This is a genomic window from Micromonospora sp. DSM 45708 (assembly GCF_039566955.1).
Lineage (GTDB): Bacteria > Actinomycetota > Actinomycetes > Mycobacteriales > Micromonosporaceae > Micromonospora.
In genome coordinates this window covers 5,135,111-5,191,737 of the sequence record NZ_CP154796.1, presented here as the reverse complement: position 1 = coordinate 5,191,737, position 56,627 = coordinate 5,135,111, and the positions used below count along the sequence as shown (strand labels likewise).

The 56,627-nt window shown below is 72.7% G+C and carries 51 protein-coding genes and 1 pseudogene (2 of these 52 running past the window's edge); 34 read left to right on the top strand and 18 right to left on the bottom strand.

What is annotated here, in order from left to right; translation table 11 throughout:
• Nucleotides 1-569: the 3' portion of an ABC transporter ATP-binding protein gene (locus VKK44_RS22135; protein ID WP_343443142.1), read on the top strand. 328 nt of this gene lie to the left of the window's left edge; only the last 569 of its 897 coding nucleotides appear in the window; its start codon lies beyond the left edge, outside the window; it ends in the stop codon at nt 567-569.
• A 16-nt stretch (nt 570-585) separates the two neighbouring features.
• Nucleotides 586-1,500 (top strand): ribokinase, encoded by a 915-nt coding sequence (locus VKK44_RS22130; protein WP_343443141.1) that lies wholly within the window; start codon nt 586-588, stop codon nt 1,498-1,500.
• 28 nt (nt 1,501-1,528) lie between these two features.
• Here VKK44_RS22130 and VKK44_RS22125 read toward each other — a convergent pair whose 3' ends face one another.
• From VKK44_RS22125 to VKK44_RS22110, 4 genes are all read right to left on the bottom strand, one after another.
• A complete protein-coding gene (locus VKK44_RS22125) occupies nt 1,529-2,287 on the bottom strand; it encodes a hypothetical protein (RefSeq protein ID WP_343443140.1) in 759 nt (252 codons plus the stop codon).
• Between the two features lie 201 nt (nt 2,288-2,488).
• Nucleotides 2,489-2,860 (bottom strand): DoxX family protein, encoded by a 372-nt coding sequence (locus tag VKK44_RS22120; protein ID WP_343443139.1) that lies wholly within the window; start codon nt 2,858-2,860, stop codon nt 2,489-2,491.
• Complete coding sequence (locus tag VKK44_RS22115; protein ID WP_343443138.1) at nt 2,857-3,339, bottom strand: DUF6232 family protein; 483 nt, start codon at nt 3,337-3,339, stop codon at nt 2,857-2,859. Before VKK44_RS22115 ends, VKK44_RS22120 begins: the two co-directional genes overlap by 4 nt.
• A 147-nt stretch (nt 3,340-3,486) precedes the next feature.
• Nucleotides 3,487-4,017: a DUF6232 family protein gene (locus VKK44_RS22110; protein ID WP_343443137.1), complete on the bottom strand. Its 531-nt coding sequence runs from the start codon at nt 4,015-4,017 to the stop codon at nt 3,487-3,489.
• Between the two features lie 97 nt (nt 4,018-4,114).
• Here VKK44_RS22110 and VKK44_RS22105 point away from each other — a divergent pair, with 97 nt between their 5' ends.
• Both VKK44_RS22105 and VKK44_RS22100 read left to right on the top strand, forming a co-directional pair.
• Complete coding sequence (locus VKK44_RS22105) at nt 4,115-4,888, top strand: enoyl-CoA hydratase/isomerase family protein (RefSeq protein ID WP_343443136.1); 774 nt, start codon at nt 4,115-4,117, stop codon at nt 4,886-4,888.
• Between the two features lie 72 nt (nt 4,889-4,960).
• Nucleotides 4,961-6,583, top strand: a complete 1,623-nt coding sequence (locus VKK44_RS22100; RefSeq protein ID WP_343443135.1) for an acetolactate synthase — start codon at nt 4,961-4,963, stop codon at nt 6,581-6,583.
• Nucleotides 6,584-6,639: 56 nt separating this feature from the next.
• On the opposite strand, the gene VKK44_RS22095 is transcribed toward VKK44_RS22100, so the two are convergent.
• From VKK44_RS22095 to VKK44_RS22085, 3 genes are read right to left on the bottom strand one after another with little or no spacing between them, the layout of a single operon-like run.
• The gene (locus VKK44_RS22095; RefSeq protein ID WP_343443134.1) at nt 6,640-7,038 is read right to left on the bottom strand and encodes a PLD nuclease N-terminal domain-containing protein; all 399 of its coding nucleotides are present in this window, start codon (nt 7,036-7,038) and stop codon (nt 6,640-6,642) included.
• Between the two features lie 26 nt (nt 7,039-7,064).
• Nucleotides 7,065-7,361: a DUF202 domain-containing protein gene (locus tag VKK44_RS22090; protein WP_343443133.1), complete on the bottom strand. Its 297-nt coding sequence runs from the start codon at nt 7,359-7,361 to the stop codon at nt 7,065-7,067.
• Complete coding sequence (locus VKK44_RS22085; protein ID WP_343447853.1) at nt 7,358-7,747, bottom strand: YidH family protein; 390 nt, start codon at nt 7,745-7,747, stop codon at nt 7,358-7,360. The genes VKK44_RS22090 and VKK44_RS22085 overlap by 4 nt, the downstream gene beginning before the upstream one ends.
• Nucleotides 7,748-7,788: 41 nt before the next feature.
• On the opposite strand from VKK44_RS22085, the gene VKK44_RS22080 reads away from it, so the two are divergent.
• The 4 genes from VKK44_RS22080 to VKK44_RS22065 all read left to right on the top strand — a co-directional run bounded on the left by VKK44_RS22080 (nt 7,789) and on the right by VKK44_RS22065 (nt 10,931).
• Entirely contained in the window at nt 7,789-8,586 is a 798-nt protein-coding gene (locus tag VKK44_RS22080) for a GNAT family N-acetyltransferase (RefSeq protein ID WP_343443132.1), read from the top strand.
• A 2-nt stretch (nt 8,587-8,588) separates the two neighbouring features.
• A complete protein-coding gene (locus tag VKK44_RS22075) occupies nt 8,589-8,993 on the top strand; it encodes a hypothetical protein (RefSeq protein ID WP_343443131.1) in 405 nt (134 codons plus the stop codon).
• Between the two features lie 187 nt (nt 8,994-9,180).
• A complete protein-coding gene (locus tag VKK44_RS22070) occupies nt 9,181-9,960 on the top strand; it encodes an electron transfer flavoprotein subunit beta/FixA family protein (protein ID WP_343443130.1) in 780 nt (259 codons plus the stop codon).
• Nucleotides 9,961-9,971: 11 nt separating this feature from the next.
• Nucleotides 9,972-10,931: an electron transfer flavoprotein subunit alpha/FixB family protein gene (locus tag VKK44_RS22065; RefSeq protein ID WP_343443129.1), complete on the top strand. Its 960-nt coding sequence runs from the start codon at nt 9,972-9,974 to the stop codon at nt 10,929-10,931.
• Between the two features lie 101 nt (nt 10,932-11,032).
• On the opposite strand, the gene VKK44_RS22060 is transcribed toward VKK44_RS22065, so the two are convergent.
• Nucleotides 11,033-11,803: an anti-sigma factor gene (locus tag VKK44_RS22060; RefSeq protein ID WP_343443128.1), complete on the bottom strand. Its 771-nt coding sequence runs from the start codon at nt 11,801-11,803 to the stop codon at nt 11,033-11,035.
• On the bottom strand, nt 11,757-12,377 hold the full coding sequence (locus VKK44_RS22055) for an RNA polymerase sigma factor (RefSeq protein WP_343443127.1): 621 nt from the start codon (nt 12,375-12,377) through the stop codon (nt 11,757-11,759). The genes VKK44_RS22060 and VKK44_RS22055 overlap by 47 nt, the downstream gene beginning before the upstream one ends.
• 227 nt (nt 12,378-12,604) lie before the next feature.
• On the opposite strand from VKK44_RS22055, the gene VKK44_RS22050 reads away from it, so the two are divergent.
• The 7 genes from VKK44_RS22050 (at nt 12,605) to VKK44_RS22020 (ending at nt 19,163) form a co-directional block, all read left to right on the top strand.
• Nucleotides 12,605-13,435: a DUF4397 domain-containing protein gene (locus tag VKK44_RS22050; protein ID WP_343443126.1), complete on the top strand. Its 831-nt coding sequence runs from the start codon at nt 12,605-12,607 to the stop codon at nt 13,433-13,435.
• Nucleotides 13,432-14,097, top strand: coding sequence for a class F sortase (locus tag VKK44_RS22045; RefSeq protein ID WP_343443125.1), 666 nt, complete (start codon nt 13,432-13,434; stop codon nt 14,095-14,097). Before VKK44_RS22050 ends, VKK44_RS22045 begins: the two co-directional genes overlap by 4 nt.
• An 86-nt stretch (nt 14,098-14,183) precedes the next feature.
• Nucleotides 14,184-15,359, top strand: a complete 1,176-nt coding sequence (locus tag VKK44_RS22040) for a cysteine desulfurase family protein (RefSeq protein WP_343443124.1) — start codon at nt 14,184-14,186, stop codon at nt 15,357-15,359.
• Between the two features lie 37 nt (nt 15,360-15,396).
• The gene (gene mnmA / locus VKK44_RS22035; protein ID WP_343443123.1) at nt 15,397-16,470 is read left to right on the top strand and encodes a tRNA 2-thiouridine(34) synthase MnmA; all 1,074 of its coding nucleotides are present in this window, start codon (nt 15,397-15,399) and stop codon (nt 16,468-16,470) included.
• Nucleotides 16,471-16,711: 241 nt separating this feature from the next.
• A complete protein-coding gene (locus VKK44_RS22030; protein WP_343443122.1) occupies nt 16,712-17,716 on the top strand; it encodes a methionine synthase in 1,005 nt (334 codons plus the stop codon).
• Nucleotides 17,717-17,753: 37 nt separating this feature from the next.
• Complete coding sequence (locus VKK44_RS22025) at nt 17,754-18,122, top strand: VOC family protein (protein ID WP_343443121.1); 369 nt, start codon at nt 17,754-17,756, stop codon at nt 18,120-18,122.
• 27 nt (nt 18,123-18,149) lie between these two features.
• Nucleotides 18,150-19,163: an ADP-ribosylglycohydrolase family protein gene (locus tag VKK44_RS22020; protein WP_343443120.1), complete on the top strand. Its 1,014-nt coding sequence runs from the start codon at nt 18,150-18,152 to the stop codon at nt 19,161-19,163.
• 6 nt (nt 19,164-19,169) lie between these two features.
• Here VKK44_RS22020 and VKK44_RS22015 read toward each other — a convergent pair whose 3' ends face one another.
• Complete coding sequence (locus VKK44_RS22015; RefSeq protein ID WP_343443119.1) at nt 19,170-19,703, bottom strand: type II toxin-antitoxin system PemK/MazF family toxin; 534 nt, start codon at nt 19,701-19,703, stop codon at nt 19,170-19,172.
• A 181-nt stretch (nt 19,704-19,884) separates the two neighbouring features.
• Here VKK44_RS22015 and ligA point away from each other — a divergent pair, with 181 nt between their 5' ends.
• The 6 genes from ligA to VKK44_RS21985 all read left to right on the top strand — a co-directional run bounded on the left by ligA (nt 19,885) and on the right by VKK44_RS21985 (nt 30,628).
• Nucleotides 19,885-22,038 (top strand): NAD-dependent DNA ligase LigA, encoded by a 2,154-nt coding sequence (ligA, locus tag VKK44_RS22010; protein ID WP_458351552.1) that lies wholly within the window; start codon nt 19,885-19,887, stop codon nt 22,036-22,038.
• 152 nt (nt 22,039-22,190) lie between these two features.
• Nucleotides 22,191-24,779: a putative bifunctional diguanylate cyclase/phosphodiesterase gene (locus tag VKK44_RS22005; RefSeq protein WP_343443117.1), complete on the top strand. Its 2,589-nt coding sequence runs from the start codon at nt 22,191-22,193 to the stop codon at nt 24,777-24,779.
• A gap of 107 nt (nt 24,780-24,886) precedes the next feature.
• The gene (gatC, locus tag VKK44_RS22000; protein ID WP_091580658.1) at nt 24,887-25,192 is read left to right on the top strand and encodes an Asp-tRNA(Asn)/Glu-tRNA(Gln) amidotransferase subunit GatC; all 306 of its coding nucleotides are present in this window, start codon (nt 24,887-24,889) and stop codon (nt 25,190-25,192) included.
• Nucleotides 25,189-26,664, top strand: coding sequence for an Asp-tRNA(Asn)/Glu-tRNA(Gln) amidotransferase subunit GatA (gatA, locus tag VKK44_RS21995; RefSeq protein ID WP_343443116.1), 1,476 nt, complete (start codon nt 25,189-25,191; stop codon nt 26,662-26,664). Before gatC ends, gatA begins: the two co-directional genes overlap by 4 nt.
• Before the next feature lie 11 nt (nt 26,665-26,675).
• Nucleotides 26,676-28,172, top strand: a complete 1,497-nt coding sequence (gatB, locus tag VKK44_RS21990; RefSeq protein WP_343443115.1) for an Asp-tRNA(Asn)/Glu-tRNA(Gln) amidotransferase subunit GatB — start codon at nt 26,676-26,678, stop codon at nt 28,170-28,172.
• 107 nt (nt 28,173-28,279) lie between these two features.
• Nucleotides 28,280-30,628: a transketolase-like TK C-terminal-containing protein gene (locus VKK44_RS21985; RefSeq protein WP_343443114.1), complete on the top strand. Its 2,349-nt coding sequence runs from the start codon at nt 28,280-28,282 to the stop codon at nt 30,626-30,628.
• A 372-nt stretch (nt 30,629-31,000) separates the two neighbouring features.
• Here the strand turns inward: VKK44_RS21985 and VKK44_RS21980 are convergent, their stop codons facing one another.
• The 3 genes from VKK44_RS21980 to VKK44_RS21970 all read right to left on the bottom strand — a co-directional run bounded on the left by VKK44_RS21980 (nt 31,001) and on the right by VKK44_RS21970 (nt 35,737).
• On the bottom strand, nt 31,001-32,608 hold the full coding sequence (locus VKK44_RS21980) for a metallophosphoesterase family protein (RefSeq protein ID WP_343443113.1): 1,608 nt from the start codon (nt 32,606-32,608) through the stop codon (nt 31,001-31,003).
• A gap of 54 nt (nt 32,609-32,662) precedes the next feature.
• A complete protein-coding gene (locus VKK44_RS21975; RefSeq protein ID WP_343443112.1) occupies nt 32,663-33,838 on the bottom strand; it encodes a PQQ-dependent sugar dehydrogenase in 1,176 nt (391 codons plus the stop codon).
• Nucleotides 33,839-33,931: 93 nt separating this feature from the next.
• Entirely contained in the window at nt 33,932-35,737 is a 1,806-nt protein-coding gene (locus tag VKK44_RS21970) for a SpoIIE family protein phosphatase (protein WP_343443111.1), read from the bottom strand.
• A gap of 142 nt (nt 35,738-35,879) precedes the next feature.
• Between VKK44_RS21970 and VKK44_RS21965 the strand changes: the two genes are divergently transcribed.
• Complete coding sequence (locus tag VKK44_RS21965; RefSeq protein WP_343443110.1) at nt 35,880-36,806, top strand: 2-hydroxyacid dehydrogenase; 927 nt, start codon at nt 35,880-35,882, stop codon at nt 36,804-36,806.
• Here the strand turns inward: VKK44_RS21965 and VKK44_RS21960 are convergent.
• Complete coding sequence (locus VKK44_RS21960; protein WP_343443109.1) at nt 36,800-37,210, bottom strand: PH domain-containing protein; 411 nt, start codon at nt 37,208-37,210, stop codon at nt 36,800-36,802. The genes VKK44_RS21965 and VKK44_RS21960 overlap by 7 nt on opposite strands.
• Before the next feature lie 317 nt (nt 37,211-37,527).
• Here VKK44_RS21960 and VKK44_RS21955 point away from each other — a divergent pair, with 317 nt between their 5' ends.
• On the top strand, nt 37,528-40,221 hold the full coding sequence (locus tag VKK44_RS21955) for a putative bifunctional diguanylate cyclase/phosphodiesterase (protein WP_343443108.1): 2,694 nt from the start codon (nt 37,528-37,530) through the stop codon (nt 40,219-40,221).
• 18 nt (nt 40,222-40,239) lie between these two features.
• Here VKK44_RS21955 and VKK44_RS21950 read toward each other — a convergent pair whose 3' ends face one another.
• Nucleotides 40,240-41,259, bottom strand: coding sequence for a LacI family DNA-binding transcriptional regulator (locus VKK44_RS21950; protein WP_343443107.1), 1,020 nt, complete (start codon nt 41,257-41,259; stop codon nt 40,240-40,242).
• A gap of 382 nt (nt 41,260-41,641) precedes the next feature.
• Between VKK44_RS21950 and VKK44_RS21945 the strand changes: the two genes are divergently transcribed.
• From VKK44_RS21945 to VKK44_RS21930, 4 genes are all read left to right on the top strand, one after another.
• Nucleotides 41,642-42,925: an ABC transporter substrate-binding protein gene (locus VKK44_RS21945; RefSeq protein ID WP_343443106.1), complete on the top strand. Its 1,284-nt coding sequence runs from the start codon at nt 41,642-41,644 to the stop codon at nt 42,923-42,925.
• Between the two features lie 82 nt (nt 42,926-43,007).
• Nucleotides 43,008-44,021 (top strand): carbohydrate ABC transporter permease, encoded by a 1,014-nt coding sequence (locus VKK44_RS21940; RefSeq protein WP_343443105.1) that lies wholly within the window; start codon nt 43,008-43,010, stop codon nt 44,019-44,021.
• A 41-nt stretch (nt 44,022-44,062) separates the two neighbouring features.
• On the top strand, nt 44,063-44,905 hold the full coding sequence (locus VKK44_RS21935) for a carbohydrate ABC transporter permease (RefSeq protein ID WP_343447852.1): 843 nt from the start codon (nt 44,063-44,065) through the stop codon (nt 44,903-44,905).
• Complete coding sequence (locus VKK44_RS21930; RefSeq protein ID WP_343443104.1) at nt 44,902-47,343, top strand: glycoside hydrolase family 2 protein; 2,442 nt, start codon at nt 44,902-44,904, stop codon at nt 47,341-47,343. The genes VKK44_RS21935 and VKK44_RS21930 overlap by 4 nt, the downstream gene beginning before the upstream one ends.
• A gap of 46 nt (nt 47,344-47,389) precedes the next feature.
• On the opposite strand, the gene VKK44_RS21925 is transcribed toward VKK44_RS21930, so the two are convergent.
• Nucleotides 47,390-47,698, bottom strand: a complete 309-nt coding sequence (locus tag VKK44_RS21925) for a DUF4386 domain-containing protein (protein WP_343443103.1) — start codon at nt 47,696-47,698, stop codon at nt 47,390-47,392.
• 79 nt (nt 47,699-47,777) lie between these two features.
• Nucleotides 47,778-48,068: pseudogene (locus VKK44_RS21920) on the bottom strand (DUF4386 domain-containing protein); the annotation flags it as partial.
• A 75-nt stretch (nt 48,069-48,143) separates the two neighbouring features.
• Between VKK44_RS21920 and VKK44_RS21915 the strand changes: the two are divergent.
• From VKK44_RS21915 to VKK44_RS21905, 3 genes are all read left to right on the top strand, one after another.
• On the top strand, nt 48,144-48,869 hold the full coding sequence (locus tag VKK44_RS21915; RefSeq protein WP_343443102.1) for a TetR/AcrR family transcriptional regulator C-terminal domain-containing protein: 726 nt from the start codon (nt 48,144-48,146) through the stop codon (nt 48,867-48,869).
• A 128-nt stretch (nt 48,870-48,997) separates the two neighbouring features.
• The gene (locus VKK44_RS21910) at nt 48,998-49,522 is read left to right on the top strand and encodes a trypsin-like serine protease (protein ID WP_343443101.1); all 525 of its coding nucleotides are present in this window, start codon (nt 48,998-49,000) and stop codon (nt 49,520-49,522) included.
• Nucleotides 49,513-49,698: a hypothetical protein gene (locus VKK44_RS21905; RefSeq protein WP_343443100.1), complete on the top strand. Its 186-nt coding sequence runs from the start codon at nt 49,513-49,515 to the stop codon at nt 49,696-49,698. The genes VKK44_RS21910 and VKK44_RS21905 overlap by 10 nt, the downstream gene beginning before the upstream one ends.
• Before the next feature lie 63 nt (nt 49,699-49,761).
• Here VKK44_RS21905 and VKK44_RS21900 read toward each other — a convergent pair whose 3' ends face one another.
• Nucleotides 49,762-51,144, bottom strand: a complete 1,383-nt coding sequence (locus VKK44_RS21900; protein WP_343443099.1) for a stress response protein — start codon at nt 51,142-51,144, stop codon at nt 49,762-49,764.
• Nucleotides 51,145-51,527: 383 nt separating this feature from the next.
• Between VKK44_RS21900 and VKK44_RS21895 the strand changes: the two genes are divergently transcribed.
• The 4 genes in view from VKK44_RS21895 to VKK44_RS21880 are tightly spaced (each overlapping or abutting the next) and all read left to right on the top strand, a layout consistent with a single transcriptional unit that may run on beyond the window.
• Nucleotides 51,528-53,087: a type I restriction-modification system subunit M gene (locus VKK44_RS21895; protein ID WP_343443098.1), complete on the top strand. Its 1,560-nt coding sequence runs from the start codon at nt 51,528-51,530 to the stop codon at nt 53,085-53,087.
• Entirely contained in the window at nt 53,084-54,574 is a 1,491-nt protein-coding gene (locus tag VKK44_RS21890) for a type I restriction-modification system subunit M (protein WP_343443097.1), read from the top strand. Before VKK44_RS21895 ends, VKK44_RS21890 begins: the two co-directional genes overlap by 4 nt.
• A complete protein-coding gene (locus VKK44_RS21885) occupies nt 54,571-55,749 on the top strand; it encodes a restriction endonuclease subunit S (protein ID WP_343443096.1) in 1,179 nt (392 codons plus the stop codon). Before VKK44_RS21890 ends, VKK44_RS21885 begins: the two co-directional genes overlap by 4 nt.
• Nucleotides 55,740-56,627 carry the 5' end (the start) of a type I restriction endonuclease subunit R gene (locus VKK44_RS21880; protein WP_343443095.1) on the top strand. Its footprint extends 2,049 nt past the window's final position, so the window shows 888 of its 2,937 coding nt (coding positions 1-888); the start codon lies at nt 55,740-55,742; its stop codon lies off the right edge, out of view. The genes VKK44_RS21885 and VKK44_RS21880 overlap by 10 nt, the downstream gene beginning before the upstream one ends.

Here is a 56,627-nt window from a genome sequence, read left to right as displayed (position 1 = left end):
ACGTCAACGAGCTGCGTACCCGGATCGGTCTCTCCACCGCCACCCTCGCCGAGCGGATCCCCGCCGACGAGCGGGTCGTCGACGTGGTGGTGACCGCCGCCTGGTCCGTGGTGGGCCGCTGGCGGGAGAGCTACGACCGCACCGACGAGGCGCGCGCCGCCGCGTTGCTGAGCCAGCTCGGCGTCGGCCACCTCGCCGAACGCGGCTACGGCACGCTCTCCGAGGGCGAGCGCAAGCGGGTGCAGATCGCCCGCGCCCTGATGACCGACCCGGAACTGCTGCTGCTCGACGAGCCCGCCGCCGGGCTCGACCTGGGCGGTCGGGAGGACCTGGTGGCCCGGCTCGCCGAGCTGGCGTACGACCCGGACGCGCCGGCCATGGTGCTGGTCACCCACCACGTCGAGGAGATCCCGCCCGGCTTCACCCACGCGCTGCTGCTGCGCGAGGGCGGCGTGGTGGCGCAGGGCCTGCTCGCCGACGTGCTCACCGCCGACAACCTGTCCAAGACCTTCGGCCTGCCGCTGGTCGTCGCGCGCACCGGCGACCGCTGGACGGCCCGCGCCGCCTGACCGACGGGAACCCACCGTGCCGCAGACCCGCATCGCCGTCGTCGGCAGCGCCAACATGGACCTGGTCGGCATGGCCGCCGCGCTGCCCCGACCGGGGGAGACGGTGCTCGGCAGCGACTTCGTCATGCTGCCCGGCGGCAAGGGTGCCAACCAGGCGGTCGCCGCGGTCCGTGCCGGCGCGTCCTGCGTCTTCCTCGGCGCGATCGGCTCGGACTCGTTCGGCGTCACCCTCCGGGCCCGGATCACCGCGGCCGGCGTCGACACCGGCCACCTCCGGGTGACGTACGGCCCGTCCGGTGTCGCCCTGGTCATGGTCGGCGGCGCGGGCGAGAACGCGATCCTGGTCACCCCCGGCGCGAACGACGCGTTCACCGAACCGACCGAGGACGAGCTGGCCGCCGTACGCGAGGCGGACGTGCTGGTCGCGCAGCTCGAGGTGCCGGTCGAGACGGTGACCCGGGCGGCGCTGGCGGCCCGGTCCGCCGGCACCCGGGTGGTGCTCAACGCGGCGCCGGCCCGACCGCTGCCGGCCGAGTTGCTGGCCGCGACCGACCTGCTGGTGGTCAACGAGCCCGAGGCGCAGGCGTTGACCGGTCGGGGCCGGGACGAGCCGGCGGCGCTGCTCGACCTGGTGCCCCGCGCGGTGCTCACGCTCGGCGGCGACGGCGCCTGGTACGTCGACCGGGACCGCCCGCCGATGCACGTGCCGGCCGTGCCGGTGGACGTGGTCGACTCCACCGCGGCCGGCGACGCCTTCACCGCCGCGCTGGCGGTGGCCTGGGGCGAGGGGCGCGACCTGGCCGAGGCGGTGCGCTGGGCGGCGGCGGCCGGGGCGGCCTGCGTCCGCAAGCTCGGCGCCTCGGTGGCGCTGCCGCACCGGTCGGAGATCGACGCGCTGTTCGGCGGGCGTCAAGAAGGGGCCCCCGCTTAACGCCTCCGGTGTAGGCGGGGCCCCTTTCTCAACCCTCGGCGCGCTCGCCGCGGCGGCGGAGCATGCCGAGGCCGGGGATGCCGGCCACCGCGAGCTTCAGGTCCCGGGTGACGTCCAGCAGGTCGTGCAGGTCCGGACCGACCCGGTCGAGCGTGGCCAGGATCGGCAGCACGTCCGAGGTCAGGTGCTCCTTCAGCTTCGGCAGCTCGTCGACGAGCCGGATCGCGGCGGTCACCTCCTCCGGGCTGAGCTGCTCGACGAAACGGGCCGCCATCGGCGCGGCCCGGCGCAGCGTCGCCTCGTACGCGGCCAGCAGTTCGGTCGCGGTGCCGGCCGCCTGCTCGGCGGTGGCCACCGTGCCGGCGGCCCGGCCCGCCACCGTGTCCGCCTCGGCCACCACGCCGGCCGCCGCCCGCGCCACCCGGTCCGCCTCGCCGACCACCGTGGCGGCGGCGGCGGAGACCCGCTCGGCCTCGCCGACCACCACCGCCGCCGCAGCGGCCACCTCGGTCGCGGTGTCGATCGCGGTGGTGGCGGCGGCGCTGATCACGGCCACCTCACGCACCGCTCCCTCGGCGTCGGTGAGCACCCGGTCGGTGCGGTCGAGCGTGCCCTCGATCCGGTCGACCACCCCGTTGATCCGTCGCACCAGCGCCTCCACCTCGTCGAGCACGGCGAACGCGCGGGCGGGCACGCCGGCGAACGCGGCGGCCGAACCGAGCGCCTGGTCCAGGGCGGAGCGGGTGAGGCCGACGACGGCGCCGGGCCGGGGAAGTGGGATCGCCATGCCGACAAGTGTGCGTCGCGCCCGCCAGCGACGCTCGGCGGCGTACGTGTCACCCGACACGAAAGCAATGAAGCATCCCGGGTGCGGAAACCTCCGCACCGAGGATGCTCTGCGTTCTGACGCCTGTGACGTCAGTCCTCGGCCGTTGGGCTCGGCCGGTGCCCGGCTATCCACTCTCGGACGGCTCTGCCGTCCCAGACGTCAGTGCGTGGGCCGGGCCACCCGCAGCGCCCACCAGATCAGCGGCGCCTGCATCGGCACCCGGCCGTAGGCGATGGCCCGCTTCACCGGCCGACGTCGTCGCCAGTCCCAGGCCATCTGCGCGTTGGCGGGCAGCACCGCGACGAACAACGCCGCCGCGGCCAGCCCACCACGTCGCCGGGTCGTCGGATGCGCCACCGCCGCCGCCACGGCCAGCTCCGCGACCCCCGAGGCGTACGTCCAGAAGCGGGCCGGCCCGGGCAGGACGCGCGGCACGATCGGGTCGTAGAAACCGGGGCGGGCGAAGTGGGTGACGCCCGCGGCGGCGAGCAGCCCGGCGAGCGCGACGGCCTCGCCGCGACGGTGGGTCATCGTCGGTCTCCCTGCTGTTCCACGGCGCGTTGCACGGCCCGGTAGATCTGCCCGAACCGTAGCGCGTCGGGCGTGCGGACCAGCATCGTCTCCCGCCCGTGGACCTGCACCCACAGCTCGTGCACCCGGTTGCCCCGCTCGTAGGAGCGGTCCAGCCAGCCCAGCGGCACCTCCAGGAACGGGGTGAGCACGAGCCCCATCACCACGAACGCGGCCAGGATGATCAGGGCGAGCTTCCAGTCGCCCCGGTCCTGCGCGGCCCAGGCCAGCGACAGCACGCAGACCAGCGCCACCAGCGGTGGCAACGACAGCAGCAGGACCAGCACGCCCCGACCCAGCACCCGACCCCGGACCGCCATCGTGGTCGTGCCCCGGGCGTGCCAGACGTAGGTGACGTCGGCGAGCGGGACGACCTGCCCGCCGGCGTGGATGGCCTGCGAGGTGACCTGTACCGCGTCGTCCCGGTAATAGAGGGTCATAAATCAGCCTAACCAACCGTGCACCACCCGTGCCGCTGCGTGTTCCGCTAGATCGACTCCATCTCGGCGAAGTGGCGGTATCGGAGCGGGTCCGTTCACGCCACCTCGGCGAAGTGGAGTGGATCAGAGGGAGGGCGAGCCGGACACCTACGGCCTGCTGCGCGGGCTGGGCCTGTTGCCGGACGACCCGATCACGTGCTGACCGGCGCCGGCACCGGGACCCGAGGGCACGCGCTCCATGGCCCGCTGCACCGCCCGGTAGATCTGGCCGAAGCGCAACGCGTCGCCGGTGTGCAGCAGCCGCACCGGGCGGCCCTGCCAGGTGGCCCACATCTCCAGCTCGCGGCTGCCCCGCACGTACGAGCGGTCCAGGTGTTCGAAGAGCACGTCGGCGAGCGGCCCGACCGCGAGGCCGACCAGCACGGAGGCCCCGACGATGGCGATGGTGACGGTGAGCGAGCGGTGCAGCCAGACCGCCAGCGCGATGCCCAGCAGCGCGGCCACCAGCGGCCCGGCGAGTGCCGCGCCGATCGCGCCGCGCCCGGCCAGCACCCGCCAGGAGCGGCTGCCCCGGCGGTGCCACACCATGGTCAGCTCGGCCAGCGGGTAGCTGTGGTCGTCCACCCGCAGCGCGGTGGACGTGACCCGGACCGACCGGTCGTCGTAGTAGGTGGTCATGACGTCACTCCCGGTGTCCGGCGGCTACCGCACTGTCTACCCCAACGACGTGGGTCGTAAGGTTGGCACGCTACTTCGACGAGGAAGTGAGGGCGGCGTGGGCGAGTTCGTCAGGCTGGAAGTGAAGGACGGCATCGGGACCATCCGGCTGGAGCGGCCACCGATGAACGCGCTCAACACGCAGGTGCAGGAGGAGTTGCGCGCCGCCGCCACGGCGGCCACCGCCGCCGCCGAGGTCCGCGCCGTCATCGTGTACGGCGGGGAGAAGGTCTTCGCGGCCGGCGCGGACATCAAGGAGATGGCCGACATGTCCTACGTGGACATGGCGGAGCGGGCGGCCGACCTGTCCAGCGCGCTGGGCGCGATCGCCCGCATCCCCAAGCCGGTGGTCGCCGCGATCACCGGGTACGCACTCGGCGGCGGCTGCGAGCTGGCGCTGGCCTGCGACTGGCGGATCGTGGCCTCCGACGCCAAGCTCGGCCAGCCGGAGATCAAGCTCGGCATCATCCCGGGCGCCGGTGGCACCCAGCGGCTGGCCCGGTTGGTCGGCCCGGCCCGCGCCAAGGATCTGATCATGACGGGCCGGATGGTCGACGCCGACGAGGCGCTGCGCATCGGCCTGGCCGACCGGGTGGTGCCGGCCGCCGAGGTGTACGACGCCGCGGTGGCGTACGTGAAGCCGTTCCTGACCGGGCCGGTGCAGGCGCTGCGGGCGGCGAAGGCGGCGGTCGACGGCGGTCTGGACATGGACCTCACCTCCGGTCTGGCCTGGGAGAGCCAGCTCTTCGCGGCGCTGTTCGCCACCGACGACCGGCGTGAGGGCATGGCCGCGTTCGTGGAGAAGCGCAAGCCGGGCTTCACCGGCCGCTGACGCGAGGGTTGTTCACATCCGGTCTACCGGCCAGTAGCGTGTGACTCCGGTCGCGCGACGAAGGGGAGTGGCATGACGGAACGCCTCGAGGGGCACGGCGGCGAGCTGGCGCTGGCGGCGCTGCGGGCGCACGGCGTACGGGAGATGTTCACGCTTTCTGGCGGGCACGTCTTCCCGCTCTACGACGCCGCGCACAAGTCCGGCTTCCCGCTCTACGACGTGCGGCACGAGCAGTCCGCGGTCTTCGCCGCCGAGGCGGTGGCCAAGCTCCAGCGCCGCCCCGGCCTGGCCGTGCTCACCGCCGGCCCCGGCGTCACCAACGGCGTCTCCGGCCTCACCAGCGCGTTCTTCAACGCCTCGCCGGTGCTGGTGATGGGCGGGCGCGCGCCGCAGTTCCGCTGGGGCTCCGGCAGCCTCCAGGAGATGGACCACCTCCCGCTGGTCGCGCCGGTGACCAAGCACGCCGAGACGGTGTTCAGCGCCGACGACATCCCGCGCGCGGTGTCCGCGGCGCTGACCACCGCGCTCACCCCGCACCGGGGCCCGGTCTTCCTGGACTTCCCGCTGGAGGCGGTCTTCTCGGTCGGGGACGCCGACCTGCCGGCGGTCACCCCGCCCGCACCGATCGAGCCCGACCCGGACGAGGTGGCCAAGGCCGCCGGCCTGATCGCCGGCGCGTCCCGGCCGGTGATCATCGCCGGCTCCGACGTGTACGCCGGGGACGCGGTCGACGCGCTGCGCGCCGCCGCCGAGGCGTTGCAGGTGCCGGTGTTCACCAACGGCATGGGCCGGGGCGCGCTGCCGCCGACCCACCCGCTGGCCTTCGCCAAGGCCCGCCGGGTCGCGCTGAAGGGCGCCGACGTGGTCGTGGTGGTCGGCACGCCACTGGACTTCCGGCTCTCCTTCGGCGACTTCGGCGACGCCAAGGTGGTGCACGTGGTGGACGCGCCCAGCCAGCGCGCCGGGCACGTGCAGCCGGCCGCCGCGCCCGCCGGTGACCTCCGACTGATCCTCGGCGGGTTCGCCGAGCACGCCGGCGACCGGGCCGACCACGCCGGCTGGATCGCCGAGCTGCGCACCGCCGAGGACGCGGCGAAGGCACGCGACGCCGAGGAGATGGGTGCCGAGACCGACCCGATCCGGCCGGCCCGGGTCTACGGCGAACTGCGCAAGGTGCTCGCCCCGGACGCCATCACCATCGGTGACGGCGGCGACTTCGTCTCGTACGCCGGCAAGTACCTGGAGCCCGCCCAGCCCGGCACCTGGCTCGACCCCGGCCCGTACGGCTGCCTCGGCACCGGCCTGGGTTACGCGATGGGCGCCCGGGTCAGCCACCCGGACCGGCAGATCTGCGTGCTGATGGGCGACGGCGCGGCCGGCTTCTCGCTGATGGACGTGGAGTCGCTGGCCCGGCAGAAGCTGCCGGTGGTGATCGTGGTCGGCAACAACGGCATCTGGGGGCTGGAGAAGCACCCGATGCGCGCCATGTACGGCTACGACGTCGCCGCCGACCTCCAGCCCGGCCTGCGCTACGACAAGGTGGTCGAGGCGCTCGGCGGCGCGGGCGAGACGGTGGAGAAGGCCGCCGACCTCGGCCCGGCGCTGGGCCGCGCGTTCGACGCGGGCGTGCCGTACCTGGTCAACGTGCTGACCGACCCGGCGGACGCGTACCCCCGCTCGTCGAACCTGGCCTGACCACGACCACGACCACGACCGCCGCCGCCGGGTGACCGGCGGCGGCGTGTGGGCGCTCAGACCTCGGGGCGGTCCCGGTCGTCGGGGCGGTCGCGCAGCTCCGCCTCGCGACGGCGCAGGTCCTCCTCCCAGCGGCGGAGGCGTTCCTGGTCCTCATCGCGGGAGCGCTTGTCGAGCGAGGCGAGGAATTCGGGGTCGTCGTCCGGGGCGAGCGGCCCGCGGGCCGGCGCGGCGGGTCCCGCCGACCCGGTGACGCCGGCCGGGCCCGTCGGGCGCTCGCGGCCGGCCACGAACCAGGCGATCGAGCCGACCACCGGGAAGAACAGGATGATCAGCACCCAGATCATCCGGGGCAGCGCCTTGACCTGGCCGTCCTCGGCGGAGAGGCAGCTGATCAGCGCGCAGGCGGCGAGCACGACCTGGGCCAGGAAGAGCAGTACGTAGAGGCGGGCCATGCCCCATGATGGCGCACCCGGCGGGGTCAGTGCACCCGGCCCAGCACGTGCGCCACGCCGAGCAGCGCCAGCGTGGCCGCGCCGAGCGCGGTCAGCGGCATCGACAGGCGGCCGAGCCGGCGTGGACCGGTGCCGGTGGCGCGCCGCCAGTCGGCCGCCAGCACGGCCAGCCAGACCACGACCGCCGCGCCGGCCGGCACCACGTCCCGGACGCGGCCGGTGAACGCCGGCCGGAGTTGGAGCAACAGCACGACGGTCAGCGTGAGCAGCGTCCGCCGCCAGGCCAGCCGGGTGCGTTCGACCGGGAGACCGGCGTCGGTCATCGGGCACCGCCCCGGAGCAGCACGGCGGCCACCAGCAGCAGCGCGCCGACCGCGACGATCAGCGCCAGCACGGCGGGGAAGCGGGACGCCGGCAGCTCCTCGCCCAGCCGGATGGCGCGTTCGGTGCGGGCCCAGTGGTCCACCGCCCGGATCGACACGGTGGCGCCGAGCAGCAGCAGCCCGACGGCGAGCGCCTCGCGCAGGTGCGCCAGCGGGAGCGGCGGGAGGAACTGGGCGGCGGCCAGCCCGCCCGCGACCAGCGCCAACCCGGTCCGCAGCCAGGCCAGGAACGTCCGTTCGTTGGCCAGCGAGAAGCGGTAGTCCGGCGTGCTGCCGACCGAACGCAGCTCCCGCGGGTCGAACCAGCGCTTGATCGACTCCCACACGGCACCGATTATCCGCTTTGCCACCGGCCTAGCCTGAGGGGATGACCGATCTTGACGCGCGCGCCCTGCGCGACGCCTACGACACGCAGGTCCGTCCGGAGCTGCCGGACCCGGTGCCCGCCGGAGTGACCATCGAGCGGGACGGTCCGCTGTTCCGGGTCCTCGGCCTGGACCAGCGCGGCTTTCTCACCTACCGGACGCTGGACGGCCTGGCCGGCGTCGAGCTGGACGCGCTGATCGCCCGGCAGGTCGAGTTCTTCCGGGCCCGCGGCGAGGCGGTCGAGTGGAAGCTCACCGGCCACGACGAGCCGGCCGACCTGGGCGACCGGCTGCGCGCCGCCGGCTTCGTGCCGGAGGACGAGGAGACCGTCGTGGTCGGCCCGGTGGCGCCGCTGGCCGCCGCCGTCCCGGTGCTCCCCGAGGGGGTACGCCTGCGCGAGGTCACCGGCCGCGCCGACCTGGAGCGGATCGCCGCCATGGAGGAGGAGGTCTGGCACGACGACCGCGGTCACCTGGTGCACGGGTTGGCCCGGGAGATCGAGGCGGACCCGCAGTCGATCACGATCGTGGTGGCGGAGGCGGGGGAGACGGTGATCAGCGCCGGCTGGATCCGCTACCAGCGGGGCACCGGGTTCGCCAGTCTCTGGGGCGGCTCGACGCTGCCGCGGTGGCGTCGGAAGGGCGTCTACCGGGCGCTGGTGGCGTACCGGGCGCGGTTGGCGCAGCAGCGCGGCAGGACGCTGGTGCAGGTGGACTGCTCGCCGGACAGCCGGCCCATCCTGGAGCGGCTCGGGCTCGTTGCGGTCACCACCACCACGCCGTACGTCTACACTCCGTGATCATGGACCGGTTGACGGAGGACGAGCAGCTCACCCTGAAGACCGGCGCGTTCGGGGCGGTGTTCCTGGTCTCCAACGCGGTGCCCGGGGTGCTGTCCATGGTGCGGGAGAGCATCGCCGCCTCCGGCGCGCTGGCCGACGCCGGGGGCGTGGTCAAGGAGGCGCTCACCACCGGTCCGCTGCCGCAGTTGCCCCGCGACTCCGCGCTGGAGATCGAGTCGGTGGTGCTGCCCGCGCTGGGCCGGTCGGTGGAGATCCTGCGGGCCAAGTCGCCGGGGGACGTCGAGGCGTACCGGTCGGTGGTGCTGGCGGCGGCGGACCGAGTGGCGGCGGCGCACCGGGGCGTGGCGCCGGCCGAGGCGGCGGCCATCGACAAGATCCGGGCGGCGCTGACCGAGGCGGCATGACGGCCACCGACTACGGTGAGTTGCGTCACTCCGGGCGTCCGGAGCCTCGATGCTACTTGCGGGTAACATTGCCCCGTGGGCAAGTGCACAGCAGCCTGTGGTTGACCGAGCGTTAAGTCACGCGGCAGGCTGCGCCCGTGACCGGGCGAGTGATCGCTACACCAAACAGGAGGGTCGTCGAAGCGCGATGAACATCGTCGTACTCGTCAAGCAGGTGCCCGATTCGGGCGCGGACCGCAACCTGCGTCCTGACGACAACACCGTCGACCGCGGCTCGGCGAACAACGTCATCAACGAGATGGACGAGTACGCCATCGAAGAGGCGTTGAAGATCAAGGAAGCGCACGGCGGTGAGGTCACCATCCTGACCATGGGTCCGGACCGGGCGACCGAGTCGATCCGCAAGGCGCTCTCCATGGGGCCGGACAAGGCCGTCCACGTCGTCGACGACGCGCTGCACGGCTCCTGCGCCGTGGCCACCTCGAAGGTGCTCGCCGCCGCCCTCGGGCAGCTCAACGCCGACCTGGTCATCTGCGGCGCCGAGTCCACCGACGGTCGGGTGCAGGTCATGCCGCACATGATCGCCGAGCGGCTGGGTGTGGCCGCCCTGACCGGCGCGCGCAAGCTCACCGTCGACGGCTCGACGCTGACCGCCGAGCGGCAGACCGAGGAGGGCTACGAGGTGGTCACCGCCTCGACGCCGGCCGTGGTCTCCGTCTGGGACACCATCAACGAGCCGCGCTACCCGTCCTTCAAGGGCATCATGGCCGCGAAGAAGAAGCCGGTGCAGACGCTCTCCCTGGGCGACCTGGGTGTGGCCCCGGCCGAGGTGGGCTTCGACGGCGCCACCAGCGCGGTGGTGGAGCACACCAAGCGCCCGCCGCGCTCCGGCGGCGAGAAGATCACCGACGAGGGCGAGGGCGGCGTCAAGCTGGTCGAGTTCCTCGCCACCGAGAAGTTCGTGTGAGAGGTCTGGACATGTCTGAGGTTCTCGTCGTCGTCGAAGCCACCAAGGAATTCGGCGTCAAGAAGGTCACCCTGGAGATGCTCACCCTCGCCCGCGAGCTGGGCACCCCGAGCGCGGTCGTGCTCGGCGGCGCCGGCGCCGCCGAGGCGCTGAGCGCCAAGCTGGGCGAGTACGGCGCGGAGAAGATCTACGCCGCCGAGGGCGAGGAGATCGACGGCTACCTGGTGGCGCCGAAGGCCACCGTGGTCGCCGAGCTGGTCAAGCGGGTGCAGCCGGCCGCCGTGCTGCTCGCCTCGTCGCAGGAGGGCAAGGAGATCGCCGCCCGCCTGGCGGTCAAGCTGGACAACGGCATCCTGACCGACGTGGTCGCCCTGGCCGCCGACGGCACCGCCACCCAGGTCGCGTTCGCCGGCTCCACCATCGTCAAGTCCAAGGTCACCAAGGGCCTGCCGCTGGTCACCGTCCGGCCGAACTCGCTCAACCCGACCCCGGCCGCGGCCACCCCGGCCGTCGAGCAGCTCACCGTGTCGGTCACCGACGCGGACAAGCTCGCCAAGGTCGTCGAGCGGGTCGCCGAGCAGAAGGGCTCCCGCCCCGAGCTGACCGAGGCGTCGATCGTCGTCTCCGGCGGTCGCGGCGTCGGCAACGCCGACAACTTCAAGCTGGTGGAGGAGCTGGCCGACCTGCTCGGCGGCGCGGTCGGCGCGTCCCGCGCGGCGGTCGACTCCGGGTTCTACCCGCACCAGTTCCAGGTCGGCCAGACCGGCAAGACGGTCTCCCCGCAGCTCTACGTCGCGCTGGGCATCTCCGGCGCGATCCAGCACCGGGCCGGCATGCAGACGTCGAAGACCATCGTCGCGGTGAACAAGGACGGTGAGGCGCCGATCTTCGAGCTGGCCGACTACGGCGTGGTCGGCGACCTGTTCAAGATCGTCCCGCAGGCCGCCGAGGAGATCCGCAAGCGCAAGTGACCCCACGGTCGTGAACGAAGGCCGCCGCCCGGATCACCGGGCGGCGGCCTTTTCTCGCAGGGAGCTGATCGGCGGGCCGGGGAGCTGAGCCGGCCCGCCGATCAGCCCGTCAGGGTGCCCCTCAACAGGCTGTCGCCGGAGTGGCGGGTGTTGTTGTCGTACTGCTCGGCGCTGATGTCGACGACGGTGAAGGTGCTCAGGTCGACGTTGCGGGGAATCGGCAGCAACGCGTCCCCCGATCCGTTGCTCAACGTGCCCACCGAGAACATCTCCATCGTCTTCGGATCGATTAGCCAGACCTCGTAGTACCCCGGAACGTTCGGGAGATTCGCCACGTGCAGATGCAATTGGTTGTCCCCGAGCACCCGGGCGTCGCCCGAGGCGTCCTTCGGCGTCGAGCCGAACGCGGCCAGTGGCGCGCTGGCCAGCACCGTCGGCTGCGCCGCCGGTTCGTCGCCGCCGGTCCCGAGCACCGCGACGGTGCCCGCCACACCGATCACCGCGGCGGCGGTGGCGGCGACCGCGGTGCTCGCCCACCCCGGCCAGCGGCGGCCACGGCGCGAGCGCGCGACGGTCGCCGGGCGGTCGCCGGCGTCGGTCGGATCGCCGGTACGCGCCGGCCGGCGGCCGTTCAACGCGGGCAGCTCCTCGGCGGCCCGGATCTCGGCGACGATGCCCTGCCAGACGTGCTCCGGCGGGTCGGGCAGGTCGGCCAGGCCCTGCGTGCCGGCACCGAGCCCGGCGACGTGCCGGAGCGACTCCAGCTCGCCCCGGCAGTGACCGCAGGAGGCGAGGTGGGTGGATTCCGCGTCGGCCGCCTCGCTCTCACCGAGCGCCAGAAAGACCAGCCGGTCGTGTTCCAGGTGCTGCACCGTCCACCTCCCATCTGCGTTTCAGGCTCTGCATGCCGCGCCGGATGTGGCTCTTGACCGTGCCGAGCGGCACGCCCGTCACGGCCGAGATCTGCTGGTGTGTCAGGTCGTCGTAGAACGCCAGCTCCAGCATCCGCCGCTGCTCGTCGGGGAGCCGCGCCAGCTCGTCGGCGACCACCAGCCGGTCGACCACCGTGTCCGGGTCGGGGCCGGTGTCCACCGGCTCGGGCAGTTGCTTGACGGTCTCGACCACCCGGGTCTCCCGGGCCGCGGCCCGGATCCGGTCGACCACCTTGCGTCGCCCGATGCCGAGCAGCCAGCCGATCAGCGATCCCTTCGCCGGGTCGAACGTCTCCCGGCCGAGCCAGGCGGCGACGAATGTCGCCTGGGTCACGTCCTCGGCGTCGCTCCGGTTGGCCAGCGTCGTGGTGGCCAGGTGCAGCACCGCTCGGCCGTACCTGTCGTACGCCTCGCGCAGGGCAGCCTCGTCGCCGTCGCGGAACCGTGTCGCGAGATCGTCCTCGCCCGGCGGCTCAGGGCCCTGCCTCGCCGCCGTCACCGGGCGGCTCGCCATCCGTGGGGCATGCCGAACTGTAACTCCCACCGCCCCCGCCCCACTCTCCCGGTGCGTCCGGCACGACGCTCGTCACCTCTTCCTTCGTCGCCGGGCACCCCGGCGGATGCGTCCGCGGCGGGAAAAAGAAAACGGATCCGGAGCGCATCCGGGGGCGGCGGGGTCGGCGTAACCCGTTCTGCAAGCCAGGCCTGACGAATCAGCATCAACCAGCAGGAGGCACACAAATGCAGCACGCCATGTTCCGTCGGGTCGCCGCGGGCGGCGCGGTGGCCGCCCTCACCTTCGCCGGCGTCGGCGCCGCCACCATGAGCCCGGCCTACGCCGCCTCGTCGAAGGTCTCCGTGGTGCACGGCATCCCGGACACCCCGGTCGACGTCTACGTCAACGGCAAGAAGACGCTCGACAACTTCAAGCCGGGCGACGTGGCCGGCCCGCTCACCCTGCCCGAGGGCGAGTACGACATCGCCCTGACCAAGCCCGGTGAGGCGGTCGACAAGGCGATCCTGAAGGTCGACGACGCCGAGGTGCCGGGCGGGGCGAACATCAGCCTCGCCGCCCACCTCAGCGCCGACGGCAAGCCGCAGATCACGCCGTTCGTCAACGACGTGTCCAAGGTGGGCGCCGGCAAGGCCCGGCTGATCGTCCGGCACACCGCCGCCGCGCCGGCCGTGGACGTGCGGGCCGGCGGCAAGCCGGTCTTCGAGGGGCTGACCAACCCCAAGGAGGCCAAGGCCGACGTGGCCGCCGGCACCGTGAAGGCGGACGTCGTGCTCGCCGGCACCGACACCGTCGCCATCGGCCCGGCCGACCTGAACCTCAAGGAGGGCACCGCCACCATCGTCTACGCGATCGGCTCCGCCGAGGCCAAGAACCTCGACCTGGTGGCGCAGACCATCAGCGGCCTGCACTCCGCTCCGGGCGGCGTGCCCAGCGGCACCGGCGGTCAGGCCGGCACCGGCGTGGACACCTGGTGGTACGTGCTGGCCGGCGCCGGCGTGCTGCTCCTGGTCGGCGGCGGCGCGCGGGTGGCCACCACCCGGACCGGCCGCCGGTGACGGTGCGTAACCGCGGGGCGCTGGCGGCGATGGCCGCCGGCGCCGCCGCGCTCACCGTCTCGGCCCTGGTGGCCTGCGGTTCGCAGCCCGCCGAGGACGTCGGTGCCGACGAGTCGGCGGCGCTGGCCAGTACCACCCCCGCCGCGACACCGACAGCGAGCGGGGAGGCGTCGGTGCCGGTGAACGCCGGCACCCTGCCGGCGGACGGCGCGACCGTGCCACCGGTACGGCTGCGCATCCCGCCGATCAAGGTCACCGCCTCGGTCGACCCGGTCGGCATCAACCAGCGCACCAACGAGTTCGAGGTGCCGCCCAGCGTGGACCAGGTCGGCTGGTACCGCTACGGCCCGGGCCTGGAGGCCGCCGCCGGCTCGGTGGTCATCGCCGGGCATGTGGACAGCGCCGACCAGGGCAAGGGCGCGTTCTTCCGGCTCCGTGAGCTGGACCGGGGGGACACCCTCACCGCCACCGGCGCGGACGGCAAGGACCGCCGCTACCGGGTGGTGGCCCGGGAGGAGTACACGAAGACGAAGATCCCGCTGGACCGGTACTTCGCCCGGGACGGCAGCCCGCGACTCACGCTGATCACCTGCGGCGGCCCGTTCGACCCGAAGACCCGGCACTACCGCGACAACATCGTCGTCACCGCGGTTCCCGCGTGAGATCCCGGTCCGCCCGTCCCGCCCCCGCACGGGACGGGCGGTCCGGCCAGCGGTGGCCCGCCGGCCGGCCGTTAGGCTGAACGGTGATGGCATACCTGGATCACGCGGCGACGACCCCGATGCTCGACGAGGCACTCGAGGCGTACGTCGCCACCGCCCGCGAGGTGGGCAACGCGTCGTCGCTGCACGCGGCCGGCCGCCGTGCCCGGCGGCGGGTGGAGGAGTCCCGCGAGCGGGTGGCCGCCGCGCTCGGCGCCCGCCCCTCCGAGGTGATCTTCACCGGCGGAGGCACGGAGAGCGACAACCTCGCCGTGAAGGGCATCTTCTGGGCCCGCCGCGACGCCCGGCCCGAGCGGGTCCGGGTGGTCTCCAGCGCGGTCGAGCACCACGCCGTGCTGGACGCGGTGGACTGGCTCGTCGGGCACGAGGGCGCGGAGGCCGGCTGGCTGCCGGTCGACGCGACCGGTCGGCTCGACCCGGAGCGGCTCCGCGCCGAGCTGGCCGAGCACGGCGACCGGGTGGCGGTGGTCACCGCCATGTGGGCCAACAACGAGGTCGGCACCGTCCAGCCGGTGGCCGGGCTGGCCGCGGTCGCCGCCGAGCACGGGGTGCCGTTCCACACCGACGCGATCCAGGCGGTCGGTCAGGTGCCTGTCGACTTCGCCGCGAGCGGGGTGTCCGCGCTCACCGTGACCGGGCACAAGCTCGGCGGTCCGACCGGCGTCGGCGCGCTGCTGCTGGCCCGCGACGTCGCGGCCGTCCCGCTGCTGCACGGGGGCGGCCAGGAGCGCGACGTCCGCTCCGGCACGCTGGACACGGCCGGCATCGTCGCGTTCGCGGTCGCCGTCGAGGCCGCGGTGAAGGGCCAGCAGGAGTACGCGGCCCGCGTCGCCGCGCTCCGCGACGAGCTGGTCGAACGCGTCCGTCGGGCGGTGCCCGAGGTGGTCTTCAACGGCGACCCGGCGGACCGCCTCCCCGGCAACGCGCACTTCTCCTTCCCCGGCTGCGAGGGGGACGCGCTGCTGCTGCTCCTCGACGCCCACGGCATCGCCTGCTCGACCGGGTCGGCCTGCTCGGCGGGTGTGGCCCAGCCCTCGCACGTGCTGCTGGCCATGGGCGCCGACGACGACCGGGCCCGTTCCTCGTTGCGTTTCACGCTCGGCCACACCAGCAGCGGCGCGGACGTGGACACGCTCATCGCCGCGTTGCCGGCCGCCGTCGAGCGGGCCCGTCGCGCGGCTGCCCTCCGTACGCCCCGCTGAGCCGGATACCCTCGGTGCGGACGAGGGGAGTGGGCCGGTGAGGGTTCTGGCGGCGATGTCGGGCGGGGTGGACTCCGCCGTGGCGGCGGCGCGGGCGGTGGAGGCGGGACACGACGTGACCGGCGTGCACCTGGCGCTGGCCCGCAACCCGCAGACCTACCGCACCGGCGCGCGGGGCTGCTGCACGCTGGAGGACTCCCGGGACGCCCGGCGCGCCGCCGACGTGCTGGGCATCCCGTTCTACGTGTGGGACATGGCCGACCGGTTCCACGACGACGTGGTCGACGACTTCGTCGCCGAGTACGCGGCCGGCCGTACCCCGAACCCGTGCCTGCGCTGCAACGAGAAGATCAAGTTCGCCGCGGTGCTGGACCGGGCCGTGGCCCTGGGTTTCGACGCCGTGGTGACCGGCCACCACGCCCGGCTCGGCCCGGACGGTCTGCTGCGGCGCAGCGTCGACGTGGCCAAGGACCAGTCGTACGTCCTCGCGGTGCTGACCCGCGCGCAGCTTGACCGGTCGGTCTTCCCGCTCGGCGACTCGACCAAGGCCGAGGTGCGCGCGGAGGCCGCCCGGCGGGGCCTCGCCGTGGCCGACAAGCCGGACTCGCACGACATCTGCTTCATCGCCGACGGCGACACCCGGGGTTTCCTGGCCGAGCGGCTCGGCGAAGCCCCGGGCCAGGTGGTGGACGCGCTCACCGGCGCGGTCGTCGGCAACCACAGCGGCGCCTACCAGTACACCGTCGGGCAGCGACGCGGGCTGCGCCTGGACCGCCCGGCACCGGACGGCCGGCCCCGCTACGTGCTCTCCATCACCCCGAAGACCAACACGGTGACGGTCGGTCCGGCCGAGGCGCTGGAGGTCTCCGTGGTGCGCGCCGTCCGCCCGGTCTGGACCGGCGGACCGCGCCCGGACGGGCCGGTCGAGTGCGAGGTGCAGCTCCGGGCACACGGTGACGTGGTCCCGGCCGCCGTCTCCGTCGACGCCGACGGCCTGCACGCCTCGCTGCGCCGACCGCTGCGCGGGGTCGCCGCCGGCCAGGCGATCGTGGCCTACCGGCCGGACCCGGCCGGCGACGTGGTCCTCGGCTCCGCCACCATCACCGCCTGACGGCCACCGTGCGGGCGCGGGCGGCCGATGCGATGACGGAAGCCCGCAGCATCAACCCACCGCGTGCCTGCAAACCTGATGGCGTGAACGAGTCAGCGGGAGACGGTCCGGCGCGCGGGGTTCGCGTCGGCCCGGCTGCCACCGCCGTCCGTCGCGGTGACCCGCCTGTGCCATCAAGTTCGTAGGCCGCTCGGTGCCGCCCGTGCCGGCCGCGCGGCGCGGATGTGGATAGGCTTCGGCGGTGACTGATCAGCAGTGGCCCTGGCCCGCCGGGGCGGCGACCGGAATCGGTTCGTTGCCCGGCACCGACATCGCCGAGGCGCAGCGGATCGTGCTCGGCGAGCTGCCCGCGTTGCCGCATCTGCCCGAGCTGCCCGCGCGGGGGCCGGGCGCGGATCTCGTGGGCCGCACCGCCGGGCTGCTCGTCGAGCTTCCGGTCGAGCTGTACGCGGCCCGCTGGCGGATCGCCCCGCGCCCCGGCCGGGACCTGCGCCGGGCCCGTGACCTGATGGAACGCGACCTCGACCAGTTCGCCGAGCAGGCCGAGGAGTACGCCGGCCCGGTCAAGGTCCAGGCCGCCGGCCCGTTCACCCTGGCCGCCGCGCTGGAACGGCCGCTGGGCGGCCGGCTGCTGCGCGACCCGGGCGCGGTACGGGACCTCGCCGGCTCGCTGGGCGAAGGGCTGCGCGGGCACGTGGCGGCGGTGACCCGACGACTGCCTCGCGCCTCGGTGCTGCTCCAGCTCGACGAGCCGTCGCTGCCGGCGGTGCTGGCCGGCCGGGTGCCCACCGAGAGCGGCTTCGGCACCCACCGGCCGGTGGAGGTCGAGGTGGCCCGCGCGCTGCTGCACGGCGTGCTCGACGCGGCCGGCGTGCCCACGCTTGTGCACTGCTGCGCGCCGGACGTGCCGCTGGAGCTGATCCGCTCCGCCGGCGCGTTCGGCGTCGCCCTCGACCTGTCCCTGGTCACCGACCTGGACCCGCTCGGCGAGGCGCTCGACGCCGGGTTCGGGCTGCTGGCCGGCGCCGCGCCGACGCTGCCGCCGTCGTCCGGCCGGGTGCCGACGTCCGCCGAGGTCGCCGGTCGGGTCGCCCGGGTCTGGGACCAGCTCGGCTTCCCCCGCCGGCGGCTGGCCGAACAGGTGGTGGTCACGCCCACGTGCGGGCTGGCCGGCGCCACCCCGGCGTACGCCCGGGCGGTGCTGGCCGCCTGTCGCGACGCCGGCCGGCGGCTCGCCGAGGAGTGACGTTTTCCTGTCGTACGCCGGGGGCAGGATGGCCGGCATGATCGGACGACTGCGCTCCACCGTGATCGACTGTCCCGACCCGCGTGCGCTGGCCGGCTTCTACGCGGAGTTGCTCGGGCTCCCGCTGATCGAGGACAACTCCGACGGCGACGACTGGGTGGTCCTCGGCGGCCCGCCCGGGCACCAGCCGCGGCTCGCCTTCCAGAAGGCGCTCGACCTGCGGGCGCCCGACTGGCCCGACCCGGAGCGCCCGCAGCAGTTCCACCTGGACGTGACGGTGGACGACATCGAGGCGGCCGAGAAGGCGGCGCTGGCCCTCGGTGCGCGGCGGCTGCCCGGCGAGGGGGAGGGCTTCCGGGTCTACGCCGACCCGGCCGGCCACCCGTTCTGCCTCTGCTGGGGCTGACCGCGCGAGGGCTTGCGCGGCCGGTGCATGATCACCACCGTGACCGCCTCCACCGACCGACGCGCCGCCGGCTCGCTCTTCGGCCTGGCCTACGGCGACGCCCTGGGCAAGCCGACCGAGTTCCTCACCGTCACCGAGATCGTCCGGCGCTACGGCCCGGCCGGCCCCCGCGAGCTGGAAGGTGACCCCGCGCTGGTCACCGACGACACCCAGATGGCGCTGGCCGTGGCGTGGGCGTTGCACGACGCGCCCGCGTACACGGCGGAGGTGGTCGAGCCGTTGCTGCGGCGGCGCTTCGTCGACTGGGCGGCCAGCCCGGAGAACAACCGCGCGCCGGGCATGACCTGTCTGCGGGCCTGCGCCGAGCTGAGCCGGGGCACCCGGTGGCAGGCGGCCACGGTCGCCGGCTCCAAGGGCTGCGGCGCGAACATGCGGGTCACCCCGGTCGGGCTGCTCGACGTCGACCTCGACACGCTGGCCGGGCTGGCCCAGCTCCAGGCCGGCCTCACTCACGGTCACCCGACCGGGCTGGCGGCCAGCGAGCTGACCGCGTACGCGGTCCGGCTGGTGCGCGACGGCGCGACGCTGCCGGCGCTGCCCGGCCTGCTCACCGAGCGGGCCCGCGAGCAGCGCACGGTCTACCGGGGCGAGTGGCTCGGCGACCTGTGGCAGCGTCCGGGCGTCACCGGTCCGGCGGAGTTCATCGCCCGCGGGTGGGACGACTGCCTGCGGGTGCTCGGTCGGCTGGAGTCGGCGCTGGCCCGCCCCGACGACGGTGGCGACCCGTGCCGACTCACCGGCGAGGGGTGGATCGCGGAGGAGGCGCTCGCGACCGCGCTGCTGTGCGCGCTGCGGCACCCGGACGAACCGGTCGCCGCGCTGGCCCGGGGCGCCACCACCGCCGGCGACTCCGACTCCATCGCCGCGCTGGCCGGGGCGTTCCTCGGGGCCGCGCACGGCATGGCCGCCTGGCCGGCCGGCTGGTCCGACCGCATCGAGTACGCCGGTCAGCTCACCGCCCTGGCCGACACGCTGGACTGAGCGCCGCTACGCGGTCAGGTGGGGCAGGCGGCGTACGCCGCGCCACACCTCGGGGTCGCAGTCACCGGCGCGGTCCGCGAACGCGTCCAGCGGCACCCGGATCGGCTCGCTGACGTCGAGGAAGCTGTCGTGGTCCGCGCCCGGGTCCCAGGTGCGGGTCGGGATCCGCACGTGGTCGTCCCGGTCCGACTTGTCCTGGCTGGTGATCTTCAGAACGTCGGCCGCCCGGCCGTCGACGCGCAGCACCAGGCAGGGGCGCACCTTCGAACCGGTGCCCTCGGCATACGGCACGTCGGCCCACCAGATCTGCCCGGGCCGCGGCCGGTCCCCGGCCGGCCGGTCGGCGCCGCGCGGCTTCGGCGGAGCGGCGACCCGCCCACCACCGGGCCGGGTGCCCCGACCGCGACCGGGCCGGCTGCCCCGCCCACCACCGGGCCGGCTCCCCCGCCCGTCGGCGGTGCGGCGGCGCCACTCGCTCCACAGCCAGCCCGCCGCCACACAGGCCACGATCACCAGTGCCCAGATCAGCGCGTCGCGCATCCGTACCCCGCCTTCCGTCCGCTTCGGCCCAGCGATCGTCGCACGGTCGCGGCCCGTCCGCTCCGCGGCGCGGCACGCGTCGCCGGGGCGGCGGGACGCCTGCTCAGCGCGGGTGGGCGGACGGTTGTCACAGCCGAGCGTTACGGTTCGGGGGTAGCACGAGCACGGGAGGTCGACAGCGGTGTCCGATGGTGGCGGCGTGTCCGAAGAAGCGGTTCCCCCGACGGTCGACGCCGCCCAGGAGGCGGCGGCCGGCGCCGAGCCGACCCTGGAGGCCCGGGAGCGGCACGCCACGCTGAGCCAGGAGCTCACCGAGCACCAGTACCGCTACTACGTGCTGGACGCGCCGACGATCACCGACGCCGAGTTCGACAGGCAACTGCGCGAGCTGGAGGCGCTGGAGGCGGAGTTCCCGGCGTTGCGCACCCCCGACTCGCCCACCCAGCGGGTCGGCGGCACGTTCTCCACCGACTTCACCCCGGTCACGCACGCCGAGCGGATGCTCTCGCTCGACAACGCGTTCGCCGACGAGGAGCTGGCCGCCTGGGCCGAGCGGGTCGAGCGCGACGCCGGCGGCCCGGTGCCCTACCTCTGCGAGCTCAAGGTCGACGGCCTGGCCATCAACCTGACCTATGAGAAAGGCCGGCTGGTCCGGGCGGCCACCCGCGGCGACGGCCGCACCGGTGAGGACGTCACCGCCAACGTCCGCAGCATCAAGGGCGTGCCGGCCCGGCTGACCCCGTCCGACGACTTCCCCGACGTGCCCGAGCTGATCGAGGTGCGCGGCGAGATCTACTTCCCGGTGGCCGGGTTCGCCGACCTCAACGCGAGCCTGGTCGAGCAGGGCAAGGCGCCGTTCGCCAACCCCCGCAACGCCGCCGCCGGCAGCCTCCGGCAGAAGGACCCGCGGGTCACCGCCGGCCGGCCGCTGCGCCTCACCGTGCACGGCATCGGCGCCCGCAAGGGCTACCGGCCGGCCGCGCAGTCCGAGTCGTACGCCGCGCTCAAGGCGTGGGGGCTGCCCACCAGCGACCGCTGGAAGGTGGTGGCCGACCTGGCCGGCGTGGCGGAATACATCGCCTGGTACGGCAAGCACCGGCACGACGTCGAGCACGAGATCGACGGCGTGGTGGTCAAGGTCGACCCGGTCTCCATCCAGGGCCGCCTCGGCTCGACCAGCCGCGCGCCGCGCTGGGCGATCGCCTTCAAGTACCCGCCGGAGGAGGTCAACACCAAGCTGCTCGACATCGACGTCAACGTCGGGCGCACCGGCCGGGTCACCCCGTTCGCCGTGCTCCAGCCGGTCCTGGTGGCCGGCTCCACGGTCGCGCTGGCCACCCTGCACAACGCCCGCGAGGTCGAACGCAAGGGCGTGCTCATCGGCGACACGGTGGTGCTGCGCAAGGCCGGCGACGTCATCCCCGAGGTCCTCGGCCCGGTGGTCGACCTGCGGCCGGCCGACGCCCGCCCGTTCGTCATGCCGACCACCTGCCCGGCCTGCGGCACGCCGCTCGCGCCGGCCAAGGAGAGCGACGTCGACATCCGCTGCCCCAACGGGCGGGCCTGCCCGGGGCAGATCCGCGAGCGGGTCTTCTACCTGGCCAGCCGCAAGGTGCTCGACATCGAGGTGCTCGGCGAGAAGGGCGCGGCGGCGCTGCTGGACGCGCAGATCATCACCAACGAGGGCGACCTGTTCCAGCTCGACGCCGAGCAGCTCGCCCGCTCGCCGTTCTTCGTGAACAAGGACGGCAGCCTCGGCAGCAACGCCACCAAGCTGCTGGAGAACCTGGCCGAGGCGAAGGAACGGGACCTGTGGCGGGTGCTGGTGGCGTTCTCCATCCGGCACGTCGGCCCGACCGCGGCCCAGGCACTCGCCCGGCACTTCCGCTCCGTCACCGCGATCGAGGAGGCGTCCGAGCAGGAGCTGTCCTCGGTGGACGGCGTCGGGCCGACGATCGCCGCGAGCCTCAAGGAGTGGTTCGCCGTCGACTGGCACCGCGACGTGGTGCGCAAGTGGGCCGAGGCCGGTGTCCGCATGGCCGAGGAGTCCGGCGACGAGGGGCCGCGCCCGCTCGACGGGGTCACCGTGGTAGTCACCGGCACGCTGGCCGGGTTCAGCCGTGACGAGGCCGCCGAGGCGATCCAGAGCCGGGGCGGAAAGGTGACCGGGTCGGTCTCCAAGAAGACCGGCTTCGTGGTGGTCGGCGACAACCCGGGCACCAAGGCCGACAAGGCGGCCACGCTGAAGCTGCCGATCCTCGACGAGGACGGGTTCCGGGTGCTGCTGGAGTCCGGTCCGGAGGCGGCCCGGGCGGTGGCCCGGGTGGAGGAGTGACGGCCGCCCGCGTGGCCGTCCGGCGGCGTATACCAACTTAATTACGACTACCACCGATTCGTGACTGTCGTGTCGGGGAAATCGGCCCGGAGGGCGTTTCATTGGCGTACGGCGCGCGACGGCGCGTGCCATGACCGTGCCCGGGAGGTGCGATGGCGACCGGCGACCCGCGCAACTCCGTCCCGCCGGGGCGGACCGGGCCGTTCTTCGGCTTCGTCGGTGCGGTCGGCGTCGTCGCCCTGCTCGTCTCGATCCGGCCGCTGGCCGCGCTCCCCGACCGGCTGACCGAGCTGCCGGTCGCGTTCTGGACCATGGCGGCGCTCGCCGTCGCCTGCGACGCCCGCCCGTTCGTCCCGCCCGGCCGGCGGCAGACCTCGGCGGTCTTCCCGTCGACCTGCTTCACGTTCGCCATCCTGCTCGGCTGGGGGCTCGGCCCGGCCGTGGCGGTGCAGGCCGTGGCGGTGGCCGTCTCCGGCTGGCGTCTCGGGTACGCCGCCTGGCGCACCGGCTTCAACGCGGCCCAGTACGCCTGCGCGCTGGCCGCCGCGTACGTGGTCACCTGGCTCGGTCCGGGCGAGCTGTTCGACGGCGGCGGGCTGCACTGGAGCGACGTGGCGGCGGTGGGCGGCGCCACGGTGGTCTGGTTCGTGGTCAACTACGGCCTGGTCAACTCCGCCATCCGGCTGCGCTTCGGGGACCGGTGGTGGCCCAGCGTGCGGCTCGGGCTGGCCTACGAGCTGCTCTCCACCGGCTCGCTGCTGCTGCTCGCGCCGGTGCTGGTGGCCGCCGCCCGGGCCAGCGCGGCGCTGATCCCGCTGGTGCTGGTGCCGCTCTTCGCGGTCTATCGGATGGCCCGGCTCTCCGCCGAGCGGGAGCAGCTCGCCGACGTCGACCCGCTGACCGGGCTGCCCAACCGCAAGGCGTTGCTCACCGAGGTGGCCGAGCAGGTGCACCTGCACGCGGAGCGGGCCGCCCGCGGCGAGCCGGACGCCCACGTGGCCCTGCTGCTGCTCGACCTCGACCGGTTCAAGCACGTCAACGACGCGCTCGGGCACGCGGTGGGTGACCGGCTGCTGGTCGAGGTGAGCGCCCGGCTGATCGACGTGGTCGGCGATGACGAGATGGTGGCGCGGCTCGGCGGCGACGAGTTCGCCATCGTCGTACCGGGTCTGGCCGGCGTCGAGGAGGCCCGGGAGCGGGCCGACCGGGTGGTCGCCGCGCTGGCCGAGCCGGTGCCGCTGGACGGGCTGCCGCTGGACGTGGGCGGCTCGATCGGCGTCGCGCTCTTCCCCGAGCACGGCGAGGACTTCGCCACGCTGATGCGGCACGCCGACGTGGCCATGTACGACGCCAAGCACCGCACCGACACGGTCGCGGTCTACGCGCCGGAGTCCGACCACAACTCGGCCGAGCGGTTGAGCCTCCTGGCGGACCTGCGCCGGGTGCTGGAGTCCCCGCCGCACCCGCCGTCGTCACCGCCCGGTGCGCCGGTGGGCGTGCGCGGCGGGGACGGCGCGGCGCTGACGCCGGGTCTGCCCGCCGCCCGGCCGGTCCCCGAGGGGCATCCGGTCCATGACACGCGGCTGGTCCATGGCGCGCGGTCGGTCCACGGCGCCGGCCGGGACGCGGAACGGGCCGGCGTCGCGCCGGCCCGTCGGCGGCTCCGGTGGCGTCGGGAACGCGTCGAGGCGCGCTCCGACGACGACCTGATCGAGCGGATCCTCACCGGCGCCGACCCGATCCGCCGCCGGACTGCCCGGCTCCCCGACCCGGTCCGCCCCGGCGGTGGTGACACGGCGCTGGCCGCGTCGACCGCGCCGGCGGCGGAGGCGGCGGAGGAAGCGGCGACTGCCGTACCGGCCCCGGAGACCGTACCCGCGGTGGAGGCCGTACCCCCGGTGGAGGCCGTGCCCGCCGCGGGGTCCGCACCGGGCGCGGAGGCCGGCGAGATCACCATGTACTACCAGCCGCAGATCGCCATCGCCACCGGCGAGGTGGTCGGCGTCGAGGCGCTGCTGCGCTGGCGGCACCCGCGCCGGGGCATGGTCGACCCGGGGGAGCTGATCCAGGTCGCCGAGCAGAGCGCGGTCATGCGGCTGCTCACCCGCCGGGTGGTGGACGACGTCGTGGAGCAGCTCGCCAAGTGGTCCGCGGCCGGGCTCACGTTGCGGGCCGCGCTCAACGTCAGCGTGCGGGACCTGCACACCGGTGAGATCGCCGACCAGATCGCCGACCGGCTGACCCGGTACGGCGTCCCACCCGAGCGGCTCCAGGTGGAGATCACCGAGGGCGCGCTGATGGCCGACCCCCGGCGGGTGCTGGCCAGCATCACCCAACTGCACCGGATCGGCGTCGGGATCGCGCTCGACGACTTCGGCACCGGCTACTCCTCCCTTCAGCATCTGCGTCGGCTGCCGCTGTCCGAGGTGAAGGTGGACCGGTCGTTCGTGCTGGGGATGGCCGACGACCCGGACGACGCGGCGATCGTCCGCTCGATGATCGAGCTGGCCGGCGCGCTCGGGCTGCGGGTGGTCGCCGAGGGCGTGGAGGACGAGCGCACCTGGCGGCTGCTGCACGCCGCCGGCTGCGACGTGGCGCAGGGCTGGTTCCACGCCCGGCCGATGCCGGCGGAGGAGCTGATCACCTGGCTGTCGCGCTACCGCCCGGTCCGTCCGGTCGCGGCGGACGGCGACGGTCGGGGCGGGCCGGCGGCGGAGGGGGAGTCGAAGGCGTCGTCGTGACGGCGGGACAATAGACTCGCTCCGGTCACCGCGCGTCATCGTTCTCCGTCGGACGCGCGGCCGGCACACCGCAGACGTCTGAAGGACAGCCACGAAGGGGGCACCCGATGGCCGCCATCTCCCGCGAGGAGGTCGCGCACCTCGCGCGACTGTCGCGGCTCGCCGTCACCGAGGAGGAGCTGGACACGTTCGCCGGCCAGCTCGACGTGATCCTCCAGTCGGTCGCGCAGGTCGGCGAGGTCGCCGCGGCGGACATCCCGCCGACCTCCCACTCGGTGCCGCTGACCAACGTGCTCCGCGAGGACGTGGTGACGCCGAGCCTGACCCCGCAGGAGGTGCTGTCGGGTGCGCCCGACGCCGAGGAGCAGCGGTTCCGCGTCCCGCGGATCCTGGACGAGGATGTGGCCTCATGACCGACCTGACGAAGTTGACCGCGACGGAGATCGCCGGCCTCGTCGCCAACGGTGACGCCTCGGCGGTCGAGGTCGCCCAGGCCCACCTGGACCGGATCGGCGCCGTCGACGACCGGGTGCACGCGTTCCTGCACGTCGACACCGACGGTGCGCTCGCCGCCGCGCGGGCCGTGGACGAGCGCCGCGCCGCCGGCGAGGAGCTGGGTCCGCTGGCCGGCGTGCCGGTCGCGGTCAAGGACGTGCTGACCACCAAGGGCGTGCCGACCACCGTCGGTTCGAAGATCCTGGAGGGCTGGCGTCCGCCGTACGACTCGACGATCGTCGAGCGGCTGCGTGCCGCCGGCACGGTGATGCTCGGCAAGACGAACATGGACGAGTTCGCCATGGGCTCGTCCACGGAGTACTCGGCGTACGGGCCGACCCGGAACCCGTGGGACACCGGGCGCATCCCGGGCGGCTCCGGCGGCGGCAGCGCGGCGGCGCTCGCCGCGTACGAGGCGCCGCTGGCGATCGGCTCGGACACCGGCGGCTCGATCCGCCAGCCCGGCGCGGTCACCGGCACCGTCGGCGCGAAGCCCACCTACGGCGGCACCTCCCGGTACGGCCTGGTGGCGTTCTCCTCGTCGCTGGACACGCCCGGCCCGTGCGCGCGTACGGTGCTCGACGCCGCGCTGCTGCACCAGGTGATCGGCGGTCACGACCCGCGCGACTCGACCTCGATCCCGGCCCCGGTGCCGGACGTGGTCGGCGCGGCGAAGCGCGGCGCCAGCGGTGACCTGACCGGCGTGAAGCTCGGCGTGGTCACCGAGTTCACCGGCGAGGGCGCCGAGCCGGGCGTGGTGGCCGCGTTCCGCGAGTCGGTCGAGGCGCTGGCCAAGCTGGGTGCCGAGATCGTCGAGGTGTCCTGCCCGCACTTCTCGTACGCGCTGCCGGCCTACTACCTGATCGCGCCGAGCGAGTGCTCCTCCAACCTGGCCCGGTTCGACGGCGTCCGGTTCGGCCTGCGGGTCGGCGACGACGGCAACCGGTCGCTGGAGGAGGTCATGTCGCTGACCCGCGAGGCCGGCTTCGGGCCCGAGGTGAAGCGCCGCATCATGCTCGGCACGTACGCGCTCTCCTCGGGCTACTACGACGCCTACTACGGCCAGGCGCAGAAGGTCCGCACGCTGATCACCCGGGACTTCACCGCCGCGTTCGAGCAGGTGGACGCGCTGATCTCGCCGACCACGCCGTTCGTGGCGTTCCCGATCGGCGCGCGCACCTCGGACCCGTACCAGATGTACCTGGCGGACCTGTTCACCATCCCGACGAACCTCTACGGCGGCCCGGCCATCTCGGTCCCGTGCGGGCTGTCCGACGGGCTCCCGGTCGGTCTCCAGGTCATGGCTCCGACCATGGCCGACGACCGGATGTACCGGGTGGCCGCCGCGCTGGAGTCCACGGTCGGCACGTTCACCCCACCGGCACTGTGAGGCAGGAACAGATGACGACGACACTGCCCGCGTACGACGAGGTCGTCGCGCGCTACGAACCGGTGATCGGCCTGGAGACCCACGTCGAGCTGGGCACGAACACCAAGATGTGGTGCGGCTGCCCGACCGACTTCGGTGGCGAGCCGAACACCCGGGTCTGCCCGGTCTGCCTGGGCCTGCCCGGCTCGCTGCCGGTGGCCAACAAGGCGGCCATCGAGGCGACCGTCCGGATCGGCCTGGCGCTGAACTGCTCGATCGCGCAGTGGTGCCGGTTCGCCCGGAAGAACTACTTCTACCCGGACATGCCGAAGAACTTCCAGATCAGCCAGTACGACGAGCCGCTCTGCTTCGACGGCCACCTGGACGTGGAGGTCAACGGCGAGCTGGTGCGCATCGGCATCGAGCGGGTGCACCTGGAGGAGGACACCGGCAAGACGCTGCACGTCGGTGGTGCCACCGGTCGCATCCACGGCGCCACCGAATCGCTCGTCGACTACAACCGGGCCGGCATCCCGCTGGTCGAGATCGTCACCAAGCCGATCCCCGGCACCGGCGCGCTCGCCCCGGAGATCGCCCGCGCCTACGTCGCCGAGCTGCGTGACGTGATCCGCTCGCTGGGCGTCTCGGACGTGCGGATGGAGGAGGGCTCGCTGCGCTGCGACGTCAACACCTCGCTGAACCTGCCGGGCGAGGAGTGGGGCACGCGGACCGAGACCAAGAACGTCAACTCGCTGCGCTCGGTCGAGCGGGCGGTGCGCTCGGAGATGCTGCGTCAGGCGTCGGTGCTGGACGCGGGCGGCCGGATCGTCCAGGAGACGCGGCACTTCCACGAGGACACCGGCGACACCACGTCGGGCCGGTCCAAGGAGACCGCCACCGACTACCGGTACTTCCCGGAGCCGGACCTGGTGCCGCTCGCGCCGGACACCGCCTGGGTGGCCGAGCTGAAGGCCGCCCTGCCGGAGCTGCCGCGGCTGCGCCGTAAGCGGATCCAGCAGGACTGGGGCCTGTCCGACCTGGACATGGAGTCGGTGGTCAACGCCGGCGCGGTCGAGCTGATCGAGGCCACGGTGGCCGCCGGTGCCACGCCGGCCGCCGCCCGCAAGTGGTGGCTGGGTGAGCTGTCCCGGCGGGCCAACGAGACCGGCGTGGAGCTGGCCGACGTGGGCGCGACCCCGGCGCAGGTCGCCGAGTTGCAGGGCCTGGTGGACGCCGGCAAGCTCAACGACAAGCTGGCCCGCGCCGTGCTGGAGGGCGTGGTGGCCGGCGAGGGCTCGCCGACCGAGATCATGACCAACCGCAACCTGGAGGTCGTCTCGGACACCGGCGCGCTCACCGCCGCCGTGGACGAGGCGATCGCCGCCAACCCCGCCATCGCCGACAAGATCCGCAGCGGCAAGGTCGCGGCGGCGGGCGCGCTGGTCGGCGCCGTCATGAAGACCACCCGCGGTCAGGCGGACGCGAAGACCGTCCGCGAGCTGATCCTGGAGCGCCTCGGCGCTGCCTGACACGGAAGGAAGGGCCCCTTCTTAACGCCTGGTGCATAAGAAGGGGCCCTTCTTAACGCCTCACCTCACACAGAGGGCGTCAACGGCGACGCCCGGATGGAGACAGCGTGAACACCGACGTCCTCGACGAGATCCAGCGTCGGGTGCTCTGGCTCGCCACCCGCATCGTCGACGCGGCCAACCACGACCGGGACACCGGCGACGGGGTGAAGGTCGGCGGCCACCAGGCGTCGAGCGCGTCGCTGGTGACCGCGATGACCGCGCTCTGGTTCCAGCACCTGGACGCCGAGGACCGGGTCGCGGTGAAGCCGCATGCCTCCCCGGTGTTCCACGCCATCCAGTACCTGCTCGGCAACCTGGACCGGTCCTACCTGCCGAAGCTGCGCGCCCGGGGCGGCCTCCAGTCGTACCCGTCGCGGACCAAGGACCCGGACGAGGTCGACTTCTCCACCGGCTCGGTCGGCCTGGGCGCCGCCGCGCCGCTGTTCGCCGCCGTGACCCGCCGCTACGTCGACGCGCACTTCGGCGCGCGCCCGCACTCCCGTTTCATCGCGCTGATCGGCGACGCGGAGCTGGACGAGGGCAACATCTGGGAGGCGGTCGCCGACCCGGCCACCACCGGCCTGGGCAACGTGATGTGGCTCGTCGACTTCAACCGCCAGTCGTTGGACCGGGTGGTCCCCGGCATCCGGATCAACCAGTGGCGTGGCCAGTTCGAGGCGGCCGGTTGGCACGTCGTGGAGGTCAAGTACGGCCGCAAGCTCGCCGAGGCGTACGCCCGGCCGGGCGGTGCGGCGCTGCGCGACTGGATCGACCGGATGCCGAACGAGCAGTACCAGTCGCTGTTCGGCTTGGCCGGGCCGGTCCTGCGCAAGCAGTTCCTGGACGGTGCTCCGGACGAGGTGACCGCGTTCGTCGCCGACGTCCCGGACGACGAGCTGGGTCCGCTCGTCACCGATCTGGGCGGGCACGACGCGCAGGCGCTGCTCGACGCGTACGCCCAGTGCGACGCGGTCACCGACCGGCCCAGCGTGGTGTTCGCGTACACCGTGAAGGGTTGGGGGCTGCCGATCGCCGGCAACCCGCGCAACCACTCGGCGCTGCTCAGCCCGGAGCAGGTGGCCGCGCTGCGGACGGCGCAGGGCCTGACCGCGGAGACCGAGTGGGACCGCTTCGACCCGGCGTCCCCGGCCGGCATCCGGGCCGGCGAGCGCCGGGAGGCGCTGTCCCGCGCGCCGCGCGAGCGGGCGCTCGGCGTCACCGTGCCGGAGTCGACCCGGGTACGCGCGAACAAGCCGATCTCCACCCAGGAGGTCTTCGGCCGGGTGCTCGTCGACCTGGCCCGTGACCCGCAGGTGGCGCCCTACCTGGTGACCACCGCGCCGGACGTGGCCACCTCGACGAACCTGGCCGGGTTCATCAACAAGACGAGCGTGTTCGCCCCCACCGAGCAGCGTTCGTGGACCGAGGACCGGATGCTGCGCTGGACGGAGAGCCCCGCCGGGCAGCACATCGAGCTGGGCATCTCCGAGATGAACCTGTTCCTGCTGCTGGGCCAGCTCGGCCTGTCGTGGGACCTGTCCGGTCAGCCACTGCTGCCGGTGGGCACCGTCTACGACCCGTTCGTGCTGCGCGGGCTCGACGCGTTCCTCTACGGCACCTACTCGGGTTCCCGGTTCGTGGTGGCCGGCACCCCGTCCGGCATCACCCTGGCGCCCGAGGGCGGCGCGCACCAGTCCACCATCACCGCCTCGGTCGGCCTGGAGCTGCCCGGGGTGACGTTCCTGGAGCCCGCGTACGCCGGCAGCCTGGACTGGCTGCTCTGCGACGCGCTCGGGCAGATCGCGGGCGGCGGCGCGCCGGCGGCGACCGCCGCGCCGGCCGAGGACGGGGCGTACTACTTCCGGCTCAGCACCCGACCGATCGACCAGGCGCCGTTCGAGGCGGCCCGGGCCCGGCTCGGCGACGCGGTGCTGCGCCGGCAGGTGGTGGCCGGGGCGTACCGGCTCGTCGACGCGCACCAGGCGTACCCGGAGCTTGTCGACGCCCCGGTCGTGCAGCTCGCCGCCTCCGGCGCGGTGCTGCCCGAGGTCCTGGCCGCCGCCGCGGAGCTGGCGGAGGAGGGCGTCGCCGCGCACGTGGTGGACGTGACCAGCCTGGACCGGCTCTACCGCGCGTGGCAGCGGACGCTGCGTCAGGGCGTGCGGACCGCCACCGTGCCGAGCGTGCCCGGCGCGCTGCGGTCGGCGTTCGCCGACCGGGTGCCGGTGGTCACCGTGCAGGACGCGGCCTCACACGCGATGGCCTGGCTCGGCTCGGCGGTCGGCGCTCCGGCGGTGCCGCTCGGGGTGGACGAGTTCGGTCAGTCCGGCAGCGTCCGGGAGCTGTACGAGCTGCACGACCTGCTGCCCGGCAGCATCGTCAACGCGGCGCTGGCGGCGCTCGCGTTGCGCTGACCCGGCCGGACGGCTGCGCGGCGCCGGCGAGACGCACCGTCGTGCGGCGTGAGCGGAACGCGCCGTCGCGGTGCGAGCGGTCGCGCCGAGGCGGAGTGTGAGCGGTCGCGCCGTCGCGGAGTGTGAGCGGCACGCCTCGTCGCGCAGCGTGATGGCCGGGCGGAGCGAAAGTGGCGCCGTTCGCGGCCTTTGCTTTGCAGCCATCTCCGCAGCACGGCCCCGACCTGCGTAAAGGTCGGGGCCGTCGCGCGGTGCCGGTCGCCGGCGCGGTGACAATCGGTGCCTGCTGCGTCGATGGTTGCAGAGCAAAGGGGGCGCAGGCCGACACCCCGTCCCCACGCCGCCGACACGGAAAGTAACGAGGCGGTGCCGTCAGCTGGGGGTCGGTGCCGGTGTCGCGCTCGGCGACCCCGATTCCGGCGCGCCACGGGTCGGTGTCGGGGTGACCGGCACCTCGTCGCCCTTGGCCGGGTCCCGGATGACGTGCCGCTCCAGGTTGACCTGCGACTGCCCGGTGCCGCCCACGGTGATCTCGTCGTACGCCTGGAGCAGCTTCTGCTGGTCGAAGTAGAGCACCGTCATGGTCAGCGGCGTGGGCTTCTCGCCCTCCAGCCCGCGCAGCCCGGCCCCACCGGTCGAGCCCTCCACCATCAGCGTCGTCGGCTGCTCGCCCGGCACCTGCGGCAGCTTCGACACCTGGCGGGCATGGGTGTGCCCGGAGAGCACCAGCGGGCAGGTGCCGGAGAGCGGCCCGGCCGACGCCGGGTCGTGCACCAGCGCCACGTCCACCTTCCGCGGCGACTTCTCCACCGTGGCGGCGAGCTGCTCGCCGGCGCCGATCACCTGGTTGGCCACCGCCGACGTGAGTCCGCTGCCGGCCGGCGAGGTCTCCTTGTCCGGCGTGAACCGCGGATCGCCGATGCCGGCGATGGTCAGCCCGGCCACGGTCGTGGTCGAGTTGTTCAGCACGACGGCGTTCGGTTGCTGGGCCACCGCCGCGGCGGTCCGCGGCGAGTCGTGGTTGCCGCGGATGTAGACGTAGGGCTTCTTGAGCAGGCCGATCGAGCCGACGTAGGACGCCTCCGGCTCGCTGCCCCAGTCGGTGAGGTCCCCGGTGTCGATCACGACGTCGATGCCGAACTGCTCGACCACCGTGCGGATCAGCTGCCAGCCGGTGGGGTTGAGGTGCATGTCCGAGACGTGCAGCACCCGGGTGGTGCCCGGGGACGGCTGCACCACCGGCAACGCCGAGACCGTGGTGTAGAGCTTGCTGACGTTGCCGACCAGCCGCTGGAGCTGCTCCGCGTACTTGGTGTAGTCGTTGGCGATCCGCCGGGCGTCACCAACGATCGCGGGCGCGTTGACCAGCAGGCCCTCGTACCGGGGCTCCTCGATCGCCTGCGGCCGTACGGTGGCCGCGCCCAGGCCGAGGCTGCCGGCGGTGATGACCAGCGCCAGCCCGCCGGCCCAGGCGGTCCGCCGCACGTCGCGGAAGACCAACCCGGCCAGGAGCAGGGTGGCCAGCACCGCCGAGGCGAGCGTCTTCAGGCCCAGCCGCATCACGCCGTCGCGGACGTCCTGCACCGCCGACTGGCTGGCCCGGCTGATGCTCGCCGGGTCGTCGATCAGCGCCTCGGTGCGCCGCTGGTCCAGGGAACCCACCTCGACGGTCAGGTACGCCGGCCCGTCGTGGCTGTCCAGCAGCAGCGCGCCCAACGGCGGGATGTCGACAGTGGTGCCGCCGCTCAACGACGGGCTGAGCTTCAGCTCCGCCCGGAACGGGCCGATGTCGGTGCCGACGTGGCCGCCGGCGAACGTGCCGACCACGATGCCGCCGAGCGTGACCGCGAGCAGCGCCAGCACCACGCCCACCCGGCGCAGCCGGTGACCCGGCCGCCAGGCCGCGAAGCGGCGGGCACGCCCGGTCACCGGGGACGTCCCGTCCCCGGTGCGCTGCTCCTCGTTCTCCTGGCCGTCCATGCTGAGATTCTGACCTGCCCAGTGTGTGATCTTGGCAAACCCGCCGGAAGCAGCTCAGCTCCGGCCGGCGCCGCCGTCCGCGAAGACCAGTCGCAGGATCCGGTCGTCCTCGGCGGCCGGCCGGCCCCGGCCGTCCCGGTTCGAGGTGCTCACCCAGATCGAGCCGTCCGGCGCCACGGCCGCGGCGCGCAGCCGACCATACCGGCCGGTGAGCAGCTCGCGGGGCTGGCCCAGGACGGTCCCGTCGCCGGCCAGCTCGACCAGCCACAGCCGCTGCCCGCGCAGGCAGGCGGCGACCAGCAGCCGCTCCACGGCGGCCAGCCCGGAGCAGGACGCGTCACCGGTGCGCCACTGCACGACCGGGTCCACGTAGCGCTTGTCGTCGCCACGCCCCTCGACCTGCGGCCAGCCGTAGTTGCCGCCCTGGTTGATCTGGTTGATCTCGTCCCAGGTGTTCTGGCCGAACTCCACCGCGTACATCCGCTTGTCCGGCATCCAGGCGAAGCCCTGCACGTTGCGGTGCCCGGAGGACCACACCGGCGAACCGGCGGTCGGGTTGCCCGGGGCCGGCTTGCCGTCCGGGGTGATCCGGAGGATCTTGCCACCGAGGCTCTTCGGGTCCTGCGCGTTGGCGGTGCGCCCGGCGTCCCCGGTGCTCGCGTAGAGGAAACCGTCCGGGCCGAAACCCAACCCGCCGCCGTCGTGGTTGCCGGCCTTCGGGATGCCGGTGAGGATCGGCGTCGGCGTCTGACCCAGCCGCAGCTTCGCGACCCGGTTGTCGGCCTCGGCCGTGTAGTAGACGAAGATCATCCGGTCCTGCGCGTACGTCGGGGAGACGGCGATGCCGAGCAGGCCGCCCTCACCGCCGGCCACCACGCCGGGCACCGTCTGCACCGGCCGGACGGCCAGCCCGTCCGGCCCCGACTCCGGGCCGACCTGGATGATCCGCCCGCTGTCGCGCTCGGTGACCAGCGCCGCGCCGTCGGGCAGGAACGCGATCGCCCACGGCACCGCCAGCCCCTTCGCCAGCACCGTGGCCACCACCTGCTGGCCGGCCCCGCCGGGACCGGCCGTGCTCGACGGCGTCGGCAGGTTGGGCGGCTCGCCGGCCGGGTCCGGCTCGGGCTCGCCGAGCGCGCAGCCGGCGGTGCCCAGCAGCAGCGCCGCGCAGGACGCCGCCAGCACCGTCCGGAGACGGCGGGCGCGGAGGAACGGGAGTCGCGGGCTCACCCGGCCCAGCCTAGCCGGACGCGGCGGCGAACCGGGCCGGTCGAGCGCTGCCGGTGACCGCCGCGTCCGGGCGACGTCGTGGGGCCCGGCCGCTCAGCCGGCGCGCAGGGCGAGCACGGCGACGTCGTCCTCGCGGCGGTCCGCGGCGGCCAGCAGCCGGTCGCAGAGCACGGCCAGCGGCACGTCGGGACCGTCGGCGGCGAGCCGGTCGAGCAGCTCCGCCTGCCCCTCGTCGATCGGCTGGTCCCGGCGCTCGATCAGACCGTCGGTGTGCAGCAGCAGCGTGTCGCCCGGAGCGAGGGTCAACGCCCGCCCGGTGCGCCGGGGCGGGCGGGCCAGGCCGAGCAGCGGACCCCGTCCCACCGCCACCGACACCGTGCCGTCGGCGCGGATCAGCAGCGGCGGCGGGTGCCCGGCGTTGCACCAGCAGACCCGGAGCCCACCGTCGCCGGGGCGGACCCGGGCCAGCACGGCGGTGGCGACCGTCGGCACCCGTAACCCACCGATGGCCCGGTCGAGGTTGGCCACCAGCTCCTCCACCGGGTCGTCCCGCCCGTACGCGTTGCCCCGGACCAGGTTCCGCAACTGGCCCATGGTGGCGGCGGCCTCGATGTCGTGACCGGCGACGTCCCCGATCGCGGCGATCAGCTCGCCGTCGGGCTGGACGAACGCGTCGTACCAGTCACCGCCGACCTCGACCCGGTCCGCCGCCGGCAGGTAGCCGGCGGCCAGTTCCATCCCGGACACGGTCGGCAGGACCGGCAGCATGCTGTGCTGGAGCACCTCGGCCACGTGCCGCTGCTCGCCGTACAGCCGGCTGTTGCCGACCGCCTGGCCGGCCCGTACCCCGATGTCCTGCGCGGTCCGCAGGTCGCTCGCGTCGAACCCGCGCCGGCCGGGGCGGTTGACGAGCGTGACGGCGCCGATCACCCGGTCCCCGACGGCGGTGATGGGCACCGTCACGTGCGAGCCGATGCCGAGCCGCTCGGCCAGCGGCACCAGCTCCGGACGGGTGGTGCCGCGCGCCACGTCCGCGATGCCGGCGCTGCCGCGCATCACCGGCCGGCCGGAGCGCAGCACCGAACGGATCAGCGACTCCGGGCCGAGCCCGGTGGTCAGCAGCGTGGCGAAGCGGGCCAGGTCGCCGCGGCGTTCCTCGTCCCGGTGCACACCGGAGACGTTGCGCGGCCGGCCCGCCGGGTCGACCAGCGTGATCAGGCACCAGTCGGCCAGCAACGGCACCATGGCGTGCGCCAGGCGGTCGACCGCGGTGGCCACGTCGAGCGTGCCGCCCAGCATCTCGCTCATCCCGGCCAGCATCGCCAGCCGGTCGTGGGCCTCCTCCGCGCGGCGGCGGGCCTGCTCGGCGCTGCGGACCGCGATCCGCAGCCGCAACTCCGACGAGCAGGCGGCGGCCAGGTCGGCGAGCGTACGCAACTGCTCCCTGGTCCAGGCCCGGGGCTTGCTGTCGATGGCGCAGAGCGAGCCGAGCACCCGCCCCTCCAGGTCGGTCAGCGGCATGCCCGCGTACGCCACCACGCCGAGGTCCTCGATGGCGAGGTTCAGCCGCACCCGCGGGTAGAGCCGGGCGTCGGGCAGCACCATCGGCACCTCGATGTCGACGACGTGCTGGCAGAACGAGTGGCTGAGCGGGGTCTCCCGGCGGGCCGCCCAGGGCTGCGGCAGCCCGGCCGCGCCGGGGAAGAACTGGCGGTCCGCGTCGACCAGGGAGACCAGCGCGACCGGCACGTCGAGCAGGTCGCCGACCAGCCGCGCGAACCGGTCGAACGCTTCGTCCGGCACCGCGTCGAGGCGCGTCTCGTCGAGGGACCGCAGCCGGTCGGGATCGGTCAGCGCCGGAATCGGCACCGCCTTCCGCTCCGGGTCGTCCTCGCTCATCGCCCCCCTGTCCTGCGCGTCGCGACGCCGGCCGGCGTCCCGCCCTCGATTAAACCCTGTCGCACGTGTGTCCGACCTTCGGCGGGGCGTTCGTCACGACCGCCGCGGCGCCGACCTGCGGCTACGGATATCGTCGGCGGTCGTGAAGGTATGGATTCCGCACCCCGACGGTCGCCGTCTGCTCGGCGAACTGCCGCCCGACGTCACGGTGGAGGTGCTGACGGATCCGGACCGGCTCCCGTCGTCCCCGGCCGGGGTGCGGTTCTGGGTGCCGCCGTTCCTGGCCGGCCCGGACGCCGGCGCGCTCCTGGCCGACCTGCCGGACGTCGAGGTGGTGCAGCTCCTCTCCGCCGGCGCGGACGCGTGGGCGGGCCGGATGCCGGACGGCGTGACGCTCTGCGACGCCCGCGGCGTGCACGACTCGGCCACCGCGGAGTGGGTGGTCGGCGCGATCCTGTCCGCGCTGCGCGGGTTCGCGCCGCTGGCCCGCGCCCAGGCCCGCCGGGAATGGGCGTACGGCGAGGTCGCCCCGAGCGACGAGCTGGCCGGCAAGCGGGTGCTGATCGTCGGCGCCGGCTCGATCGGCGCGGCGGTCCGTGCCCGGCTCGCCCCGTTCGAGGTGAGCTTCACGCTCGTCGCCCGTACGGCCCGCCCCGGCGAGGACGTGCACGGGGTGGCCGACCTGCCCGACCTGCTGCCCGGCGCGGACGTGGTCGTGCTGCTGGTGCCGCTGACCGAGCAGACCCGCGGTCTGGTCGACGAGCGGTTCCTCGCCGCGATGCCGGACGGCGCGTTGCTGGTGAACGCCGCGCGTGGGCCGGTGGCCCGCACGCCGGCGCTGCTCGCCGAACTGGCGTCGGGACGGCTGCGGGCCGCGCTGGACGTCACCGACCCGGAGCCGCTGCCCGCCGACCATCCGCTGTGGGAGCTGCCGAACGTGCTGCTCACCCCGCACGTCGCCGGGTCGGTGCGCGGTCTGCTGCCGCGCGCGTACCGGCTGGTGGGGGCGCAGTTGCGCCGCTTCGTGGCGGGGGAGGAGCTGACGAACCGGGTGGTGGACGGCTACTGACCGGCGTCGTCGTCGGGCCGTTGCGGGCCGGTGCCGTCCCCCGGGAGGCGCTGCCCGGTGGCGGCGATCAGCCGGGGCAGGTCGGTGGCGCGCACCGCGGGCAGCACGAGCACCTGACCGTCGTCGAGCCGGACGACCGCCCGGCCACGGGCGTCGCCGGTCAGCTCGGCGACCCGGTCCCAGGACACCCGTCGTTGCCCGACGAGCGCCCGCAGCCGTAGCTCCCGGGCGTCGGCGTCGGTGCCGGACCGCCACGCCCACAGCCCGATCCCGAGTGGCACCAGCAGCACCCAGAGCAGCCACCACCGGGCGGTGGCCAGCGGCAGCGCGCCGATGAAGGCGACGATCGCGGCCACCAGGATGGCCTGGTTGGGACGGAATCGGACGGTGTCGGCGCTGCTCACGCTCCGATGATCGCATCCAACCAGCTCACACCCCCGCCCCGCCCCACCTTGCCCCGCCGGTGGCCCGTGCCGGTGATCATGGAGTTGGCGGCACTCGCCGTCCTTTTTGTCGCCGCCAACCTCATGATCGCCGGGTTGGGTGGGGATCGTTAGGCAAGGTGTGACGCGCATCACTATGGATGTTCCGTCACCGGCCGCTTCCGGGATCGTTCTTAGGCGTGGCCGCAGCGGTCCCCGCCGATGCGACCGCGCCTGCCCGACCCCGCACGCCGCACCGCAACCGCACCGCCCCGTGCCCCCTCACGAAGGCGACCGCCGTGCCCGTCATCCTCTCCGCCGGACCCCGCCGGTGGCCACCCCTGCCCGACCTCGCCGTGTCGCTCGTCGGCACGTCCTTCCTGCTGGCGGGCGTCGCCGGCTTCGTGCCCGGTCCCGCCGCGGCGGCGCTCGCCGTCGCCGGCGCCTCCGCCCTCGCCTGCGTCCGGCTCGCCTGGCTGGCGGGTGTGCCGCCCACGCCGGCGCATCACGCCGTCTCGGCCCGAAGCCCGCTGCCCTCGGCCCGGACGCGCCGCGGCGTGGCGGGCACCGGTCATCCAACGCCGCGCGTCGGGCCGGCGTCCGGCGATCCGGCGTCGCCGCCGCACGCCGTTGCGGGCTCCGGCCATCCCGCGTCCGCGCCGCGTGCAATTCCGCGCTCCGCCGACCCGGCCACGGCCTGGCTGCTCCGTGGAGCGTCGGGCGTCGACCCGTTGGCCCCGGTACACCAGGCCGTGGCGGGCACCGGCGATCCGGCGTCGCCGCCGCACGGCGTGGCGGGCACCGGCCATCCGGCGTCGGCGCCGCGCGCCGTTGCGGGCCGGACGAAGACCTGTCTCGGCGTACCGGGGGCGGGCGGCTCCGGGCCGGCGGAGCGGGCCGCCGCGGGCCGGGCCGAGGCGACCGGCCGGGCGGGCCCACCCGTCCCGGGCACCACGACCGGGCGGCAGGCCCGCCGGGTGGCGCTGTCCCGGCGGGTCGCCGCGATTCTCGACGCGGCCGTCCTGGTCGCCGGGCTCACCGTCGCGGTGCTGCCGCTGAGCGACCCGGCGCACCGGCTGCCGGTCGCGCTGGTCGGGCTCGCTCTCACCGCGCCGCTGCACGCCGCCGCGTTGCTCCGCCTGCCGGGCCGGTCCCGGCTCCCCGGCCGGGAGCGTCTGCGCCGCACCGTGGACGTGCTCGCGCTCGGTGTCAGCCTGGCTTTCGCCGGCTGGATGCTGCTGCCCGCCGGCCCGGTGCCGCCGGCCGCGTGGGTCGCCACGGTGGGTGGGGCGGTGGCGCTGGCCGTGCTCGCCATGGCGGCGGTCTCCGAACGGCGGCGTCGGCCGGGCGCCGCGCGTTGCCACGCCGGCGCCGGTCTCACGCTGGGCGGGCTGGCGTTGCTCGTGGCGCTGCTCGCGTACGACGCCCCGGACCGCGCCCTGTCGGCCGTCGCGCCGCCGGTGCTGGCCGGCGCGCTGCTCATCGCCGCCGGCGCCCGGCGTACCTCGGCGGGGGAGCGACCGCACCACGGGGCCGCGCCGGCCGCGTGGCCCCGGCTCACCGCGCCGGCCGGCATCGCCGCGCTGGCCGCCGGCGTGCACCTGGGCACGGCGGGGGAGTTCACCCCGGCGGCGATGGCCCTGGGGCTGTCGGTCATTCCGCCGATCATGGTGGGCGAGCTGCTCGCCGCCGCCGACCAGCGCCGCCGGGTGGAGCGGCTCGCGGCCAGCGAGGCGTGGCTGCGGCGGCTGATCGGCGCGGACGACGACGGCGGTGAGCCGGCGCCGTTGACCCGCGCCGACCTGGTGCGGGCGCTGCCCCTGCGCAGCGGCGGCGCGCTGCTCCTGGTGGACGTGCACGGCGACGAGGTGGTGCCGCCGGACGCGCCGGTGCTGGTCGAGGTCGGGCACCGGCTGCGCGTCGGTTGCGGTCCGCACGACCTGGTCGCCCGCGTCGGCGACACCGGGTTCGCCGTGCTCACCGACCTCGGACCGGTGCCCGCGTACGCGCTGGGCACGCGGCTGCTGACGGCGCTCGCCGAGCCGTATCCCCGGCCGGCGGGCGTCACCCGGGTCCGGGTCAGCGTCGGGCTGGCCGAGACGACCGGTGGCGACCCGGAGGACGTGCTGCGCCAGGCCGACCTGGCCCGGCGGCGGGCGGCGCAGCTCGGCCGGGACCGGATCGAGTGGTACGACGCCTACCTGGAGGAGCAACTGGTCCGCCGGCTCGACCTGGAGCGGGAGCTGCCCGGCGCGGTGGCCCGGGGGGAGCTGGACCTGGTCTACCAGCCGGTGGTGGCGCTGGCCGACCGGATGCCGGTCGGCACCGAGGCGCTGCTGCGCTGGCGCAGCCCGACGCTGGGCACGGTGCTGCCGGCGGAACTGCTGCCGGTGGCGGCCGATCTCGACCTGCTCGGTGAGGTCGGGCGGTGGGTGGTGGACCGGGCCTGTCGGCAGCTCGCCGCCTGGTCGGAGGGGGGCCGCGAGCTGTGGATGGCGGTCAACGTCACGCCGCGGGAGCTGGGCGCGCCGGATTTCGTGGCGCGGACCGCGACCGCGTTGGCGGCGTACGACGTGCCGCCGGAACGGTTGGTGGTGGAGGTGGCCGAGCCGGCGGTGGGGGCGGAGCTGTCCACCGTGACGGCGCGGCTGGCCGGCCTGCGGTCGCTCGGGGTGCGCACCGCGCTTGACGACTTCCGCGCCGAGCACGCCTCGCTGGCCCAGCTCCGCCGGTTGCCGATCGACCTGCTCAAGGTCGGCCCGCATCTGGTGACGCCGGGTGGGGACGGGCAGCGTCCACTGATCGACGTGGTGGCGAACCTCGGCGACCGGCTCGGCGTGGAGGTGGTGGTGGAGGGGCTGGAGTCGGACGGTCAGGTGGCCGGCGCCCGACGGGCCGGCTGCCGGTACGGCCAGGGCTTCGCGTTGGCCCGGCCGGCGACCGCGGAGCGGGTCGAGGCGTGGTTCGAGGAGTTCCCCTCGGCGTCCCGGTGAGTTGGTGACTTAACCGGTTCAGCGAGCACGGGGCGGGGCGGTGCTGCCGCGCGGGGTCAGGTGGGCGGTCTCGTCCTGCAACTCGGTCACCGGCTCCCCGGCGATCACGGCGAGGAGCTGTCGGGCGGCGTGCGACCCGTACGCCGGGATGTCCCGGCCCAGCGCGGTCAGCGGCGGGTGCACGAGCTGGCAGAGCGGCGAGTCGTCCCAGGCGACGATGGAGAGGTCGCCGGGGACGGCCAGCCCCATCTCCTGCGCCACGGACAGCCCGGCGATCGCCATCACGTCGTTGTCGTAGATCACCGCGGTCGGGCGGTTGGCGGAGCTGAGCAGCCGGCGGGTGGCCCGCGCGCCCTCCTCGCCGGTGTAGTCGGACCAGACCGTGCTCGCCTCGTCCAGCCCGAGCCGCCGGCACACGTCGGTGAACGCGTCGGTGCGGATCTCGGTGTGCAGCAGCGAGGGGAGCCCGCCGACGCGGGCGATCCGCCGGTGCCCGAGCGCGACCAGGTATTCGACGGTCTCGACCAGGGCCGCCGCGTCGTCGGACCAGACGCTGGCCAGGCTGCCGGTGTGCCCGGGACCGCCGATGATCACGGCGGGCAGTTGCAGCTCCTCCAGCGCGGGCACCCGCCGGTCGTCGGTGCGCAGGTCGCAGACGAAGACGCCGTCGACCCGGCGCTCGGCCCACCACCGGCGGTAGACCGCGATCTCCGCCTCCTGGTCGGTGACCACCTGGAGCGTGAGCGCGTACGAGCGGGCGGAGAGTTCCGCCTCGACGCCGCTGATCAGCTCCATGAAGAACGGTTCGATGCCCAGTATCCGGGCGGGCCGGCACAGCGCCAGCCCGACCGCCTTGGCGGTGGCGCCGGAGAGCGCCCGCGCGGCGCTGCTCGGGCTGAACCCGATCTCGGCGGCGATGGCCAGGATGCGCTGGCGGGTCGCCTCGGAGACGCCGGGCTGCCCGTTCAGCGCGTACGACACCGCGCCCTTGGAGACCCCGGCGCGCCGGGCGACGTCGGCGATGGTCGGCCGCTTCACCGAAGCGTTCCTCCACTTGTCCGGCCCTCGCGGGCGCTTCCCGACCGCCGGGTGGCGGCGGGGAGTGACGCTACTGCACCGGGCCGGTCGTCCGGTCGGCGCGGCGGCCCGTCGGCGACTGAACCACACAGTTGGTCACTTGTGCGGTTCAGCGTACGGGCATCCGGCTCGCTGTCCACCATCCCGGCGCTCCCGAAACTGCTCCGGAAAGCGCTCCACCACGCATGGTCGCGCTCCCAACCGGTCCCGAAGGTTACGGGACGGCCTCGCTGTTAACCGGCCGTTGACAGTGCAAAGAGCGAACCGTACGGTGGCCTCACTTATCCGGTTCAGTCAACGTCTCTCGATCTCGGGAGCGTTCCCATTCGGCGCGGAGGATGACATGAAACGGTCCTGGACGCACTGGGCGCGCACGGCCGCCGTCGGTGCCGTCAGCCTGGTCATGGTCGCCGCCTGTAGCGGCAAGAGCACCACCGGCGGCGCGGACGCGGCCGACGGTCAGGTCACTTTGAAGATCAACTTCTGGGGCGACTTCGGCCTCCAGGACCTCAAGGCCAAGTACGAGGCCGACCACCCGAACGTCAAGATCCAGCTCAACTCGGGCGAGTACAACGCCCAGCACGAGGATCTCCAGAAGAAGCTCGTCGCCGGCAACGGCGCGCCGGACATCGCGGCGATCGACGAGGGCTTCATGGTCCAGTTCCGCAGCCAGTCCGACAAGTTCGTCAACCTGCTGGACAAGGGCGCCGGATCGTACGAGAGCAAGTACCTGCCCTGGAAGTGGAAGCAGTCGCTGTCCGCCGACGGCAAGACGCAGATCGGGCTCGGCACCGACGTCGGTGGCCTCGCCATGTGCTACCGCACCGACCTGTTCAAGGCCGCCGGCCTGCCCACCGACCGCGACCAGGTCTCCGCGCTGTGGCCCACCTGGGACAAGTTCCTCGAGGTCGGCCAGCAGTACACCGGCAAGACCAAGAAGAAGTTCATCGACGCCGGCACGAACCTGTTCAACCCGATCCTCGGGCAGCAGCAGGTCGGCTTCTACAACGACCAGGAGCAGCTCCAGATGGAGCAGGGCCCGAAGGTCGCGTTCGACTACACGGTCAAGGCCGTCCAGTCCGGGCTCTCCGCCAACCTGGTCAGCTTCCAGGCCGACTGGGACAAGGGCTTCACCAGCGGCGCGTTCGCGGTGCTCGCCTGCCCGGCGTGGATGCTCGGCCACATCAAGGACACCGCGCCCGGCACCCAGGGCAAGTGGGACATCGCCGCGGTCCCCGGCGGCGGCGGCAACTGGGGTGGCTCGTTCCTGACCATCCCCAAGCAGGGCAAGCACGTCGACGAGGCGTACAAGCTGCTGGAGTGGCTGGTCGCGCCGGAGCAGCAGATCGAGATCTTCAAGAAGGTCGGCAACCTGCCGTCGCAGCCGGCGCTCTACGCCGACCCGGCCATCGCCGACTTCAAGAACCCGTTCTTCAACGACGCCCCGGTCGGCCAGATCTTCCCGAAGATGGCGCAGGGCCTCACCCCGCAGTACCTGGGCAAGAAGAACGGCCCGACCCGGGTCGCGGTGGAGAACGTCATCCGCCGGGTGGAGAACAAGTCGCTGAAGCCCGACGCCGCCTGGACCGAGGCGGTCAAGGAGGCCGACAAGGCCGCCAAGTCCTGACACACACAGGTGCCGGAGCGGAATCGACCCCGCTCCGGCACCGCCGTACCCCGTCCACCCTCCCCGGCTCAGGAGTGATCCGATGTCCAGCACCCGTGCCGCGCCCGCGCCGCCGCGCCGCCGACCCGCGCCGGAGCGCGGCCGTCGCGGGGCCGACGACCGGCGGCTGACCTGGCGCAACCGGCTGTACCGCTTCGACATGCGCTACATGCCGTACCTGATGATCGCACCGTTCTTCCTGCTCTTCGTCGTGTTCGGGCTGTTCCCGCTGCTGTTCAACGCGGTGGTCTCGCTGCGCAACTACCGGCTGGACGATCCGACGCTGCCCTACTGGGCCGGCGTCGAGAACTTCAGCCGCCTCCTCGCCGACGAGGACTTCTGGAACGCGCTCTACAACACCTTCGGCATCTTCCTGCTCTCCACCGTGCCGCAACTGCTGCTCGCGCTGCTGGTCGCCTCGCTGCTCAACCGGCAACTGCGGGCGCAGACCTGGTGGCGGGTCGGCGTGCTGCTGCCGTACGTGACGCCGATCGTGGCGTCGACCATGGTGTTCAGCGTCTTCTTCTCCCGCGACTTCGGCATGGCGAACTGGGTGCTCGGCCTGCTCGGCATCGGCGGCGGCGACGACCCGATCGACTGGCGCGCCGACAAGCTGCACGCCTGGATCGCCATCGCCACCATGGTCAACTGGAAGTGGATCGGCTACAACGCCCTGCTCTACCTGGCCGCCATGCAGTCCATCCCGCGTGACGTCTACGAGGCCGCCGCGATCGACGGCGCCGGCCAGTGGAAGCAGCTCTGGCGCATCACCGTGCCGATGATCCAGCCGGTGGTCGTGTTCACCGTGATCCTCTCCACCATCGGCGGGCTCCAGCTCTTCACCGAGCCGATGCTGTTCGACCCGAACGCCCAGGCCGCCACCGGCGGACCGAACGGCGAGTGGCAGACCATCGCCCAACTCATCTACAAGGTCGGCTGGAAGGACCTCAACCTCGGCTACGCCGCGGCCATGTCCTGGGCGCTCTTCCTGATCATCCTGGTCGTCGCCGGGATCAACTACCTGCTGACGAACCGACTCTCCGGAGGGCGTAGATGACGGCCCTTGCCTCCCCGCCGACCCCGCGCAAGCGCCGGCCCATGGCCCGCGCCCCGCAGGAGACACCGGCCGGGCTCTGGACCTACCTGCTGCTCGCGGTCAGCATGCTGTTCGCCGCGTTCCCGCTCTACTGGATGTTCGTCATCGCCACCAGCAACGACGAGGCGCTGGCGAAGCTGCCACCGGCGATCGTGCCGGGCGACAAGTTCCTGACCAACGTCGACGAGGTCTTCTCGCTCCAGGACGTCTACTTCGCCGCCTCGCTCGTCAACAGCGTCATCGTCTCGACCGTGGTGACCGCCTCGGTGCTGTTCTTCTGCTCGCTGGCCGGGTTCGCGTTCGCCAAGCTGCGCTTCAAGGGCAGCGGCGCGCTGATGCTCTTCGTGGTGCTCACCCTGACCGTGCCGAACCAGCTCGGCATCGTCGCGCTCTACATCGTGATGGGCAAGCTGGGCTGGAACGGCACGCTGCTCGCGGTCATCGCGCCCGGTCTGGTCACCGCGTTCGGCGTGTTCTACATGCGACAGTTCATCGTGAACACCGTCCCGGACGAGCTTGTCGAGTCGGCCCGGGTCGACGGCGCCACCACCATGCGGGTGTACGCCACGATCGTGCTCCCCGCGATCCGCCCGGCCCTCGCGGTGCTCGGCCTGCTCACGTTCGTGGCCACCTGGAACGACTTCCAGTGGCCGCTGATCACGTTGAGCGGCACCGACTACCCGACCTCGATGGTCGCGGTCTCCGACCTGGCCAGCGGCAACTACGTGATCTACCGGCGGGTGCTGGCCGGCGCGTTCATCGCCACCATCCCCCTGCTGCTCATGCTGTTCATCGGTGGACGCCAGATCGTCCGCGGAATCATGGAAGGCGCGGTGAAGTCGTGAGCCGTCCCACGCTGCTGCACGAGGGTTGGACGCTGCGGGCCGAGTCCGGGCCGCAGGTGCCGCCGGAGATCGCCGGGACCGAGGTGCCGGCCACGGTGCCCGGTTGCGTGCACACCGACCTGCTCGCGGCCGGTCTCATCCCCGACCCGTACCTCGACGACAACGAGAACCGGCTGCTCTGGATCGGGCGCACCGACTGGGTCTACCAGACCACGTTCCCGTGGCAGCCGGGTGAGGACGACCGGGTCGACCTGGTCTGCGCCGGCCTGGACACGGTGGCCACCGTGACGCTGAACGGCACCCAGATCGGGCGCACCGAGAACCAGCACCGTTCCTACCGGTTCGACGTCCGGTCGCTGCTGCGTCCCGGCGACAACACCCTGGCCGTACGCTTCGACTCGCCGTACCGCTACGCGGAGGCGCACCGGGACCGGCTCGGCGACCGGCCCAACGCGTACCCGGAGCCGTTCCAGTTCATCCGCAAGACCGCCTGCAACTTCGGCTGGGACTGGGGACCGACAGTGGTCACCGCCGGCATCTGGCAGGAGATCGCCCTGCACGCCTGGTCCACCGCCCGGCTCGCGTCGGTAAGGCCGCTGGTCACCGTGGACGACGGCGTCGGCCGGGTGGAGCTGCACGTCGACCTGGAGCGGGCCGGCGACGAGCCGCTGACCGTACGCGCCGACGTCGCCGGCGTCACCGCCGAGGTCACCGTGCCGGCGGGGGAGCACGCCGCCGTGCTGGCGCTCACCGTTCCCGACCCGGCGCTCTGGTGGCCGGTCGGGTACGGCGACCAGCCGCTGCACGAGCTCCACGTCACGCTGCACGCCGCCGACGGCCGGGACCTCGACGCCGCGTCCCGCCGGATCGGTTTCCGCACGGTCCGCCTGGACACCACGCCGGACGCCCACGGCACCCCGTTCACGCTGCACGTCAACGACCTGCCGATCTTCGTCAAGGGCGTCAACTGGATTCCCGACGACGCTTTCCCCAATCGGGTCACCCGGGCACGCCTGGCCGAACGGTTCGACCAGGCGGTCGGGGCGAACGTCAACCTGCTGCGCATCTGGGGCGGCGGCCGGTACGAGTCGGACGACTTCTACGAGCTGGCCGACGAGCTGGGGCTCCTGGTGCAGCAGGACTTCCTGTTCGCCTGCGCGGCGTACCCGGAGGAGGAGCCGTTCCGCACCGAGGTCGAGGCCGAGGCGCGGGAACAGGTGACCCGGCTCGCCGGCCACCCGTCGCTGGTGCTCTGGACCGGCAACAACGAGAACATCTGGGGCTGGCACGACTGGGACTGGCAGGAGCCGCTCGCCGGCCGCACCTGGGGGCGCGGCTACTACCTGGAGCTGCTGCCCTCGGTCGTCGGCGAGCTGGACCCGACCGTCCCGTACTGGCCGGGCAGCCCCTGGTCCGGCACCGAGGACAGGCACCCCAACGACCCGGCGCACGGCACCATGCACATCTGGGACGTCTGGAACGACGACGACTACACCAAATATCGCGAGTACGTGCCGCGCTTCGTCGCCGAGTTCGGCTACCAGGCCCCACCCGCGTACGCGACGCTGCGCCGGTCCATCTCCGACGAGCCGCTCGCGCACGACTCGCCGGGCATGACCCACCACCAGAAGGCGACCGACGGGGACCGGAAACTCCAACGCGGGCTGGACGCGCACCTGCCGCCCCCCGCCGACTTCGACGACTGGCACTACTACACCCAGCTCAACCAGGCCCGCGCCATCCAGCTCGGCGTCGAGCACTTCCGGTCCCACCGGCCGGTCTGCACGGGCACCATCGTCTGGCAGCTCAACGACTGCTGGCCGGTCACCTCCTGGGCCGCCGTCGACGGCGACGGCCGGCGCAAACCCCTGTGGTACGCGCTACGCCGCGCCTACGCGGACCGGCTGCTCACCGTGCAGCCGCGCGACGGCGGGCTGGCGGTGGTCGCGGTCAACGAGACCGCGCAGCCGTGGACCGGGCCGGTCACGGTCACCCGGCTCACCCTCGCCGGGGAGCCGAGGGCGAAGACCTCGGTCGACCTCGACGTCCCGGCGTACTCCTCGGTGGTGCTGGCGCTGCCGGCGGAGCTGGCACGGCCGGACGAGGCCCGCCGCGAGCTGCTCGTCGCGGACGCCGGTGACACCGCGGAGCGGGCGCTGTGGTTCTTCGCCGAGGACCGCGACATCCAGTGGCCGACGGCGGAGTGGGACGCGACCGTCGAGCCGGCGGACGGCGGCCAGCGGGTCCGGGTGACCGCCCGGACCCTGCTGCGCGACCTGACGCTCTTTCCCGACCGGCTGGACCCGTCCGCGCAGGTCGACACCGCGCTGGTCACGCTGCTGCCGGGGGAGAGCGCGGGGTTCACGGTGCGCGCCGCCGCCCCGCTCGACCGGGCGGCGCTGACGCGCCGCCCGGTGCTGCGCTGCGTCAACGGCTGAAGGAGGGGCCCCCTGTTAACGCATTCCGCAGAGCAGGGGGCCCCGCTCAACCGCGGTCATCTCCGTTGAGCGCCCGCTTTCGAAGGCCGACGACGATCAGGTAGCCGAGCATCCAGAACTCGCCCACGGTGGCGGGGACCACCAGCAGGTCGCCGACGATCCCCGCACCGGGGGCGAGGTAGGTGACGAACGTCTTGAGCACGTAGCCGACACCCCCGACGGCGAGGACCCAGCCGAGCGGACGGGGCAGCCAGCCCGAGCGGAGCACGCACCAGCCCATCGGCACCAGCCAGAGGCCGAAGAAGATGCCGCCCGCCTCCCACAGGTTCCCGCTGACGAGATAGAGCGTCTGCACGGCGGCGGCGGGTGCCAGGCCCGCCGGTCGCGACCTGGACGGCGGTCGCGAGCATGGCGGCGCTGCCGAGGACGGCGACGGCGTTGACGAGGCCGAACGCGGCGATGCTGCCGGCCGCGAGGCTGTCGACCGTCCGGAACAGGCGATGGAACCAGATCGCGGTGAGCGCCTGGGTGAGGACGACCAGCAGTTCGAGGGCGACACCGACGCGCGCCAGCAACTCGTGCGCCACCAGATGGGCGAGGGTCGCGCCGGCGTCACCCGCGTCGAAGATCATGGGGCGGATCGTGAGGAACCCCAGGGCGCCGGCGACGGCGAGCCCGAGGTAGAGCAGCCCGGTCGTCCGGGCGGTGCGGATCAGCGGGTGCATGGCGGGCTCCTGTGGGGTGGGTGACCGGCCTGCCTTACGTCGTAAGGTAACCATACGCTGTAAGGTCAAGGGAAGATGGGAAGCCGGATGGGAGCGAAGAAGCGCCGGGCGCCGTTGAGCCGCGAGGAGGCCCTGGCCACGGCGATCGCCCTGGTGGACACCGAAGGGATGGCGGCGCTGACGATGCGCCGGCTGGCCGCGGAGATCGGCGTCGAGGCGATGTCGCTCTATCACCACCTGCCCGGCAAGGAGGGCCTGCTCGACGGGCTCGTCGACGCCGTCGTGGCCGAGATCGCGTCAGCCGCCGGCCGCGCCGAAGCGGATGCGGCGGGTCGAGACTGGCGCACCCGGCTGCGGCTGCGCTTCCTCGCCGCGCGCGCGGTCATGCTGCGCCACCCCTGGGCGCCGGCGCTGCTCACCTCCCGCCCGTCCGTGCCCGCCGGGGTGTACGCCTACTACGACGGCATCCTCGCCACGCTTGTCGACGGCGGCTTCTCGTACCGGATCGCCCACCGGGCGCTGCACGCCTTCGGCAGCCTGGCGCTCGGTTTCGCGCAGGAGGTCTTCCGGCCGGCGACCGGGGAGAGGGCTGAGGTGGCGGAGGCTGAGCTGGCGGCGCTGGCCGAGCGACTGCCCCACCTGGCCGCGATGGTCGCCGCCGAGACGCACGACGCGACCGATCCCACGCTCGGCTGGTGCGACAGCCAGACCGAGTTCGAATTCACTCTCGACCTGCTCTTCGACGGCCTCGAACGCGCGCAGGCCGAGCACCGCCCCGACCGGCAGGCCGCATCACGCTGACCCGGGCGGCGTCACCATCTCGAAACTGCCTTGTCATCCAGCCTTTCTGCCACCCATATGCGAAATCGATGACGGTCACCGGGCCAACGTTTTCTGCGAATGGGAGAGCCCTGTTGATGATCGGACGAATGTTCCGTTCCGGCGCCCTCGCCGCTGCGGCAGCCGGCCTCGCGGTCGCGCTGGTGCTCGCCGGCTCGACGCCGGCAGCGGCCATCTTCGGCGGCACCACCAGCGGGGTGCTCCGCGGCCAGGTCAACATCTGGGCCGACTCCGGAGCGAGATACAAGTGCACCGGGACGCTGATCGGTCAGCGTTGGGTGCTCACCGCCAAGCACTGCTTCGACGGCGAAGACCCCGACAGGTTCCAGATCTGGACCGGCGACCGCAGGCCGAAGTACGGCGAGGGAGTCCCGGTCATCGGCTGGGCGCCCAACGACAAGTACGACGTCGCGGTGCTGCATCTGCGATGGTCCGTGCGCAACGTGAACCTCATCGCGAAGTACAACGCCAACTCGCTCCTGAAGACCGGCATCACCGTCGCCGTGCGGGGCTGGGGTCGGATCAGCCATCCGTCCCCTCGTCGGCGCCGACTCCCTCGCTCCGGGTCTGCTCCCTGTCGGTGGACGGGTCCGCCGTGGACCACATGCGGCTGACCCCCATCGACGGAATTCCGGTGAAGGGAGATTCGGGCGCGGGCGTCTGGTCGGGCGACCGCGTCTATGGGATCTACTACGCGTACGCGCCGGACTATTCCTACGGCTATGCCGTTCAGACGTCGGTGGTCGCCGGGTGGATCGAGGGCTTGACGGACATCCCCGGCGTGGCCTGACCACGCAGCCGTTCCTCGCCGCTCCTTCCACCGTGCCCGTTCCGGCGGGGAGGAGCGGCAGGATCACCGCCTCGGCTGGTTGTCGCCCGCCACCGACGCAGTGTCGAGGTCGGGGCTGTCCTGGGAGGAGATGGCGGTGGAGACCAGGCTCGCGGCGACCGGCTGCACGGGCGTGACGTCGTCCGGCGTACGCAGGCGCGGCGGTGCGGGCATCCAGGGCTTCAGGTTCTGGATGATCTGCTCGTAGAAGTCGTCGATCGCGCGCAGCACGGAATCGATGAAGGCGCCCCGCCCGCTGCCCCGCTTGGTGCCCGCCGCCGTGCTCTGCGCGACCCGGAACGCCCGCAGCTCACGGGCGGGGTCGGTGATCAGCGTGGTGGGCTCGGCGCGGACCTGCCGCAGGAGGTCCGTCGCGCCACCCCCGCGGGCGTGCATGGCGAACGCCTCGATCCGTACCGTCTCCGGCGCGTCCTTCAGTTGGCGGACCAGCCAGTTCACCCTGGTGGTCGGTCTGCCGGTGCGGGGAGCGTCCACGTCGACGTGGCAGACGATCTGCCCGGCCCGCAGATCGGCGGTGACGTGGAGGTGGCCGACCGCGCCCGGAATCCTGATGCTCCCGGTCAGGGTCCCGGTGGTGACGAGCTGGTTGACCAGCGACTGGGTGCGTGCGGCCGGGTCGGCGAGGTCACGGCGGCTCAGCGCGGGCGTGACGTCGGTGCCCAACTGTCGGCCGAGGCGCAGGCAGGCGTAGCGGATCAGGGCGTCGAAGCGGCCGGCCACCTCCGCCGCGCCGCCGTCGCCGGCCCGCAGCGTCCCGGCCGACACCCCGTCGCGTACGGGGACCCACGCCGGTCCCATGTCGCTGAACTCCAGCGCCCCCGAGCGCGGGTGTTCGAGGTACCTGATCAGCTCGCCCAGGACCCATGCCTGGTCCGGGTCGGCGACGCCGCGGTACTCCTTCTGGATCACCGCCTGAGTCAGGATCTCCGTCCAGGGCAGGTGGTAGAGCGCGACCTTGCGCAGCTTCCGGCGATCGATCGTGGTCGGATGCTGGCCCGGCACGGGGGCGATCTCGTTGGAGATCGTGATGAGAGCGTCGAAGCCCTGCTCGCGGGCGATGTCCAGGTACGCCTCCACCTGCTCGGCCCGCAGCGCGTTGCTGCCGGTCTTCACCTCCACCAGCGCGGTCCACTGCCGCTGCCCGCGCGTGACGCGGATGAGGCCGTCCGGAAAGAGCTGCTGGTTACCGAGCTTGAACGGCACCTCGATGAAGGTCTGCACCGTGCCGGCCGGTGCGCCGAGGGACTGGGTCAGCACCCGCCCGAACTCCCGTACCGCGCTCATCACCGCCAATAGGGCGGACGTCGCCCGGCGTTCCTGCTCCTCCGCGCCGTTGATGCCGGACGTGGGGATCAGGCGGGCCGCGAGCCAGGTCTCCTCGGACATGCGGATACTCCTCGTGAAGGCGGTGGTACGAGAAGTTACCTGCGGGCCGGACCGGAAAGCGGCGCGATCGTGGGCGCAGACGCATGGAAAGAGTTGCCCGGACGGGGCTCGGGCGATCCGCCCGGACCGATCCGTTTGCCGGACGGAGATGTCCGCATCGTCGATTCGGCCGCGACCGCCGGTTCTGTCCGGTAACTGACTGCGAGTTGGTCGGCTCAGAGCGTCAAGTGATCAATGCGCCAGGGCCGTGCCGGTGCTCGGAACACCCCCATGCCGGGAATCCTCTCCGATCGCAGTTGCGACTACGGTTGGGGCGGCACGGATTCGTGCCCGCCCACGCAGGAGGAGACAGCACCAAGCATGACCCAAGATCGGACCGTGACATGACCGAGCGTTATGCGCGGGTTTCCGCGACACCTCGTGACACGCTCGCCATCCCACTCAGCCTCTCCGAGTTGGAGCAGTACCTGGCCCGAGCCGCCGACCTGTTGCGCGGCAGCATCGACCAGGCGGATTTCAAGGCGTACATCTTCCCGCTGATGTTCTTCAAGCGGATCAGCGACGTCTACACCGAGGAGTACGAGCGGGCCCTGGCGGAGTCGGGCGGTGATCACGAGTACGCGTCGTTTCCCGAGAACCACCGCTTCGGCATCCCGACCGGCAGTCTCTGGGAGGACGTGCGCGCCCGCACCGAGAACATCGGGCAGGCCCTGGTGAGCGCGTTCCGGGCGATAGAGAAGGTCAACCCGGACGTGCTGTACGGCATCTTCGGCGGCGCCGCCTGGACGAACAAGGACAAGCTGCCCGATGCCAAACTGCGCGACCTCATCGAGCACTTCTCCACTCGCACGCTGAGCAATGCCGTCGTCGCGCCGGACGTGTTCGGGCAGGCGTACGAGTATCTCATCAAGCGGTTCGCGGACCAGTCCAACAAGAAGGCCGGCGAGTACTACACCCCGCGCCCCGTGGTGCGACTGCTCGTCGACATCCTCGACCCGCAGGAAGGCGAGACGGTCTACGACCCGGCCTGCGGCACGGGCGGCATGCTTATCGAGGTCATCGAGCACGTGAAGCGCCAGGGCGGCCGACCGCAGACGCTCTGGGGCAAACTCTTCGGCCAGGAGAAGGTGCTCGCCACCTCTGGCCTCGCCAAGATGAACCTGCTCCTGCACGGCGTCCAGGATTTCAAGATCGAGCACGAGGACACGCTGCGCGCGCCGGCCTTCTTCGACGGCGGTCGCCTCACCCGGTTCGACTGCGTCATCGCCAACCCGCCGTTCTCGCTCAAGAACTGGGGCGACGTGGCGTGGGGCACCGACCCGTGGGGCCGCAACCGGCTCGGGGGCGTGCCGCCCAAGGGGTACGCCGACTGGGCATGGGTCCAGCACATGATCGAATCCGCGGCGCCCGGCACCGGCCGGGTGGCCGTCGTCCTCCCGCAGGGTGCGCTGTTCCGCCAAGGCGCCGAGGGCCGCATCCGCGAGTTCGTGCTGAAGGCCGACCTGGTCGAGGCCGTGATCGGCCTCGCGCCGAACCTCTTCTACGGCACCGGCTTAGCCGCGTCCGTGCTGATCCTGCGTCGGCGGAAGGTCGAGGAGCGCGCGGGCCGGGTGCTGTTCGTCAACGGTGAGAAACTGTTCCGGCGCGGCCGTAACCAGAACACGCTCGAACCCGAGCACGCCGACACGCTGCTGCGGACCGTCCAGGCGTTCGCTGACGCGCCCGGCCTGGCGGCGGTCGCCACGCTCGACGACATCAAGGTCAACGGCTTCAACCTCAACATCCCGCTGTACGTCACGCCCGTCGACGACGGCGAACAGCACACGCTGGAGCAGGCCCTGGCCGACCTCGAAGCGGCTCACGCCGCCGCCCGCGAGACGCGCGCCGCGCTGGAGGCCGAACTGGCCAAGTGGGGCCTTGGGCCTGCGGAGGTGACGGCATGAGCACGCGCATCACCCAGCGCGAGTTGGAGTCCTACCTGTGGGGAGCCGCCGTCCGGCTGCGCGGCCTCATCGATGCCGGCGACTACAAGCAGTACATCTTCCCGCTGGTCTTCCTCAAGCGGCTCTCCGACGTGTACGACGAGGAACGCGCCGCCGCGCTGGCCGCCTACGGTGAGGAAGAGCTGGCCGACCTGCCGGAGAACCATCGCTTCGCCATCCCCGAGGGTGCCCACTGGCAGGATATCCGCGACGTCGCCAGCGACGTCGGCGCGGCGGTCGCAGCGGCCATGCGAGCGATCGAGGCGGCCAACCCGGACACGCTGCCCGGCGTGTTCGGCGACGGCGAGTGGGGCAACAAGAGCCTGCTGCCCGACCGGACCGTCAAGGAACTCATCGAGCACTTCTCCACCAAGACGCTCTCGGTGGCGAACCTGCCCGAGGACGAACTCGGTCAGGGGTACGAGTATCTGATCAAGAAGTTCGCTGACGACTCCGGCCACACCGCCCAGGAGTTCTACACCAACCGCACGCTCGTGCACCTGATGACGATGATGCTCAAGCCCGAACCGGGGGAGTCGGTCTACGACCCGACCTGCGGCACCGGAGGCATGCTCATCTCCACCGCCGCCGAGCTGCGCCGGCAGGGCAAGGAGTGGCGCAACCTGCGCCTGTACGGGCAGGAACTCAACTACGGGACGTCGGCCATCGCCCGGATGAACCTGTTCCTGCACGGCATCGTCGACGGCGACATCGCGCACGGCGACACGCTCACCAAGCCCGCCTTCCTCGACGGTGATCGGCTGCGCACGTTCGACGTGGTGCTCGCCAACCCGCCGTACTCCATCAAGGCCTGGAACCGGACCGCGTTCACCAACGACCCGTACGGCCGCAACATGTGGGGAGTGCCGCCGCAGGGGCGTGCTGACTACGCGTTCTTCCAACACATCGCGGCCAGCCTGGACCCCGAGTCCGGCCGGGCCGCGATTCTGCTCCCGCATGGCGTCCTGTTCCGGCGGGACGAGCTTGCGATGCGGTCTGGGCTGGTCAAATCCGACCTCGTGGAGTGTGTGCTGGGGCTGGGAGAAGGCCTGTTCTACAACTCACCCATGCCGGCGGCTGTGGTGATCCTGCGAGCACGCAAGCCGGTCGACAGGAAGGGGAAGGTCCTCTTCATCGACGCTCGGACGGAAGTCGCGCGGGAACAGAGCCAGTCGTTCCTGCGTGGCCGCCACCAGCAGAAGATCCTCGCTGCCTATGAGGGCTTTGAGGAGCAAGACGGCTTCGCTGCGGTGGCCACGCTCGACGAGATCGGCGACAAGGGGAACAGCCTCGCCATCCCGCTCTATGTCAGCCGCAACGGCGTGGACGAGTCAGCCGAAGCTGTAGGCGTCATCGACGCAATCGACGCCTGGCGGGCCTCGGCAGCGGAGGCGGACCGCGCCATCGGTGACGTGCTCGCCATGCTGCGGCAGGAGGTAGCCAAGTGAGCCTCAATCTGGACAAGAGCGGCTGGAAGCGCGTCGCGCTCGGAGACGTGATCAGGCACGTCACCGACCGGGTAGACCCGGAAACGTCGGGTCTGGAGCGTTTCCTCGCCGGAGAACACATCCCCAGCAACAGCCTCCACATCACGGATTGGGGCGTCATCGGGCGCGACCCCATCGGCCCGATGTTCTACAAGCGCTTCCGACCGGGCCACGTGCTCTACGTGTCGCGTCGTTCCTACCTGCGTAAGACGGCCGTGCCTGACTTTGAGGGGATCACCGGCGAGAAAACGTTCGTGCTTGAAACCTGTGATCCGAGCATCCTGCTTCAGGAATTCATGCCATTCCTGCTAAGTTCGGAACTGTTTCACTTTTATGCGGTGGCGAATTCGCGCGGATCTGTAAACCCCTACATCAACTGGACGGATCTGGCGAACTATCAGTTCGATTTGCCGCCCATTCATGAACAGGAGCGTATTGCGGCCATCCTTTGGATGACGGAGGACGCTGTTCGCGTTGCCCGCCATGTGAAGAATTGTGCAACTGCGGCGGTGCGAGAACTGGGCTCGTCTTTGCTCTCTCGATTCGAGTGGCGCGCATCCCTCGGTGACGTCTTGACGGGGATTGCGGCGGGTCGCAGCCTTCCTGGATCTTCGGCCCCCGCTAGGGACGGGAAGTACGGAGTCCTGAAGGTAAGTGCCATCGGCGAGGAAGGGTTTATTGCGGCCGAGAATAAAGAGTTGCTAGATCAAAGGGGGTTTTCGTCGGAGTGTCAAATCTTTGGTGGTGACCTCCTCGTGACACGCGCGAACACTTCGGCCTACGTCGGACGCTCATGTATTGTTCCTGCGGATCATCCAAATCTGATGCTTAGTGACAAGACGCTTCGGTTGGACGTAAGGGAAGCGGTGGTTACTCGCAGTTTCGTATATGAGTACCTCCAAGTGCCGCGTACTCGGGCGGAAATCGCTTCGGTTGCCACTGGAACCGGGGCGGCGATGAAAAATATTTCCCAAAAGGATGTGCGTCGGCTTGCGTTTCCAGCGATTCCGCTGACGGACCAGGCGCGATTCCTGGAAAAAATGGCTCAGGCAAGGGCAGCTGTCGTTTGCGCTCAGCGTGACGTTGACAATGCTCGCGAATTGCAGGCGCGGCTCCTTCAGGAGGTGTGCCAGTGACTTTCAATGAGGCGAACTCAGTCCGAGACTTCGTTAGTGATCTTGTCGCGTCTCGTGACGTCCAGTTCGTGTCCGGTAAGCAGTTGCCGCGCCGGGAGGACGAAGTCCTGCTGGAGGGGCCGCTCAAAGCGGCCCTGATCCGCCTGAACCCGGCCATCGAGGCCGACCCCCGGCGGGCCGACGAGGTCATCTACCAACTGCGCGCGATCATTCTGGCCGCTCGCCGTACGCCGAACCCGGTTGTCGCCAACGAGCAGTTCGCCGCCTGGTTGACCGGGCAGAAGTCGATGCCGTTCGGCCCGGCCGGCGAGCACGTCACGGTCCGGCTCATCGACTTCGATAACCTGGACCCAAGCGTCAACCAGTGGATTGTCTCGACGGAGGTGACCTACCGGGTTGGGCGGGTCGAGCGCCGCTTCGACCTGGTGCTGTGGTGCAACGGGTTCCCGCTGGTAGTCGGCGAGGCGAAGTCGCCGGTTCGGCCGGCGTACTCCTGGATCGACGCGGCGGCGCAGATCGACGAGGACTACGAGGTCAACGTACCGGCGTTCTTCGTGCCGAACGTGTTCAGCTTCGCCACCGAGGGCAAGGACTTCCGGTACGGCTCGGTCGGCATGCCGGTCGGCCTCTGGGGTCCGTGGCGGGAGGAGACAGACGACGACGCCCCGGCGCGGTCCGGCCTGGCGGTGGTGCGCGAGGCGGTCGAGGGTGTGCTGTCGCCAGTGGCGGTGTTGGACTTCCTGCGGTTCTTCACGGTGTTCGCCACCGACAAGAAGCACCGCAAGATAAAGATCATTGCGCGGTTCCAGCAGTTCCAGGCGACGAACCTGATTGTCGAGCGGGTGCTGCACGGGCGGATCAAGCAGGGTCTGATCTGG

Coding starts and splice junctions, on each gene's coding strand:
- VKK44_RS21940 (WP_343443105.1), top strand. CDS start 43,008: ATGTCCAGCACCCGTGCCGCGCCCGCGCCGCCGCGCCGCCGACCCGCG.
- VKK44_RS22065 (WP_343443129.1), top strand. CDS start 9,972: ATGTCTGAGGTTCTCGTCGTCGTCGAAGCCACCAAGGAATTCGGCGTC.
- gatB (WP_343443115.1), top strand. CDS start 26,676: ATGACGACGACACTGCCCGCGTACGACGAGGTCGTCGCGCGCTACGAA.
- VKK44_RS22015 (WP_343443119.1), bottom strand. CDS start 19,703: ATGCGCGACGCGCTGATCTGGGCACTGGTGATCGTGGCCTGTGTGGCG.
- VKK44_RS22080 (WP_343443132.1), top strand. CDS start 7,789: ATGACCGATCTTGACGCGCGCGCCCTGCGCGACGCCTACGACACGCAG.
- VKK44_RS21945 (WP_343443106.1), top strand. CDS start 41,642: ATGAAACGGTCCTGGACGCACTGGGCGCGCACGGCCGCCGTCGGTGCC.
- VKK44_RS22020 (WP_343443120.1), top strand. CDS start 18,150: ATGATCACCACCGTGACCGCCTCCACCGACCGACGCGCCGCCGGCTCG.
- VKK44_RS21905 (WP_343443100.1), top strand. CDS start 49,513: ATGCGGCTGACCCCCATCGACGGAATTCCGGTGAAGGGAGATTCGGGC.
- VKK44_RS22070 (WP_343443130.1), top strand. CDS start 9,181: ATGAACATCGTCGTACTCGTCAAGCAGGTGCCCGATTCGGGCGCGGAC.
- VKK44_RS22110 (WP_343443137.1), bottom strand. CDS start 4,017: ATGACCACCTACTACGACGACCGGTCGGTCCGGGTCACGTCCACCGCG.
- VKK44_RS21910 (WP_343443101.1), top strand. CDS start 48,998: ATGTTCCGTTCCGGCGCCCTCGCCGCTGCGGCAGCCGGCCTCGCGGTC.
- VKK44_RS21890 (WP_343443097.1), top strand. CDS start 53,084: ATGAGCACGCGCATCACCCAGCGCGAGTTGGAGTCCTACCTGTGGGGA.
- VKK44_RS22115 (WP_343443138.1), bottom strand. CDS start 3,339: ATGACCCTCTATTACCGGGACGACGCGGTACAGGTCACCTCGCAGGCC.
- VKK44_RS21935 (WP_343447852.1), top strand. CDS start 44,063: ATGGCCCGCGCCCCGCAGGAGACACCGGCCGGGCTCTGGACCTACCTG.
- gatC (WP_091580658.1), top strand. CDS start 24,887: ATGGCCGCCATCTCCCGCGAGGAGGTCGCGCACCTCGCGCGACTGTCG.
- VKK44_RS22025 (WP_343443121.1), top strand. CDS start 17,754: ATGATCGGACGACTGCGCTCCACCGTGATCGACTGTCCCGACCCGCGT.
- VKK44_RS22090 (WP_343443133.1), bottom strand. CDS start 7,361: ATGACCGACGCCGGTCTCCCGGTCGAACGCACCCGGCTGGCCTGGCGG.
- gatA (WP_343443116.1), top strand. CDS start 25,189: ATGACCGACCTGACGAAGTTGACCGCGACGGAGATCGCCGGCCTCGTC.
- VKK44_RS22120 (WP_343443139.1), bottom strand. CDS start 2,860: ATGACCCACCGTCGCGGCGAGGCCGTCGCGCTCGCCGGGCTGCTCGCC.
- VKK44_RS21970 (WP_343443111.1), bottom strand. CDS start 35,737: ATGAGCGAGGACGACCCGGAGCGGAAGGCGGTGCCGATTCCGGCGCTG.
- VKK44_RS22040 (WP_343443124.1), top strand. CDS start 14,184: ATGGCATACCTGGATCACGCGGCGACGACCCCGATGCTCGACGAGGCA.
- VKK44_RS21980 (WP_343443113.1), bottom strand. CDS start 32,608: ATGGACGGCCAGGAGAACGAGGAGCAGCGCACCGGGGACGGGACGTCC.
- VKK44_RS21895 (WP_343443098.1), top strand. CDS start 51,528: ATGACCGAGCGTTATGCGCGGGTTTCCGCGACACCTCGTGACACGCTC.
- VKK44_RS22055 (WP_343443127.1), bottom strand. CDS start 12,377: ATGGCGAGCCGCCCGGTGACGGCGGCGAGGCAGGGCCCTGAGCCGCCG.
- VKK44_RS22125 (WP_343443140.1), bottom strand. CDS start 2,287: ATGGCGATCCCACTTCCCCGGCCCGGCGCCGTCGTCGGCCTCACCCGC.
- VKK44_RS22095 (WP_343443134.1), bottom strand. CDS start 7,038: ATGGCCCGCCTCTACGTACTGCTCTTCCTGGCCCAGGTCGTGCTCGCC.
- VKK44_RS22100 (WP_343443135.1), top strand. CDS start 4,961: ATGACGGAACGCCTCGAGGGGCACGGCGGCGAGCTGGCGCTGGCGGCG.
- VKK44_RS22005 (WP_343443117.1), top strand. CDS start 22,191: ATGGCGACCGGCGACCCGCGCAACTCCGTCCCGCCGGGGCGGACCGGG.
- VKK44_RS22075 (WP_343443131.1), top strand. CDS start 8,589: ATGGACCGGTTGACGGAGGACGAGCAGCTCACCCTGAAGACCGGCGCG.
- VKK44_RS22050 (WP_343443126.1), top strand. CDS start 12,605: ATGCAGCACGCCATGTTCCGTCGGGTCGCCGCGGGCGGCGCGGTGGCC.
- VKK44_RS21915 (WP_343443102.1), top strand. CDS start 48,144: ATGGGAAGCCGGATGGGAGCGAAGAAGCGCCGGGCGCCGTTGAGCCGC.
- VKK44_RS21900 (WP_343443099.1), bottom strand. CDS start 51,144: ATGTCCGAGGAGACCTGGCTCGCGGCCCGCCTGATCCCCACGTCCGGC.